Source organism: Halomonas sp. RT37, from assembly GCF_040070525.1.
GTDB classification, from domain to species: Bacteria; Pseudomonadota; Gammaproteobacteria; order Pseudomonadales; family Halomonadaceae; genus Halomonas; species Halomonas litopenaei.
Genome location: NZ_CP098827.1, coordinates 4,352,359 through 4,406,171 on the forward strand (window position 1 = coordinate 4,352,359; position 53,813 = coordinate 4,406,171).

Here is a 53,813-nt window from a genome sequence, read left to right on the forward strand (position 1 = left end):
TTCAGCAAAGTCGCTGGCGTATGTCGGCGCCCTATAACGTCAATGTCCAACCGACTAGGGGTCATGAAGCCTCCCCCACACCGCCAGCCCCTCTTGTCCCTACCTGGATGTCCCCCGCTCCGCCTCGGCCAGAAAGTCCTCGACGTTGCCTTGAAAGCCCTTCAGATAGGCCTTGATACGCTCGTCCGGCCAGTCCCACCAGGCCAGTCGTTCGAGCCGTTCGGCGATGGCGGGATCATCGAAGCGTGGCCTGAGCACCCGGGCGGGGTTGCCCACCACGATGTGGTAGGCCGGCACGTCTCTGGTCACCACGCTGCCGGCGCCGACGATGGCGCCATGACCGATGGTCACGCCGGGCAGCACGATGGCGCCGTGGCCGATCCAGACGTCGTGGCCGATAGCCACCCGATCGGCCTCGCGCCAGGCGAATACCTCGGCGTCGAGGGCCTCGTCGCTGAAGCCGAACTTGCCGGGGCGATAGCTGAAGTGGTGCAGGGTCGGCCGCCACCAGGGGTGGTTGCTCGGATTGATACGCACGCTGGCAGCGATGGAGGTGAACTTGCCGATGGTGGCGAACATGACGTCGCCGTCACGCTCGATATAGCTGTAGTCGCCGAGACTGACATGGTTGAACACGCAGCGACTGCCAACCTCGGTGAAGCGCCCAAGCTCGCTGTGGTGCAGGCGAGCGTCGGTAGCGACGTTGGGCCGCTCGGACAGACGCGGGGACGTCGGCTGGTCCAGCGCGCTGGATGAGTCTCTGGATGAGCCACTGGGCGAGTCACTGGGCGATTCACAAGATAAGGAGCCGTCAGACACAGACGGCGTGGGGACATCGGACATGATCAGGGGTGCTCTCGCAGATACGTCAGCATGAAGGAAGCCAAGGCCGCAACTGGCTAGCAGACGGCGTCCAGGCGATCCCAGTCCTCCAACGTCTCGCCATCCCGGGCGATGCGCACCTTGGGCGGCAAGGGGGTCGGCTGGTCCAGACGCTCGGCGTCCAGTTCATGGCTGATGTGGGTGAGATAGGCCCGGGGCGGGTCGAGCCGGGTGATGATCTCCAGCGCCTGGGTGATGCTGTTGTGGTTGCGCGTCTCGAGCTGGCTGGCCGGGTGGCAGGCGTCGAGCACGACGACGTCGGCGTCCCACTGGCGCAGAAAACGCTCGGTGGCGCCGGGCAGACCCTGGGTGTCGGTCAGGTAGGCCAGGCGGGTGCCGCCATCATCCAGGCAGTAACCGAGCGTCGGCTTGCTGTGATTGAGCGGCACCGGGGTCACCGACAGCCCATCGAAGTCCAGCGGCTTGAACGGCTTGAGCCCCGGCTGGAAGTCGAGGATGCCGCTGTTGCGATAGAGATCGGCGCAGCCGCTGGGATCCTTGGGACCGTAGACCGGGATCGACGTGCCGGTCCCCCAGCGCAGGTGAAACAGCCCCTGCACATGGTCGGCGTGGTAGTGGGTGACGAAGAAGGCGGCGGGACGCTCCAGCTCGCAGCTATGGGCCAGGTCCATGCGCCCGGCGTCGAGCAGGTAGCGCCGGCCGTCCACGCTCAGCTCGGCGCAGCAGGGGCCACGCTGATGGCTGGTGAACACCCTGGCCCGAGTGCAGGCGCGACAGTCGCAGCCGAAGCGAGGCACCTGGGCGCTGTCTCCGGTGCCGTTGAAGCGAAACTCCATGGAAGTCTCCGAGCTGAAGCAAGAGGCACAAGCCGCTTGCGCTGATGAGGTGGTACGCACTGCCGCTGTAGTCGACGATCGACACAAGGCCGGCGCCGACAGACTCGACGCCGGCTCCGTCAGAGGCGGGAGGCGATGATCGCCTCCAGCGCCCGGACGCTCTCGTCCAGGCTGCCACCGTTGTCGACGCGATCCAGCGCCGGATGGCAGCGCTCGAGTTCGGCCTCCACCTCGGCGTGGCGCGCAAGGCGCGCCTCGATCTGATCGTCGCTCTCGCGCCCGCGCCTGGCGAGCCGCTCACGCAGCACCCCGGGCGGGGCGGTCACCACCACCGGCGTGAGGCGCTCGCCGAAGCGCGCACGGGCGGCCGCGAGCTCGCGACGACTGCCGTTGAGCAGTACCGTGGCCCCGGCCGCCAGCCAGGCCTCCACCTCGATGCCAACGCCGTAGTGAAGCCCGTGGGCGACCCAGTCAAGGCAGAACAGGCCGCGTGCCCGCCGGGCCTCGAACTCGGCCGGCGACAGCGCCACCGAGTCCTCGCCGACGCCGCTTGGCCGGGTGATGTAGCGGTGCGCCACCAGCAGGTCCGGGCGCCGCTTTCGCACGGCGTCGAGCAGGCTGTCCTTGCCCACGCCGCTGGCGCCGATCAGGTAGACCAGCATCAGTGCACCTGCCTGCCCGCGCACCACACGCGCTGGACCAGCGGATGGCCGTCGACCTCGCGCACCCGCACCAGGTCGGCGCGCAGCCCCTGAGCGATGCGTCCGCGATCGTCCAGGCCCACGGCCTCGGCCGGCCTACGCGAGGCCGTGGCCACCGCGCGGGGCAGGTCGTAGCCGTCCTCCATGGCGGCGATACGGAAGACCGCATCGAGCAGCGCCGCCGGGTAGTAGTCGGAGGACAGGATGTCGAGCACGCCCAGGCGCACCAGCTCGGCCGCGGCGATATTGCCGGAGTGGGAGCCGCCGCGGACCACGTTGGGGGCGCCCATCATCACCGCCATGCCGTGACGATGGGAGGCCTCGGCGGCCTCCCGGGTGGTGGGAAACTCCGCTACCCGGGTGCCGTACTCGAGGCTTTCCGCCACATGGGCGACGGTGGCGTCGTCATGGCTGGCCAGGGCCAGGCCGCGCTCGCTGCACAGGTCGGCGATGGCGCGACGGTGGGCGCTGGAATAGGCGGCGCTGTTGGCCAGCTGCTTCTCGATAAAGGCCTCGAGGCTGGCATCGTCCAGGCCGTACTTGCCCTGGTAGTAGACCCGGTAGGCGTCAAGGCTGGCGAACTGGCGCTGGCCCGGCGAGTGATCCATCAGCGACACCAGCCCCAGCAGCGGCGAGTCCATGAAGCTCTTGAAACGCGCCAGAGTATCCGGGTGGCACACCTCGCAGCGCAGGTGCAGACGGTGGTCGACCCGGGCCATGCCGTTGTCGTTGATCGCAGCCAGGGACGAGACCATCTCGTCGAGGGCCCCGTGGCGCATGCTCTGCTCGTCGACGTCACCGATCGACACCGCGTCGAACACCGTGGTGATGCCGCTGGCGGCCATCTGGGCGTCGTGGGCCAGCGCCGCCTGGCGGCCCGGCCAGGACACCTTGGGCCTTGGCTGGAAGTACTTTTCCATATTGTCGGTGTGCAGCTCGATCATGCCAGGCATCAGGATATCGCCCTGGCAGTCGATCACCCCCGGCAGCGACACCGGGCCGCGTTCCAGCGCCTTGATCACGCCGTCCTTGATCACCAGGCTGCCGTGCACCACCTCGTCGTCGAGCACCAGCCTGGCGTTGGTCAGAATCTGATCCTGGTTCATGAAAGGGACTCCCCGGAGTCGGTCTGACGAAATGAGGTATGGTCTGACGCGGTGCGGTCAGCGTCGGTGCCACCAAGCAGCATATGCCCTTCCAGCTCAAGCAGGCGATCGGCGACCCGCTCGCGCACCTCCTCGTCGTGGAAGATGCCGAGCATGGCGGTGCCACGGGCCTTGGCCTCCTCGATCAACTGCACCACCACCTCGCGGTTGGCGGCGTCCAGCGACGCCGTGGGCTCGTCGAGCAGCAACAGCGGGTGCTCGGCGATAAAGCCACGGGCGATATTGACCCGCTGCTGCTCACCGCCGGAGAAGGTGCCCGGCGCCAGCTCCCACAGCCGCTCGGGCAGATTGAGCCGCGCCAGCAGGGCCTCGGCACGGGTGCGGGCCTCGCCGGCTTCACAGCCCCGGGCCAGCAGCGGCTCCATCACCACCTCCCGGGCCGAGACCCGGGGCACCACCCGCAGAAACTGGCTGACGTAACCGATCACGTCGCGCCGCAGCAGGTGCCAGGCGTGGGCCGGCAGCGCCGACAGCTCGAGCTCGCCGTCCTCGAAGTGCAGCGTCAGCTGCCCGCCGCTGACCCGGTAGTTGCCGTTGACCATCTTCAACAGAGTGCTCTTGCCAATGCCACTGCGCCCGGCCAGCACTAGGCACTCGCCCGGCGACAGGGACAGATCGAGACCGCGCATCACCGGCAGCGCCTGGCCGCCCTGGGCGTGCAGCACGAAGGTCTTGTCGAGCCGCCGGGCGGTAAGAAAGGGGGACGTCATCTTGGACTCCTGAGCAAGCGAATTCATGGCGTCAGCACCGAAGACACCAGCAGCTGGGTGTAGGGATGCTGCGGATCGTCGAGGATCTGATCGGTCAGCCCGGCCTCCACCACTCTGCCCCGGCGCATCACCATCAGGCGGTGGGCCAGCAGCCTGGCCACTGCCAGGTCGTGGGTGACCAGGATCACCGACAGGCCGAGCTCCCGGGTCAGGGTGCGCAGCATGTCCAGAAGCCGCGCCTGGACCGAGACGTCGAGGCCGCCGGTGGGCTCGTCCATGAACACCAGCCTGGGCTGGGTCACCAGTGTGCGGGCGATCTGCAGGCGCTGCTGCATGCCGCCGGAAAAGGTCTGGGGCGCGTCGTCGATGCGCGCCGGGTCGAGCTCGACCCGGCCCATCCAGTCCTGGCCGGCGGCGCGCAGCTCGCCGTAGTGGCGCTGGCCCAGCGCCATCAGCCGCTCGCCGACGTTGGCCCCGGCGGAGACCCCCAGGCGCAGGCCGTCCCGGGGGTTCTGATGGACCAGGCCCCACTCCATGCGCAGCAGGGCGCGGCGGCGTGCCTCGCTGATGGCGTAGAGGTCGAGCGCTTCGTCCTTGCCGGGTCTGCCGCCGACCGAGCCGGCCTCCCCGGCGTGATAGACCACCTGACCGCGATCCGGCGCCTCGAGCCCGGAGAGCACCCGCAACAGGGTCGACTTGCCCGAGCCGGACTCGCCGACGATGCCCAGCACCTCGCCCTGGTGCAGGGTGAAATCGATCTCCTCGCAGCCCTTGCCGGGGCCGTACAGGCGCTGGATGGCGCGGGCCTCGAGCAGGGCGGGACGTTCAAGCTGTGGGCGCTTCATGCCTTCTCCTCGCTGCGGGAGTTGCAGTAGTCGGTATCCGAGCACACGAACATGCGTGCGCCCTGATCATCGATGATGACCTCGTCCAGGTAGCTGTCGGTGGCCCCGCAGATGGCGCAGGACTCGTCCCAGGCCTGGATCTCGAAGGGGTGATCCTCGAAATCGAGGCTCTCCACCCGGGTGTGTGGCGGAATCGCGTACAGGCGCTTCTCGCGGCCGGCGCCGAACAGCATCAGCGCCTCGCTCATGTGCAGCTTGGGGTTGTCGAACTTGGGAATCGGCGAGGGGTCCATCACGTAGCGCCCGTCGACCTTCACCGGGTAGGCGTAGGTGGTGGCGATATGGCCGTGGTGGGCGATGTCCTCGTAGAGCTTGACGTGCATCACCCCGTACTCCTCAAGCGCGTGCATGACCCGGGTCTCCTCCTCGCTGGGCTCGATAAAGCGCAGCGGCTCGGGAATCGGCACCTGGAAGATCAGGATCTGGTCGGCGCGCAGGGTCTTCTCGGGAATCCGGTGACGGGTCTGGATCACGCTGGCCTCTGCCGTGGCGGTGGTGGTCTCGACCCCGGCGACGCGCTCGAAGAAGGCGCGGATGCTGACCGCGTTGGTGGTGTCGTCGGCGCCCTGGTCGATCACCTTGAGGGTGTCGTCGGCGCCCAGCACGCTGGCGGTCAACTGCATACCGCCGGTGCCCCAGCCGTAGGGCATCGGCATCTCGCGCCCGCCGAAGGGCACCTGGTAGCCGGGGATCGCCACCGCCTTGAGCAGGGCGCGACGGATCATGCGCTTGGTCTGCTCGTCCAGGTAGGCGAAGTTGTAGCCGCTGTCGATGGCGGTGTTCATCGGACGTTCTCCTGGACGTTCTTGGCCTGGGCGTTTGCGGTCTGGGCTTTTTCAGAACGGGTACTGTCGCCATCGCCTGGTGCAGGACGTGCGCTGGCGGCTTGGGTGTCGGACACGGCCTCGGCCGTGGCGGCGGTACGCTCGGCGTGCTCTCGACGCAGGCGGCGAATCAGCTCAAGCTCCGACTGGAAGTCGACGTAGTGCGGCAGCTTCAGGTGCGAGACGAAGCCCGAGGCCTCGACGCTGTCGGCGTGGGCCAGCACGAACTCGGCCTGCTGGGCCGGGCTCTGGATCGGCTCGCCAAGCTCCTCGGCGCGCAGGGCGCGGTCGACCAGCGCCATGGCCATGGTCTTGCGCTCGTTGCGGCCGAAGGCCAGGCCGTAGCCCCGGGTGAACTGGGGGGCGGTGTCACCGCTGCCGGCGAACTGGTTGATCATCTGGCACTCGCTCATGGCGATCTCGCCGACGCACACCGGCCCGTCGAAGCCCTCGACCTCGATCTCGACCTCCACCGCACCCTGGCGAATCTCGCCGGCGAAGGGGTGGTTGCGCCCGTAGCCCCGTTGGGTCGAATAGCCCAGCGCCAGCAGGTAGCCCTCGTCGCCACGCGCCAGCATCTGCAGCCGGGTGGCGCGATCCACCGGAAAGTCGGGGGGATCGCGGGTGATGTCGTAGGGCTCGCTGCCGTCGTCCTCTTCCCGCTCGATCAGGCCTTCATGGTTGAGACAGTCAAGGATCTGGGGGCAGGCCTCGAGACCTTCCTCGGCACCCTGCGGCGCTGGTGTATCGGTCTCGACCTCCACGCCGGCCAGCAGCATGAAGTCGAGCAGCCGGTGGGTGTAGTCGTAGGTCGGGCCCAGCACCTGGCCGCCGGGCACGTCCTTGAAGGTGGCGCTGATGCGACGCTCGATGCGCATGGCGCCGGTATCCACCGGCAGCGTCTCGGCCAGCCTCGGCAAGGTCGTGCGATAGGCGCGCAGCAGAAACACCGCCTCGACGGTGTCGCCGCTGGCCTGCTTGAGCGCCAGGGCGGCGAGCTCGGGATCGTACAGCGAGGCCTCGGCCATCACCCGGTCCACCGCCAGCCCCAGCTGCTGCTGGACCTGGGACACCTCGAGTTCGCGCTGGTCGCGCGCTCCACGACGACGATCGGCCATCCAGCGATGGGCGTTGGCGATGGCCTTCTCGCCTCCTTTCACGGCGACATACATCAGGCGGTCTCCTCTTGGCGTTCGGCGTCGTCTGTTCCCGCCAATCCTGCGCCGGACAATCCTGCGCCGGACAAGCCAGCTCCCGACAGACGGGTACTACGGGCGATGGCAGTGAGTCGCGTCCCGCTGCTGATAAAGGCGTCCAGCCCCCGGGGGAAGTGGGCACGATTGGCGGCGAGCACACGCATCAACGGCAGCACGCGCTCGGCGTTACCCAGCGCAAGGCCGCGCTGACCGGGTACCCCGGGACCGGATAACCACCAGTCCTCGCCCTGCGCCAGCGCCTCGACCATCACGATCAGGGTGGTGCTGCGATCGGGCCAGGCGTCCGAGCCCAGCGCGAAGCCGTCCTCGCGGGACAGGGTGTCAGGGGTCACCAGGGCGAAGTCGGCCTGGGCCGGGTCGTCGGTCAGTCGCGCCCCGGTGTGGAAGGCCAGGGCGGCGGCGAGGTTGGCGCGCGCAAGCCCCTCGTCCACCCACACCCGGGTATCGAGGTCGCACAGCGCCAGCAGCGCGCCCCAGGCGGCGGGCGAGATCGCCGCGCCGGCCGGCAGCTCCGGCAAGACAAGCTCGGTCAGGGTGCCGGGCTCGGACATGGCGCCGAGCAGCTGACGAAACAGCCGCTGGCTGTCGTGAACGGGATCGGCGAGTCCCGGCCAGTCGTGGGGCCGGACGGCCTCGGAGGTCTGCTGAGTCATGTTCATTCGCCCCTTACCATGGTGAAGAAGTCGACGCGGGTGGCGGCGGCGGTCTGCGAGGCCTGGTTGCGCTGCTCATCGAGTGCCTGCTCGAGCGGTGCCATCAGTTCGCTGTCGATACGCCTGGCCCAGTGGTCGTGGTGAGCGCAGGCGTCGACCAGGGCGATCAGCTCGGCGTGGGCCTTGTCGCGACCACGCACCCAGCCATGGCCAAGGGTGCCGTCATCGAGGGCGACGCTGGCCCGGGTCAGGGTCATCTCGCCCAGGTTGAAGGCCGATCCACTGCCGCCCATGCGGCCACGGACCATCGCCATGCCGGTCTCGGGGCCACGCACGCAGCGGTGGCTCGCCTGGATGCCCAGGGACTGCCAGCCTTGCGCAAGACGGTCGAAAGGAGTCAACGCGAGCAGGCGATGACGTTGCGTCGGGGTCATGGTCGGTGTCATGAGAAGCCCTCGTCGTCGTGGGACTGCGGACGCTCGTCCGCGGGAAAGTCGAAGTGATAGGCCAGCCGATCGGCCCGTGCCCGACTGACGGAGATCTCCACCAGACGACCATCGGCGTCGACGTTGTCACTGGTCAGCACCACCAGCGGCGCCAGGCGGGCGCACTGCAGCATGCGGCTGTCGTCGGCGTCGGCCTGGACCGCTTCCAGGCGCACCCGGGAGCGCCTCAGGCGCAGCCCGTAGTGCTGGTCCAGCAGCGCCCGGGTCGAACCACCGCGATAGCGATCTAGCCAGCCCGGCACCCGTTCGGGGTCGAACCAGTGGCGCAGCCGCAACAGCGGGGCCCGGTCGACATGGCGCATGGTGTCGACACACAGAAGGCTCTCGCCCGGCCCACGCGCAAAGCGCTGGGCGATGGCCTCCGGCGGCACCGCCAGGCCCTGGGTCAGGCAGCAGGTCTCGGTGGCCAGGCCCAGTTCCGCCAGGTTGTGGGTGACCTTGCTGGCGGCGTTGACCGCATAGTCCAGGCGGCGGTCCACCACCTGGGTGCCACGGCCCTGGTGACGGGTCACCATGCCGGCGGCCACCAGTTCGTCCAGCGCCCGGCGTACGGTGTGGCGGTTGACGCCGAAGCGCCTGGACAGCGCCGCTTCGCTGGGCAGCAGATCGCCGGGAGAGTACTGCGCCCGGACTTCGCGCGAGAGGACATCGGCCAACTGGCGATAGCGCGGCGGGCTGCCTGCCTCGGTCACTTGTCTAGACATCTTCGCTCCAAAAAAGAAGGTATCGGGTGGTGGCCGAAGCCACCGGCAGACCAGCCGTTCTGGTCTGCTTACTCGGCTCTGCTGTGTCAGCCTAGATGAAGCGCTTGCGTACGAACTGCGAGGCCATGTCCAGCGCCGTCACGGCGATGATGATCACCAGCATGATGGTGGCCGTCTCGGCGTACTGGAATCCGCGCATGGTCTCCCACAGCGCCACCCCGATACCGCCGCCACCGACCATGCCGAGCACCGTGGCCGAGCGGATGTTGGACTCGAAGCGATACAGGCTCACCGAGATCCACAGCGGCAGCACCTGGGGAATCAGACCGAACACGATCTCCTCGATGCGCCCTGCTCCGGTGACCCGAATGCCTTCCATGGGCCCGGCCTCGGCGGCTTCCACCGCTTCGGAAAACAGCTTGGCCAGCACCCCGGTGGTGTGGATGAACAGCGCCAGGGTTCCGGCGAAAGGCCCAAGCCCCACCGCCACCACGAACAGCATGGCGAATACCAGCTCGTTGATGGCACGGGTGGCGTCCATCAGTCGGCGCACCGGCTGGTAGACCCACCAGGGCACCAGATTCTCGGAGCACAGAAGGCTCGCAGGAATGGCGACCAGGATGGCCAGCAGGGTGCCCCAGATGGCGATCTGGATGGTCACCAGCATCTGCTCGATGTAGTGGCCGAGGTTGCCGAAGGCCGGGGGAAAGAAGTCGCCGGCCAGGGTCGCCATATTGTCGGCGTTGGTCACCAGCAGGCTCGGGCGCATCTCGACGCCCTGCCAGGACCAGGCCAGCACCGCCAGGCCGACGCCCCACAGCGCCAGGGTGGTCCAGCTACGCTTGGGCGGCAGGCTGATGCCGGAAAGTTGTGTCTGGGTGGTCATGCGTTTTCCTGGGGGAACTTGAGAAAGCGGTGACAGCGTGAGCGGTCCAGGCCGCGCCGGGCCTTCGTCCCGGCGCGGCCTGGCGTCACATCAGCCGGCGTTGGTGGCGGCATCCTCGGGCATCGCCTCGGCGGCCTGCACTTCCTTCATGCGCGCATCGAGATCGTCGAGCTGGCTGTCGATCTCGGCCAGTCGGGCCTCGCGATCGCCTTCGTCCAGGCTTTCGTCCTTGGCCACCTCGGAGCGCTCCTTGAACAGCGCCAGCTGACGGATCGGCAACAGCTGGTCGTTGTCGGAGGCATCGAAGCCAGACCACTGCAGCGGCTCGAGAATCTGCTGCTCTTCGGCGTCATCGCCGTAGTTCAGGAAGAACTCACGCAGCTTTTCCTTGGTGGCGTCGTCTAGGTCGCCGCGCCACACCAGCGGGTCGGACGGGATCAGCGGCGACTTCCAGATCACCCGCAGCTGCTCGGCCTTGTCCGGCGCGGTCACTTCCAGACGCTCCATGCCTTCGGTATTGAAGGTGGCCACGTCGACCTGCTGATTGGCCACCGCCAGGGCGTTGGTCTCGTGGCTGGAGTTCAGGGTGCGCTTGAAGGCTGACGAGGCGTCGACACCGTTCTTGGCGAAGACGTAGTAGCCCGGCACCAGATAGCCGGAGGTGGAGTTGGGATCGCCGTTGCCGAACACCAGCTCGGAGGCGTTGGCCAGGACGTCATCGACGCTTTCGATGTCGCTGTCCTTGTGGGTGATCATCAGACTCCAGTAGCCCGGGGCTCCGTTGGCCGCCACGGTCTGGGCGAAGATCTCGCCGTCGGCACGATCGACGGCTTCCATGGCCGACTTGTTGCCGTACCAGGCCAGGTCGATCTGATCAAAGCGCATGGCCTGGATCACCGCGGCGTAGTCGGTGGCGAAGAAGGGCTCGACCTCCATGCCGATCTGCTCGGACATATCGGCCAGGAACGGGTCCCACAGCGGCGCCAGATTCTGGCTGGCCTCGGTGGAGATGATGCCGAACTTGAGGGTCTCGGTCTCGGCGGCGGCCAGCTGGGCACTGGCGGCAAGGCCAATACCGGCGATCAATGGCAGCGACAGGCGACGAAAGGATGCGAGAGACATGGGATTCTCCTGAAGGTTATCGGTCGTTGTGGGAACAGGTGTCGCAGGATGTGGTGGCTCAGCTATGGACGACCTGCGCCGACACAGCCGTCTGGGCCTGGGTGTAGCTCGGCTCACGCAGCGGTGACGGCAGGTCGGGTTGACTGCCGGCACGCAGCTCGTCGAGGCCGGCGTTCTCGTACAGGGTCTTGAGGCGTGCGTCGGTCAGCTCGGAGGTCTTGCCGTCGAAGTACAGGCGCCCATCCTTGAGCGCGATGGCCCGGTGGCAGTAGCGCCGGGCGATATCGACCTGATGCAGGGTGATGACCACGGTGCGGCCATCCTCGGCGTGAATCCGCTCGAGGATCTCCATCACCTCCCGGGCGCTGCGCGGGTCCAGCGAGGCGATGGGCTCGTCGGCGAGGATGACGTCGGCGTCCTGCATCAGCACCCGGGCGATGGCCACCCGCTGCTGCTGACCGCCGGAAAGGGTGTTGGCACGCTGGTAGGCCATGCCCTCGAGGCCGACCCGAGCCAGGCACTGAAGGGCCCGTTGGCGTTCCTCGTCGCTGAAGCGACCGAGCAGCGCCCGCGCCCGCGGCATGCGCCCGAGCTGGCCGATCAGCACATTGGTCAGCACGCTGAGGCGATTGACCAGGTTGAACTGCTGGAAGATGTAGCCGACCCGGCAACGCTGGCCACGGCTGGCCCGGCGCAGGCGACCGCTGGCCTGGATCTCGCGCCCCAGCAGGCTGACTCGGCCACCGCGATCACGGTTGCAGCAGGTCAGTCCGACCAGATGACGCATCAGGGTGGACTTGCCGGAGCCGGACGGGCCGATCAGCGCAACGATCTCCCCCGGGGTGATCTCGAAACTGACATCCTCGAGCACTCGGCTATGGCCGAAGTTCTTGTTGAGCCGCTCGACGATGATGGTGGGAATGGACATGACGCCTCTCCTCTAGGAATGGCGCCAGTCTGGACATCAAAGATGAAGGCCAGTTGTCTAGACAATGTCATTGAGATGACAAATTTCCCTGCACACGGAGCAAGCGCACCGGCACTACCTCGCCAGAGGTAGAAAAAACAAGGAGTTGGGGTCGACTGTCATGCAGCGGTCACGTCATTGCCGCCGATTCGTCATACTCAGGCAGGGCGACCTATGGACGAAGACGTCGTCCATCTGTACGAAAAGGAAGATGGACAAGACGTCCTGAAAAGTCTTGCAAGGAGGCACCAGCAAGCGGCCAATCGCCACGCCCATAGCGCCAGGCGATAAAGGCCATAAACAGGCTTGAAGGGAAAACCGGCGGCTTCGGCGCCAGACTGAATCCGACACATGATCCCACGGAGGCATGTCATGCAGCATCTCAGTCTGGAGCCGGGCGCCCTGGAGGTCAGCGACCTGGCGGGAATGCGTCGGTTCTTCGAGACGACACTGGGCCTTCGGGTGCTGGTCGCCAGCGACACTGGGGTGACCCTTGAATTGGGAGGCGGCGAGAACACCCAGGTGCTGATGTTGCTGGCGAGCCACACCCCGACGCCGCCGAGAACACTGAATCTCGAGGTCGACGCCGCCAGCTTTCCTGCGCTGCGTCGACGCCTGGAAGACTGCGGACACGAGTGCGGCTTTGTACAGAGCTGGGAGGGAGACAACAGCACCTCGCGTCAGTGCGCCTTTCGGGTGGTGCTGTGCCGGATGCCGGAGGGGCACTGGCTGAGGCTTACCGCCATCGATCCGGCCCGCTGCGCCTCATCGACCCGAGAGGTCCGGGCCTGACGCCGTTGATCAATCGCGACCCTCGCCGTCTCCCGCTTCTTCGTCACCCTCGTCATCACCCAACAGCCGCTGGCGCCGTTCGTCACGGAACTTCTGCAGGCGGTTGTTGCGGTAGCGCCGGACGATCGCTACTACCAGCGCCACCACCAGCATCAGCCCCAAGGTGAGCCCCTGCCACGGGCGCGGGTGGTCCAGGGTGGTGCCGAGCACAAAGATCATCACGAAGCCGAGGGCCTGGCTGCCGATGGCCAGGGCGCGCAGGGGGTCGAAGGTCTTGGGTGGTGACATCACAGATCCTGATCAGAGAGATGGCTCGAAAACCGATGGCCCGGCAGGCGGCTCGGGATGACAGCGCGCATCGGGCGCAGTAGCCTTGCCGGATCGAGCCCACCAAGTGTACCTGCTCGCCTGCGCATTTTCGTGCTTTCGCGTTTCCCCAATGGAGTTCGCCCCATCCATGGATGCCATCGCCATCGGACCGGTGCTAGTGAGCCTGCCGCGTCTCTACGCCCTCGTCGTCACCCTGTTGCTGCTGGCCGCCAGCGCCTTCCTGCTGGGCCTGCCCCGCCGCCGCCACGGTCGCTGGTTCAACGGCCTGATGCTGGCCTGGCTGGTCGGCGCTCGGCTCGGGCACGTGCTGCCGCACTGGGCCGCCTATCAGGACAAATGGCTGGATATCATCAAGCTGTGGCTGCCCGGCTACAGCGGGGTCTGGGGGCTGGTCGCCGCCGCCCTGTGGACCCTGTGGTCACTGCGTGATCGCCTTGGCGCCCTGCTCGGTGCCCTGGGTCTGACGCTGGTCGCCTCGCTTGCCTGGCTGGCGCTGGTCAGCTGGGCGCCGCTGTCGGCAAGTCCGGCGCCACAACGCGTGCCAGAGCTGACCCTGGAAGACGTCAACGGCGCCCCCATCGAACTGGCCTCGCTGGCAGGCGGCCCCACCGGCAAGCCGCTGATCATCAATCTATGGGCCACCTGGTGCCCTCCTTGCCGGCGCGAGATGCCGTTGCTGGCCGACATCGACCAACGCGACGACGTCACCGTGGTCGTGGCCAATCAGGGAGAGCCGCTGGTTCAGGTCGCGCGCTACCTGGACGAGGCCGGCCTGGACTTTCGCTACCCCCTGCTCGACCCGCGCCAGCAACTGCTGGCCGCGAGTCAATCTCCCGGGCTACCCACGACACTGCTGTTCGACGCCGAAGGGAAGCTGCTCGAGCGCCATGTGGGGGAGCTGACCCTGCCTCTGCTGGACGACTGGCTGGCGCGCTGAAACTTTGCCAACCTGAGCACATACTGCAGGTGAACCGCACCCGCAGTCTCAGGGCCGAGGGGGACACCCCGCCTCGGCCCGCCCAACCTGTCTTTTCCTGCACTGACGTAGCCTGAATCCGCCACCTCACGGCCAAGCTCATCGCTGGCCCGGGCACGGCGGCAAGCGCGGGGGCGTTTCGGGAACGCCTCGATGCGAAGGTTTCAGCCGCCATGCGACATCTGATCACGGGCATGACGATGGCGCTTAAGCCAGACTGAAGATTGCTGTAAGATACCGCGCCCTGTCGGCGGCGGGCCTGGCCCGCGACCACGAACCGTAACGACGCATCTCCCGAGGCATCATGAGCGACTTCTCTCCCGGCCAGCGCTGGATCAGCGACGGCGAGGCCGAACTCGGCCTGGGCACTATCCTGAATTGCGACGCGCGCAGCGTCACCGTGCTCTTCGGCGCCAGCCAGGAAACCCGCACCTACAGTACCCGTCTTGCCCCGTTGACCCGAGTCGCCTTCGGCAGTGGTGATCGCATCCAGTCCGCCGAGGGCTGGCAGATGACGGTGGACGACACCAAGGAAATCGATGGCCTGATCGTCTATATCGGCGAAGACGACAAGGGCGAGCTGTGCGAATTGCCGGAGGCCCGGCTGGCCGACAGCATGCAGTTCGACCAGGCCCGAGATCGTCTGCTGACCGGCCAGGTCGATCGCAACGACTGGTTCGACCTGCGCTTTCGCACCCTGCATCACTACCATCGCATCGAGCAGAACCCGGCGCTGGGTCTGGCCGGCCCACGCATCGATCTGATACCCCATCAGCTGTACATCGCCGACGAGGTCTCCTCGCGTCAGGCGCCTCGCGTGCTGCTGGCCGATGAAGTCGGCCTCGGCAAGACCATAGAAGCCGGACTGATCCTGCATCGCCTGCTGCTGACCGGGCGGGTCGAGCGGGCGCTGATCCTGGTGCCGGCGAGCCTGACTCACCAGTGGCTGGTGGAATTGCTGCGACGCTTCTCGCTGTCGGTGACCCTGCTCGACGAACAGCAGAGCCAGGCCCACGGTGACACCAATCCCTTCGAGGCCGGCCAGCTGGTGCTGGCAAGCCAGGACTGGCTGTTCGCCAACACCCACCGCCAGCAGCAGGCCGAAGCCTGCGAGTGGGACCTGCTGATCGTCGACGAGGCCCACCACCTGGAGTGGAGCGAGGACGAGGTCGGCCCCGGTTACGCCTGCGTCGAGCGCCTGTCCGGCGCCACCGAGGGCGTGCTGCTGCTGACCGCGACGCCGGAACAGATGGGGCTGGCCAGCCACTTTGCCAGGCTGCGCCTGCTCGATCGCGATCGCTACTCGGACCTGGAGGCCTTCCGCGCCGAAGAGCAGGGCTATGTGGCGGTGGCCGAGGCCATCGACGCCCTGGGCGATGTCGACGGGCCGCTGGATGCCGGCGCCCGGGACACCATCGGCGCTGTCGCCGACGACGGCGACAGCCAGGCGCTGCTGGCGACCCTGTCCAACCCCGAATGCAGCCTGGAACAGCGCCAGCAGGCCAGCGCCCAGCTGCGAGACCAGCTGCTCGACCGCCACGGCACCGGCCGGGTGATGTTCCGCAACAGCCGTCGCCACGTCGGCGGCTTCCCTGAACGTCGCCTGCACGTCGACAAGCTGGAGCTGCCGTCGTCCTATCGCCGAGTGCTGCGTCGCCTGGCGCGGGACGAGGACTACCTCGACGAGCTGCTGATCGAGACCGGCCTCGACCACCCCGAGGTGATGGTCTATCTGGACGGCATGTACAGCGCCCTGACCGAGGATCCGCTCAACGCCGAACCCTGGTGGCAGTTCGACCCCCGGGTGACCTGGCTGCTCGAACGGCTGACCGAGATGGGCGACGACAAGGTCCTGGTGATCGCCCACGACCGCGAGACCGCCCAGGGGCTGTCCGACGGCCTGCGCGTGCTCGGCGGGGTACAGGCGCCGGTGTTCCACGAGGACCTGTCGCTGGTCGAGCGCGACCGTGCCGCCGCCGCCTTCGCCGATGACGAGGACGGCTGCCAGGTGCTGGTGTGTTCCGAGATCGGCTCCGAAGGCCGCAACTTCCAGTTCTGTCGTCATCTGGTGATGTTCGACCTGCCTCTGCACCCGGATCAGCTTGAGCAGCGCATCGGCCGTCTCGACCGCATCGGCCAGCGCCACGCCATCGAGATCCATGTGCCGGTGTTCGAAGGCAGCCCCGGCGAGAAACTGCTGCGCTGGTATCAGGAGGGGATGGACGCCTTCAGTGCGCCGCACGGTATCGGCAATGACCTGTTCGACGCCTTCGGCGACGACCTGGCCGAGAGCCTGCTCGACGACGAGGCTCTGGAAGAAGTCATCGGTGAGACCCGCGCGCTGTTCGACGCCAAGCTGGCCGAACGCGACGCCGGTCGCAATCGCCTGCTGGAGCTCAACGCCTGCCGTCCCGAGCGGGTCGAGTCGGTCAAACAGGGGATCGTCGAACTCGACGAGGACCGCGCCCTGCCACGCTACCTCGACCAGGCGCTGGACATCTTCGGCGTCGACAGTCGCGAACTTGGCAACGACCTGACCCTGCTGTCACCGGGCTCGCACATGCTCGACGGCCTGCCAGGGCTGGTGAAGGGCGAGGAAGGCTTCACCGTGACCACCTCGCGCTCCCGCGCGCTGGCCCGGGACGACGTCCAGCGGCTGTCCTGGGAACACCCGCTGCTGCGCGAGATGATGGGCCGCATCCTCGACGGCAACATGGGCAACACCGCCCTTGCCCTGCTCAAGCATCCGGCGATCCCTGCCGGCCGGCTGATGGCGGAGCTGGTGTTCCGCACCCACTGTCCGGCACCGAAGCGCCTGCACCTCAATCGCTTCCTGCCGCCCACCGCGGTGCGGGTGCTGCTCGACGAGTCCGGCGCCAACCTCACCGACAAGGTGTCTTTCACCGGTCTTTCGAAGAACCTCAAGAAGGTCAAGAAGGCGGTGGCGCGGGACCTGATCAAGAGTCGTCACGACCAGCTGCGCGACCTGCTCGACAGCGCCGAGGCCGAGGCCCAGCGAGAGCTGCCGACGATCGTCGAGGCCGCCCAGGTGCGCATGCGCCAGACGCTGGACAACGAGCTGACCCGACTCGAGGCCCTGGCACAGCGCAACCCGTCGGTACGCGAGGACGAGATCACCGCCCTGCGCGACGAGCGCCAGGCGCTGGACCAGGCCATCGAAGGCACCCGCCTGCGCCTGGACGCCGTGCGTGTGATCGTGACCATCGACGACGACAGCGCCTAAGGATCGTCTCGGATGAGGCGGCCCCGCGCTGCGACCGACAGCGCGGGGCTCCTGCTGTTTGCGAGATGTATCCGGTGCAAGGCCTTGGCGTAACGTGAGTCGCCTGGGGTATCGACCGGCAGTAGCGACCGCCGGTATCGAACAGCGGAACTCGCGCCGTCTTAAAGAATGTCGTCCAGCGCCTTGTCCAGGGTCGGGTAGCGAAAGCTGAAGCCCTCCTCCTCGAAGCGCTGCGGCACCATGCGCGCGCCGGTCAGCAGCAACCGCGACATTTCGCCGAAGGCGGTCTCCAGCACCATCGCCGGCACCGGAAAGGGCGTCGGGCGCTTCAGGTGACGCCCGATCGCTTCGGTGAACTCGCGGTTGGTGACGGGCTCCGGGGCACTGCCGTTGAAGGGCCCGCTCAGGTGCTCCTTCTCGATCAACCACAGGATCATTTCCACCAGATCCTCGCGATGGATCCAGGGCATGTACTGATCGCCCTTGCCGAGCCGCCCCCCCAGCCCCAGCTTGAACGGTGGCAGCAGCTTCTTGAGCATGCCGCCGCCTTCATCCAGCACCAGGCCGGTGCGCAGGATCGCCAGGCGCACGCCGAAGTCCTTCACTCCAGCGGCGGCCTGTTCCCAGCGCTTGCACAGGCGGTGGGCAAATTCATCATGGGGCGCTGTCTGCTCGGTTACCGGCGGCGCATCCTCGCCCCCGCCCTGATCGCCGTAGAAGCCCATGGCCGAACCACTGACCAGCACCCTGGGGGCCTTGGCGGTCTGCGACAACTGTTCGCACAGCATCACCAGTTCCCTGGTGGCGTTGATGCGCGAATCGATAAGTCTTTCCTTCTGGGTGTCACTCCAGCGCTTGTCGGCGATGGGCTCGCCAGCCAGGTTGACCAGCACCCCGGGCGGCGCGTCGACGAAGTCCAGCGCGCTGACCCGTACATCCGCCCCCTCGGGCAGCACCTTCGCCGCCTGCGCCGGTGAGCGGGAGACCACCTGTACGCGGTGACCGGCGTCCACCAGGCGTCGACACAGACGCTGGCCCACAAAGCCACTGCCACCGGTGATCAGTACTCGCATAGCTTGTCCTCTCGCAATACACAACGATCCCTGGCCCCGACCACATACCGTCGGCCCTCTCTAACGGCAGCGGCCACCGCAGCGTGCGACCAGCCTGATTTCAGCCTAGTCGGTTGTGCGCTGGCCGGTCTACGGCTTGTCTGAAAAGTGCCTGCGCTCGGTAATACGGCGTTAAAAATCGGCTGGTGCGCCAGCCCGGTCAAAATGCTCATTTACACCCCGTAAACTGCGCTGTCTCACCGATTTTTGCCTTGTCTAACCTTCGCTCGTCGACTTTTCGGACAGAGCCTAGGACTTCATTTGACTCAAGTTGTACATCACTTATACGCTACATCCAAGATATTGACACCACAGACTCGAGGAGGGCTTCCGTCGATGCTGCAGGTCGCCATCATTGGAGCGGGGTTCAGCGGCCTGGCTTGCGCCGGCCAGCTCCGCCGACACGGTCACCGTGCGGTGCTGTTCGACAAGGGCCGAGGGCCCGGTGGGCGTGGCAGTTCTCGCCGAGAGGGAGACGAATCCCTCGACCTGGGTGCTCAATACTTCAGCGTGCGTGACGCTACCTTCGCCGCCGAGGTCGACCGCTGGGAAGCCGCAGGGGTAGCCACGCACTGGCCGCCCTCCAGCTATCGGGTCGACGCCTCGGGCGCCTGGCATGAGGAAGGCGACGATCAACATCGTTACTGCGGCACTCCACGCATGAGCGCCATCACCCGCCACCTGGCCGCCCCCCATGAGCTGTTTGCGGCGACTCGCGTCACCCGCCTGACCGATCGCCTGGACGGCTGGTGGCTAGAGGACCCGCAGGGCGACAGCTACGGCCCCTTCGACCGGGTGGTGGTGACCGCGCCGGCGGCCCAGGCCGAACCCCTGCTGCGCCCCCACGACGAGGCGCTGGCGCAGGCCTGTCGTGAGATCCGCATGCTGCCCTGCTGGAGTGCCTGGGTGCGCTTCGACACCGCGCTGACGCTCGAGGGCATCGACGCCGACTGGCCAGTGGTACGCTTTGACCAGGGGCCGCTGCGCCTGGCGGTTCGCCAGAATCGCAAGCCCGGACGCGAGCACCAGAGCGAGACGCTTTCGCTGCTGGCCCAAGACGAGTGGAGTCAGCGCCATCTCGAGGACGACGCCGAGGACGTGGTCAGCAGGCTGACGGCAGCCCTGCAGAAGGCCCTCGCAACCCAGTTGCCGACAGGTTCCTCTCTGCCCCAGATCACGGCCAGCGGTGCCCATCGCTGGCGCTACGCCACCGCGGACCTTACGCTGGCGGCGCCCGATCACCGTCTCGGCGAGGATGGCCTGGCACTGGCCGGTGACGGTCTGCGCGGCGGACGTATCGAGGATGCCTGGCTGTCGGGCGTGCACGTCGCCGAGGCCCTGCATCGTACTGCCACCGACGCCTGAAGCGGGCGCCAGTCGCAGGCTTACCCATTTTCAGGTCATCAGGAAACCGAACATGTCATACGCACTGGTACTACTCGCACACGGCTCCAGCGATCCCAACTGGCGGGCGCCCTTCGAGCACTTCCGCGACGCCCTGGCGCCACGCCTTGGCACGCCGATCCGGCTGTCCTACATGGAGCTGTGCGAGCCGTCGCTGGAGACCACCGTGGCCGAACTGAGCGCAGCCGGCGTTACCCGCATCGAGGTGCTGCCGCTGTTCTTCGCCGCCGGTCGTCATCTGCGCAAGGATGTGCCTGCCCAGATCGACGCCCTGCGCAGCGAACACCCGGGGCTCGAGCTGACGCTGCTGGCGCCGGTAGGAGAACACCCCGTGTTCGTCGAGGCGCTGGCAAGCGCAGTGGCCGACCAGGTCGGCGAGACGCTGTCACCGGCCCCCTGATCAGCCCCCTAGGGCTTGTCTGAAAAGTGCCTACGCTCGGTAATACGGCGTTAAAAATCGGATCAACATGCTCATTTACACCCCGTAAACTGCGCTGTCTCACCGATTTTTGCCTTGTCTAACCTTCGCTCGCCGACTTTTCGGACTAAGCCTAGACGTTCAATCAGCGTGAGCGAAAAGCGGTAAAACTGTTGTACACTTTGTAGCGTCTGTACAGCTACGGAAACGTCGAGTCACCTACGCCATCGACAACTTCCAGGGACAGGGCGCAGCTTGCGCCTTCACAATCGCACCAGGACACGCATCGAGGCCCTCATGAGTCATACGGCGCCCCCCACCGAATCTCCTCTCTACCCCATCCGCGAAGTGTCGCGGCTCACCGGGGTCAATTCGGTGACCCTGCGTGCCTGGGAGAGGCGTTACGGACTGATCGAGCCGCGCCGCACGCCCAAGGGGCATCGCCTCTACGCTCGGGAAGACATCGAGCGGGTCGAGCGTATTCTGCAATGGCTCAACCGCGGTGTCCCGGTCAGTCAGGTCAAGGATCTGTTGACCCAGCCCGAGCCCGCCGAGACGGCACCGCCCGCCGCCGGTGACTGGACCTCGCAGCGCCGCCAGATGCTGGGTGCGGTGGATGCCCTCGACATGGATCATCTGGACGGCCTGTACCAGCAGTCCCTGGCCCTCTACCCGGTCGGCACCTGCATCAGTGAGCTATGGCAGCCGGTGGTCCAGGAGCTCGAGGAGCGCTGGGAAGGGCAGCTTGGCGCGGCCTTGCAGCGACGCAGTCTGGAGAGCTTCCTGCGCACGCGCATCGGTATTCGCCTGTTTCACGCCAATCGCACCGCCCGTGGTTCCACCCTGCTGCTGGACACCCTGCCAGACGATGACGGTTCGCTGTGGACCCTGATGCTGGCGCTCGCCGCCAGTGAACGCGGCTACCGCATCGCCCTGATGGATGCGCCGCTGCCGTTCACCGATCTGCCGCTGGCGCTGGAGCGCCTGCGCCCCGGTGCGGTGGTGCTGTGCAGCGGCAAGGCCGAACGCTCCGACGTGGTCCGTCGACTGCTGCCTCGCCTGGCCGAACAGCTAGACACTCCGCTGGCGCTGTGCGGCCCGGTGGCACGCATCCGCGCCGCCGAACTGGCCGACAGCCAGATCGAGGTGCTCGGTGACGACATCCCCATGGCGCTGGACCGGCTGAGGCCGCTGATTCGCCAGCACTGAGCCACGACAAGACAGCCTGATCATCCCCGTCGCGGCGCGATGCCCACTCTAACCACGACACGATTCGCGGGAGCTCCCCATGCCTGTCACTCTGGTCTGGTTTCGCAGCGATCTGCGTATTCACGACAATACTGCGCTTTACCACGCCGCCCGGCGCGGCCCGGTTATCGGGGTCTTTCTGCACGCCGAACAGCAGTGGCGCGAACACGGCCACGGCGACAACAAGCTCGACTTTCTGTGTCGTGGCGTGGAGGCCCTGGGCGAAGCCCTGGCCGAGCGCAATATTCCGTTGATTCAGCGTCAGGTGCCGCGCTTCGATGACGCCCCCCAAGCACTGATGGCGCTGGCCGAGGAGCTCGGCGCCGACGCCCTCTATTTCAATCGCGAGTACCCCCTCGATGAGGTCAAGCGCGACCAGGCGGTGCTGGCGCAGGCCGAGCAGCGCGGCCTTGAGGCGCGCGCCCTGCGTGACGCCGTGGCCTTCAGCCCGGGCGAGCTGCTGACCGGCAAGGGCGACTACTACGGCGTCTTCACCCCCTTCGCCAAGGCCTGGCACAAGGCCATCAGCGCCGAGCGACTCGAGGTGCTAGACGCACCGGAGCGCCAGGCGCCACTGGAGCTGTCCCCCAGCGCCAGCCAGCGCCCCGACTATCCCCACAAGGCCGTGGATGGCCGCCACTGGCCAGCCGGCGAGGAGGCCGCCAGTGACCGCCTGTCGCGCTTTCTGCGAGGTTTCCCTGACAGCCCGGCGAAGCGCTACAAGGAGCAGCGGGACTTCCCGGCCAGACGCGGCACCAGCGAGCTGTCGCCCTATCTGGCGCTGGGCATGATCTCCTGGCGTCAGTGCATGCAGGCGGTGATGGCGATCAACGACGGTAGCTTGAGCGACGGCGACGCCGGCCTGACCGCCTGGGTCAGCGAACTGGTGTGGCGAGAGTTCTATCAGCACGTGGCCACAGGCTTCCCCAGGGTATGCCGCCATCGGGCCTTTCAACGCCACACCGAGGCCCTGGACTGGCGCGATGCCCCCGAGGATTTTGCCGCCTGGTGCGAAGGACGCACCGGCTATCCGCTGGTCGACGCCGCCATGCGCCAGCTGGTCGCTACCGGCTGGATGCACAATCGCCTGCGCATGGTGACCGCCATGTTCCTGTCCAAGCACCTGTTGATCGACTGGCGACGTGGAGAGCGCTTCTTCCTCGAGCACCTGGTCGACGGTGAATTCGCCGCCAACAACGGCGGCTGGCAGTGGGCGGCGTCCACCGGTACCGACGCCGCGCCCTACTTCCGCATCTTCAACCCCACCACCCAATCCGAACGCTTCGATCCCGAAGGCGAGTTCATCGCACGCTGGGTGCCGGAGCTTGCGTCACTGGCGCCGAAGAAGCGACATGCCCCGACCCGGGATCTGCTCACCGACCTCGACTACCCCGCCCCCATCGTCGACCACCGCGCCGCCCGCGAGCGCGCACTCGACGCCTTCAAGAGCCTGTCGAAGGACGCGGGATAAGGACACTGTCTGGCTTGGCCTTTAGTGAGATAGCTCGGCACAAGCCAGGATCATCCTGAGCCCCCTTTGCTGATCCGCCCCAGCCCGAACACCTCAGTCCGATCTGCCGACGACAACAACACCGACAAGGAGCCCCCCATGATCCAGGACCCTGTGCTGGCGACCTTCTGCGACACCTTCAATAAACTAGACAATACCTGTACAGAAAAGCTATACAGTATATATTCTAGCGACATCGTCTTTATCGACCCCTTGCATCAGGTGGAAGGCATAGAGGCACTGAAGCGCGACTTCGACGCCCTGTACGCCAACGTGATCGACTGCCGCTTCCGCTTTCACCATGGCTTGCGGGACGGCGACAGGGGCTTCGTGTGCTGGACCATGGCGCTGCGCCACCGGCGCCTTTGCAAAGGCCGCCAGATCGACGTGGAAGGCTGCTCGGTATTGCGCTTCGCCTCACCGGACGGCGGCAAGGTGGTCCACCACCAGGACCACTTCGACGCCGGTGCGCTGCTCTACGAGCGCCTGCCGTTGCTCGGCGCGGTGATACGCAGCATCAAGCGATACGCCGCCGGTTGAGGCTGGCAGCGCCGGCCGATGCCCGCGCCTTCGGTAAATATACGCACCGTCGGCTGAAACCATGGACGGCGCCGATACGTAGCTGACAGCAGGCCCAGAATTCTGATCCGACCTTGTACAACAAGAGTGAATCTCGACAAGCGTGAATCGCAGCGAGCTTGAATCGAGCCCACAGCAAGCTCAGACAGCAAGGCCGCACCGCAAAAGGAGCGACAGTAGATGGCACGCGACCCCAACCCTCAGCGCATCTGGCTGACCGGCGCCACCTCCGGCATCGGCGAGGCACTGGCACGACGCCTGCTCGACGATGGCCATCGCGTCGCCCTGACTTCGCGCGGCAAGGCTGGCCTCGAACGACTGGCCAAGGACCATGACAACGCCATGCCGGTCCCCGCCGATATTACCGACCGCGCGTCGATGCAGGAGGCCGCCGCACGCATCGACGAGGCCTTCGACGGCCTCGACATGGTGATCTTCAACGCCGGGACCTGCGTCTACCTCGACGGCGGCCGCGTCGACACCACCTTGGTTCGCGACAACTTCGAACCCAACTTCTTCGGCACCATCCATGGCATCGAGGTGGCTCTGCCGCTGTTGCACAAGGCCCGACGCCAGGGTGCCCGACCGCAGATCGTGGCGACGTCCAGTGCCTCGGCCTATCTGGCGCTTCCGCGTGCCGAAGCCTACGGCGCGTCCAAGGCGGCACTGAGCTACTTTCTCGAGTCGCTGCGACTCGACCTGGCCCATCAAGGCATCGACGTCAGCGTCATCCACCCCGGCTTCGTCAAGACGCCGTTGACCGAACGCAACGACTTCCCCATGCCCATGGCGGTCACGCCGGAACAGGCGGCCAAGGCGATCTTCGAAGGACTGTCGGCACGCCGACGGGACATCCACTTCCCGCGGCGCTTCACCTACCTGGTCAAGTTCATGGGCATCCTGCCCCTGCGGCTGAGGATCGCCCTGGGCAAGCGCCTGGTCAGGCGCGAAGACGATGACGCTTCCACCCCCCACAAGGAACGCAACCAATGACTCGCCTTCAACCGCCGTTCGAGGCCCAGCGCATCGCGGTGATCGGTGGGGGTATCAGCGGCCTGGCCGCCGCCCGCTACTTGAGCGCGCGTCACCAGGTGACGCTGTTCGAGGCCGCCGACCGGCTGGGGGGACACACCGCTACCGTGGATGTCAGCCTGGACGGACGGGACTACGCCATCGACACCGGCTTCATCGTCTTCAACGATCGCACCTATCCGCACTTCCAGCGCCTGCTGGCACACCTCGGGGTGAACGCTCAGGCCACCGAGATGAGCTTCTCGGTGCATCGCACCGACCGCGACTTCGAGTACAACGGCCACACCCTGACCTCGCTGTTTGCCCAGCGTCGCAACCTGCTGCGCCCTGCGTTCTACCGCCTGCTGGGCGAGATCCTGCGCTTCAACCGACTGGCCATCGCCGATCTGGCGCGACCGGGCCAGGATACGTCCAGCGATGCCCTGCTGATGCCCCTTGGCGACTATCTCGATGGCCATGGCTTCAGCGACGACTTTCAGCGCCACTACCTGCTGCCCATGGGGGGCGCCATCTGGTCGGCCAGCCTGGCCGATATCCGCGCCTTTCCCACACGTTTTTTCCTGCGCTTCTTCCACCACCATGGGCTGCTGTCGGTCAACGACAGGCCCCAGTGGTACACCGTGGAAGGGGGATCGCGCGGCTATATCGATGCCATGGTGGCGCCCTACGCCGACGCCATCCGCCTGGCGACGCCGGTGCGCGGTATTCGTCGGGAACACGACGGCGTGGTGCTGCGCACCGATGCCGGCGAGGAACGCTTCGACCAACTGGTGCTGGCCTGCCACGCCGACCAGGCGCTCGGGCTGCTCGATGACCCCAGCTACGCCGAACGCGAGGTGCTGTCGGCGTTGCCCTACGCCGACAACGAGGTGGTACTGCACACCGATACTCGCCTGCTGCCGCGCCGTCGGCGCGCCTGGGCCAGCTGGAACTATCGCCTCGACAGCCGCAGCGACGCTGACCGGGTCTCGGTCACCTACGACATGAATATCCTCCAGCGCCTGAGCGCGCCGCACACCTTCTGCGTGACCCTGAACGACGCCGACAGCATCGACCCGGCCAAGGTGCTCGGGCGCTTTCGCTACGCCCATCCCCAGTTCACGGCCCAGGGTAGCCTGGCCCAGGCGCGTCATGCCGAGATCTCCTCTGCGGCGCTGCGTACTCACTTCTGTGGCGCCTACTGGCGCAACGGCTTTCACGAGGATGGCGTATGGAGCGCGCTGCGGGTGGCAAAGGCGCTGGGCTGCGAGGAAAGCGACCATGAGCGGCTGGAGGCGGTGGCACCATGATCGCCAAGCCGCGTTCGCGGATCTACCGCGGCACCCTGCGCCATCGGCGCTTTCTGCCGCGACCCCACGAGTTTGCCTATCGCGTATGGATGGCCTGGCTCGACCTGGAGGAGCTGCCCGAACTGTTCGACCGGGTGCCCGGCTTCAGTGCCCGCAGGCCGGCGCTGGCCCGCTTCAGGCGCGAGGATTACCTGCCGGCACGGGGCAGCGAGATAACCCTGGCCGACGCCGCCAGGGCCGAGGTCCGCGAGCGCCTGGGCCAGGCGCCCCAGGGCCGGGTCTGCCTGCTGACCCAGCTTGGCTCTCCCTGGGTGTCGTTCAATCCCATCTCGCTCTACTACCTCTACCACGAACCCGACGGCGAGGGACGCGAGCGTCTGGGCGCGATACTCGGTGAAGTCACCAATACCCCCTGGCGCGAGCGCACCCGTTACGCTGCCGCGGTAGACCCCGAGCGTCACAGCCACCGCGCTGAGTTCGACAAGGACCTGCACGTATCGCCCTTTCTGCCCATGGGCATGACTTACCACTGGCGCTTCAACAGCCCGGGGCGTGAGCTCGCCATGCACATGGAGACCTGGCGGGATGGCCAGCGCCACTTCGATGCCACCCTGACCCTGGCAGGCCGGCCGGCTACCCGACCGGCGCTGCTCGCCGGCCTTGCGCGGCAACCCTGGATGGCCACCAAGACCCTGGCTGCCATCCACTGGGAGGCAATCAGGCTGTGGCTCAAGGGCGTCCCGCTGCACGATCACCCACCGCCGGCCGAAGGCCTCTCATCCAGATCCGAGGAGACTCCGTCTTGACCACACTCAGGAGCGAACAAGGCGTCACCATCAGCCGACGCGGCGACAGGCTCAGCCACTGGCTCAAGCCTCGGGTGCTGGCGCAATTGGGCCAACTGCGCCACGGCAGCATCACCCTTGTCGACGGCCATGAGCGCCATCAGCTTGGGGAACAGGGGGAACTGAGCGTAACCCTGGTGGTACGCCGCAGTCGGGTGTGGAAGCGCATGGCGCTGGGCGGCACCCTGGGGGCGGCAGAAGCCTACATGGACGGTGACTGGGACGTGGACGATCTGGTCGGACTGGTGCGTCTGTTTGCGCGCAACATCGACCGGGTCAATGACGATGTGGAAGGCGGCCTGGCCGGCCTGGGACGCGCCCTGCTGTCCACGCTGCTGCGTCTGCAGCGCAATACCCGCAAGGGCTCCCGGCGCCACATTGCGGCCCACTACGACATCGGCAATGACCTGTTCGCGACCTTTCTGGACCGTGAACACTGGATGTACTCCAGTGCCATCTTCCCCTCCCCGGAGGCTACCCTCGAGCAGGCCTCGACGCACAAGCTCGATGTCATGCTCGACAAGCTAGACGTCAGACCTCACCACCACCTGCTGGAGATCGGCACCGGCTGGGGCGGACTCGCGATCCATGCCGCCCGTACCCGCGGCTGCCGGGTGACCACCACCACCATCTCCCGCGAGCAATACGAGCATACCGCTCGCCGCCTGGCCGAGGAGGGACTCGAGGACCAGGTCACCCTGCTCAACGAGGACTACCGCGAACTTAGCGGGCGCTATGACCGGCTGATTTCGGTGGAGATGGTGGAGGCGGTCGGCGCCGACTACCTGCCGCGCTACCTCAAGACCCTGGACCAGTTGCTGGCGCCCCAGGGGCTGGCGTTGCTGCAGGCCATCACCGTACGTGACCAGCGCTATGAAGCGGCGCGCAGAGAGATGGACTTCATCAAGCGCTACATCTTTCCCGGTGGTTTTCTGCCATCGCCCACGGTACTGCTGCAGAACCTGACGAAACACACCTCGATGAACCTGGTCGATCTGGATGATATCGGCCCGCACTACGCCCGCACCCTGCGTGAGTGGCGCCAGCGTTTCGAGGCGAGCCTCGATCAGGTCGGCAAGCTGGGCTACGACGAGCGTTTTGTGCGCATGTGGCGCTACTATCTGTGCTACTGCGAGGCGGGTTTCGCGGAGCGCACCATCAGCACCTGCCACCTGTTGCTGGCCAAGCCCGATGCGCGGCCGCGAACTCGGCTCGGCAAGCCGTGATCAGGGGACCGATGCCCCCCCGCTGGCAGGCCTCGCTGCTCAATGTGGCGGGCTTCCAGCTGGGCTGGTTCGGCTGTGTGCTGATGGGCGCCTGGGCCGGCGGAGCCATTGCCCTGGCGGTGATCGTGGCTCACCTGCGCTGGTTGGCCAAGCCCGGAGAATGGCGCTGGTTGCTGGGGTTTCTGCTGGCTGGGGTCGTGATCGATGGCTCGCTGGCGGCGTTGGGCGGCTATCGCTTCGACCCGCAGAGCCCGAGCCTCGGTCCGCTGGCGTTGTGGCTGCTGTGGCTATGGCCGCTGTTCGCCACCCTGATTCATCACTCGCTGGAGTGGCTATGGGCGCGCCCCTGGCTCGCCGCCCTCGGCGGCCTGATCGGCGGCCCCTCGTCCTACCTGGGCGGCGCGGCACTGGCGGGCGTCGAGCTGGCCGACTGGCTGCTGCCGACCCAGGCGCTGATCTGGGCCTCGCTGTGCCTGGTCATCGGCATCGGCCTGCGTCGGCGCTCTGGCTGAACAAGGGCGGAAGACGCCATCAGGCCACCGCCTGACGGGTATTGGCCTCTTGACGGGTAGCGCTTTCCCGCCACAGGGCTTCGAGCTCGTGGGCCGGCATCGGCCGGGCGTAGAAGTACCCCTGCACCTCATCACAACCGGCCTGGCGCAGGTAGTCGCGCTGTTCTGCGGTTTCGACGCCCTCGGCCAGTATCTCCAGTGACAACCCTCGGGCCATCGCCGTGACCGCGTTGACGATGGCCGCATCGGCGCTGTCACCCGGCAGCGCCTTGATGAAGGCACGATCCAGCTTCAGCTTGTCCAGCGGCAACTCCTTGAGATAGCCCAGCGACGAATAGCCGGTACCGAAGTCGTCGAGGGCGATGCGATGGCCCAGGTCACGCAATCGCTCCAGGCGCGGCACGATATCGCCGCCACGATCGTCCAGCAGCACCGACTCGGTCAGCTCGAGCCCCAGCCACTGGGACGCCACGTCATGGCGCGCGCGGCCGGTGGCCAGGGTCTTCTCCAGGTCGCCCTGGAACAGCTGCATCGCCGAGATGTTGATCCACACCGGCAGCGGCGATAGCCCCCGCGAGCGCCAGTGGGCGAGCTGGGTCAAGGCCTGATGAATCACCCAGTCACCCAGCGGTGCCATCAGTCCATGACGCTCCGCCAGGGGGATGAACTCCGCCGGGGAGATCATCCCGTCGCGGGGATGACGCCAACGCAGCAAGGCCTCCATGCCGATCATGGCGTCATCGGCGAGGCGATGTTGCGGCTGGTAGTGAAGCTCAAGCTGCCCTCCCTGGGCCAGCGCTTCCCGCAGGTCATTGAGCAGCGTCAGATTGGGACCGTCGCCGACGTCCAGGGCAGGCCGAAAGCGCTGGCAGCAATTACCGCCATGGCGGCGGGCGGACGCCAGCGCCGCCTCCATGCGCTGAAACAGCACGCCGTCACTATTGCCGTCCTCCGGCGCACGACAGCTGCCGATGGTAATACCGAGCCTCAAGGTGCTGCCGTCGATCTCGAACGGCTCCCCCAGATGGCTCCTCAAGCCCTCGACCCAGCGCTCGTGATCGTCGTAGGTAGTGGTACGCAGGACCATGAATTCGTCCCCGCCCAGCCGCCCGACCACACCGCCGGCCACATGCCCGGCCAGGCGCTTGCCGAAACGTGCCAGCAATCGATCACCGGCGCTGACACCGAGGCCGTCGTTGATCTCCTTGAAACCATCGATATCGATCAGCGCCAGATCCAGGCACTCACCGGCACGCAGATGACGCAGACGCGAGGCCAGCAATTCATGAAGACGGAAACGGTTGGGCAGGCCGGTCAGCGGGTCTTCCCGACCGATCCGCCTGAGGTCCTGCTCCCGGGCCTTGCGCAGCGAGATATCGGTAAAGGTGGCGATATGGTGCTCGGCGCGGCCATGGGGGTCGGTGATCACCTGGACCTCCAGCCACATGGGGTACTCGCTGCCATCCTTGCGTCGCTGCCACAGCTCGCCTTCCCAGCGACCGGCGCTGATCAGCGCCTGCCAGAAGCGCTCGAAGAAGGCACTGTCATGGCGCGCCGCCGCCAGGTTGCTGGCGCTGAGGCCGGCCACCTCGGACAGCTCGAATCCCGAGAGCTCGGTAAAGGCCGGGTTGACCGCCTGGATACGGTGCTGGTCGTCGGTGATCATCACCGCCTCCCCCGACTGTCGCATCACCTGCTCGGTCAACCGCGAGCGACGCTGCTCGAGCTTCACCTGACGCCAGCCGTCCCACATGGCCACCGCCATCAGCAACAGCGCACCGAGCCTGAGCGAGACGCTCGGCAGCCACAGGACGGCTGACATCGCCGAGAGCCCGAGCCAGATCAGCGGGCGATTGAAAGATAACCGAGGCCACATGGTCGAATTGGACTCCCGCGATAGAGAACGCGAAAAAAGTGTGCTGTCGTTATCGGCGCTTTGCCCGGAATCTGTAGTGTCAAAGCAGACTTTCTGTCTACCACGACCATGATCGAAGGCCCACGGGGTGCATTCAGCCCCCACGAACAGTAGACTAGGCAGGCCGCATGGCGGCAGATTGCCGTGCGCGGCGTACATCACTTCGACTCTCGGAACGCTCCAGTGACCAAGCAACACTCTTTTGATCGCGATGAACTGCTGGCTTGCAGCCGCGGTGAGCTGTTCGGCCCGGGCAATGCCCAGCTGCCGGCCCCCAACATGCTGATGCTCGACCGCATCACGCGCATTTACGAAGAGGGTGGCGAGTACGGAAAGGGCGAACTGATCGCCGAGCTCGATATCCGCCCTGACCTGTGGTTCTTCGATTGCCACTTTCCGGGCGACCCCGTCATGCCCGGCTGCCTCGGCCTCGATGCCATGTGGCAGCTGGTGGGCTTCTACCTCGGTTGGCTCGGTCACCCCGGACGCGGCCGGGCGCTGGGCTGCGGCGAGGTCAAGTTCAGCGGGCAGATCATGCCTGACGCCCAGAAGGTCACCTACCGCATCAATATCAAGCGCGTCATCACCCGCCGCCTGATTCTGGGCATGGCGGACGGCACCGTTTCCGTCGATGGCCGCGATATCTATCAGGCCAACGACCTGCGTGTCGGCCTGTTCACCTCCACCGCGAATTTCTGATCAGGAGGCTCCCATGCGACGAGTGGTAGTCACCGGTCTGGGCATCGTGTCGTGCCTGGGCAATGACCGGCAACAGGTACTCGAGGCACTCAAGAACGGCCAGTCCGGCATTCGTTTCAAGGAAGAATACGCCGAGCGTGGCTTCCGCAGCCACGTCGCCGGCGTGGTCGACATCGACCTGGACGAACTGGTGGACCGCAAGCTGCGCCGCTTCATGGGTGACGCTGCGGCCTACGCCTATGTCTCCATGGCCCAGGCCATCGAGGATTCCGGCCTCACGCCCGAGCAGGTGTCCAACGAACGTACCGGCTTGATCGCCGGGTCCGGCGGCGCTTCCAGCGCCAACCAGGTGGAGGCCGCCGACGTGATGCGCGAGAAGGGTCTGCGCCGTGTGGGCCCCTACCGGGTCACCCGCACCATGGGCAGCACCGTCTCGGCCTGTCTGGCGACCCCGTTCAAGATCAAGGGCGTGAACTACTCCATCTCTTCTGCCTGCGCCACCTCTGCCCACTGTATCGGTTCCGCCATGGAACAGATCCAGCTCGGCAAGCAGGACGTGGTATTCGCCGGCGGCGGCGAGGAGGAGCACTGGACGCTGTCGTGTCTGTTCGACGCCATGGGTGCGCTGTCGACCAGCTACAACGACGACCCGCAGACCGCCTCTCGCCCCTACGACAAGAGCCGCGACGGCTTCGTCATCGCCGGCGGCGGCGGCATGCTGGTGCTTGAAGAGCTCGAGCACGCCAAGGCTCGCGGCGCCAAGATCTACGCCGAGGTGGTCGGCTACGGCGCCACCTCCGACGGCAAGGACATGGTCGCGCCGTCAGGTGAAGGCGCCATTCGCTGCATGCGCCAGGCCATGGCCAGCGTCGACGGCGACATCGACTACATCAACACCCATGGCACCTCCACGCCGGTGGGCGATGTGGCCGAGCTCAAGGCGGTGCGCGAGGTCTTCGGTGACAGCACCCCGGCGATGAGTTCCACCAAGTCTCTGACCGGGCATTCCCTGGGCGCCACCGGCGTGCAGGAAGCGATCTACTCGCTATTGATGATGGAGAACGACTTCATCGCCGCCTCGGCCAACGTCAGCGACCTGGACGACGAGGCCCAGGGCTTCGATATCGTCACCAGCCGCCGTGATGGCGTGAAGCTGGATCGCGTACTGTCCAACAGCTTCGGCTTCGGCGGTACCAATGCCTGTCTGGTGCTGCAGCGCTTCAACGACTGATCCAGCCCGGCCAGGTAGTAACACGACGGCGCCCCTCGGGGCGCCGTCGTTGTTTGTGGATAGCGCTATTCCCACTGCCAGGGAGAGCAAGACGATATTGCTGACAAAGTGTTGTCTGAAAAACACGAAAAATGGGTAGGTTTGTTGCGCTGCAATAGCGCGTGCTACAACTCCGAACACGGTCAGCTTGCGCTCCAGAAACTCCCGTCGCGATCCTGCGCGCGCAACCGCCGATCAGGACCCTGTCCTGCAGGAACCATCCCGACTCCCTCTTTCATCAAGGATGATGAGCATGAACCTACGCCTTACGCTTTCTCTCGCCGTGCTTGGCTGCACCAGCCTGCTGACCGGCTGCGAGAACATGTCCACCGACAGCATGATCAACACCGGGCTCGCCGGCTTCAACGCCGCCACCATCAGCGACGCCGAGGTCAAGGCCATGTCTGACCAGAGCTGCCAGCAGATGGACAGCCAATCCGTCCTGGCGTCGCCCGACTCTGAGTATGCACAGCGCCTAAAAAGCATTGCCGACCACCTGGGTCACCAGATCGAAGGCACCCCGGTCAACTACAAGGTCTACATGACCGACGACATCAACGCCTGGGCCATGGCCAACGGCTGCGTGCGTGTCTACAGCGGGCTGATGGACATGATGAACGACAACGAGATCGAGGGCGTACTGGGCCACGAACTCGGCCACGTGGCCCTGGGGCATAGCCGCAAGCGCATGCAGACGGCCTACGCCACCGCGATCGCCCGGGATGCCATGGCGGCATCTGGCAACAGCGCGATGGCGACCCTGTCGGACTCCCAACTGGGTGACCTGAGCGAGCAGTTCATCAACGCCCAGTTCTCCCAGAGTCAGGAAAGCGACGCCGACAACTTCTCTTTCGACCTGCTGACCGAGCGGGGCATCCCGCGCGAGGGGCTGATGACCGGCTTCCAGAAGTTCGCCGATCTCGACGGCGGCGAAAGCAGCCTGATGTCGTCACACCCGGGCTCCATGGAACGCGCCGACAATATTCGCGAGCGCCTGGCCAACGGCTAGGACTGACGATAGGTGGCAGCTTCAGCCCTTTCATGCTCGGAGCTGCCACACTCGCTTTGCCCGCATCAACGACAAAAGGAGAAGACCATGAGCGGCAGCACCTCGAATGAAAGCGTTATCGCAACGCTGAAGCCTTCGATTCTGGCGGGAGTGGGTTCACTGATAGTTGGATTGTTGCTCGCATCAATCGGAACATACTATTTAGTACATGTTGCCGTTTATCTTTATGGGTTTCTCATCAGCCTGCACATTCCAGGCAGTTCAATCATCTTGAACCGATCCTGCGCCATCATCACTGTTTGGGTGATCTGTCTTATTATTCCCATCTGCAAGATCATTGGCTTGGCCACCACCAAGTTTGATATCACACCGCGCCGAGTCTACTACTATCACGGCGTCTTGAATCGCCGCGTGGATCAGTTGGAGATCGCACGCATCCGCGACCTGTCGACATCAGAGCCTTTGCTGCTCAGGCTCTTTGGCTTGGGTAACCTGATACTGCTGACGGCAGACCGGACCCATCCGCGCCAACTTATTCCCGGCATCAAGGACGTCCACGGCATGCGAGAGCGTGTACATGACCTGAGCGTTGCCGAAAGACAGCGGACAGGCTATCAGGAGATGGAAAACACCACCGAAGCGACGGCTTGACCGCCTTTTCTCTCGGCGATCGGCGATGATGCCGAGCGCCCCAAGACCGGCTCCAGTGGGGCCGGATCGCGTTCAGCGACTGACACTGCGCGCCAGTTCTTCGGGCGCGGGTCTCGGCACGCTGGAGATCTCTTCCAGGCGCGCCTCGATCCAGGCTTCGGTCTCGACCAGCACCTCTTCAGGGGTGCGTCCTTCGGTGGCGATAGGCTCGCCCACCACCAGCGAGATGCGGCCAGGCCGCTTGATCCAGTCACGCCCCGGCCAGCATTCGCCGGCGTTGTGGGCCACCGGCACCACCGGCACCCCGGCGCGGCAGGCGATCACCGCCCCACTCTTGTTGTAGCGGCGACGCTTGCCTGGCTCTACCCGGGTTCCCTCGGGAAAGATCAGCACCGACAACCCCTCCTTGAGCCGCTGGCCTCCCTGGCTCAGTACCTGGCGCATGGCCCGGGCAGGCTTGGAGCGGTCCAGGGCGATGGGGTGCAACAGGCGCAGCCCCCAGCCAAAGATCGGAAAGTTCAACAGTTCCTTCTTGAGCACCGTGCACACCGGAGGCTTGAGCAACTGCAGGTAGACGGTTTCCCACTCGCACTGGTGATTGGACAGGATCACCACCGGCCCATCGGGCAGTTTTTCACGCCCCTTCATCTCGTAGCGCACCCCGCACACCAGGCTGAACCAGGCGATGATGAAGTGGTTGTAGAGGTTGAGCAGCCGATAGCGCGAGCGCAGTGGCAGCAGCGGCGCCGGCGGCAGAAACAGCAAGCCACACACCAGCATCGCGGCAAAATAGCCAATATAGAAGATCACGCTGCGCAGCAGATTCATGCGTCCTTCCCCTGACTCGTCGCCTGGCAGGCCACGTCTTCCCGCGCTCGACACCAGGTGTCGAGCATGCGACCCACCTCGAGCCGCCAGGGTTTCTGGTGTACCCCGAACACTTCCAGCACCCGGCGACAGTTGAGTACCCGGCGCAGCGGCTGATCATGGTGGTGGCTGAGCGCCTTCACCTCGCCCAGCGCGATATTTTCGCCCTGGCCTTCCAGACGCGTGCCCAACTGGGTGCGCACCATGCACACGAACGTATAGGCGCTGACCGGCTCTACCCCGGCCAGATGGTAGCTGCCCCAGGCATTGGCGCCGCAGGACTGCTGCTGCAGCATGCCGATCAGCGCCATGGCCACGGCATCAGCGGACGTCGGGCACAGGGTCACGTCGGTCTCGGCGGGCACGGTGCCACCATCGATCAGGGTATCGAGCAGTTCGCCGAGCCAGGCGTGGCTACCCTCCAGGGCGAACATGGGACCGACCCGCACGATCAGGTGCTCGGGGCACTCGGCACGGATGCGGTCGCCCGTCGCCACCAGCCGGCGCAGCCCCTCGTCCCGGGGGGCCGGAATCACGTGCTCGTCGATGGGCGAATCGTGGCCATCCTCGTAGAGCTGGTCACAGACGCACCACACCAGCGGTATGCCAACGTCACGGCACGCCTCCATGCAGGCCTCGACCGCCTCGGCGTGTTCGACCACCGCAGCGGGCGGCACGCTGAAGGGGCGCGACAAGGGGGGAATGATCAGCGCGTCCGGCGCCAGCGTACGCAGCGCTTCAGGATCCACGCGGGTCGCGGGATCGATCACCAGCTCGGTATCACCGCGCCGATTGCTTTCCCGCGCCAGGGCCAGGGACAGACAATGCCCGGCGTCCAGAATCAGCAGCTTCACGACGACTCCTCGTCCATGAGAGCGCCGCACGAGACTCGTACGACGCCCTGGCGTTACGGCCGGTGTCCAGACGCTGCGACAGGAATAGCGGCGAGAACCGCCACTCGCACATCACGCCCGAGGACACCAAAGGGCCATATTCTACACCAACTGCTCATCGATCAGCGCCCCTCTTGGAGGTAGCAGACTCTCGCCATCCATCGAGGTGGAAACGTCTGGCTGCCGGTTGGCGCGATCAGCCGACGCTGGTCGCAAGGCCCACCAGGCTGACCGCCACCAGCACCACCCCGAGCACCCGGAAGAACACCTCGGAGCGAGCACCGAGCAGCGCCTGGTGGACTCGCTCGCCGAGTACATGGCCCACCATGGCGCAGGGCAACAGCCACAGGTGATGCTCGAGCTGCAGGTCCACTCCGGCGATGATGAAGGACACCATCTTGATCACCACCAGGATGAACCACAGCACAAACAGGGTGTCGCGCAACTGGTGCTTGGCCACATGGGAAGCGAATACCGCGACGATCAGCGGAGCGCCGATCAGCGATGCTCCGCTGACGTAGCCGCCCAGCGCCAGCAGCACCACGTCCACCGTCTTGCTGCGGCTACGAAAGGGGCGATTGAGGGCGTAGCTGGCGCCGTAGACGATCACGATCACGAAGATCACCGCCGTCATCAGCTCAGCCGGCAGGGTCAAGAGGCCAACCACGCCGATCAGCTTGGGCACGATCATGATCGCCAGCGCGCGCTTCAAGTAGCGCCAGTCGATATTGCTGTCTCCGGTATTGCCGGTCTGCTGGATCTGACGATGGCCGCGCCAGGCGATCCAGCTCGAGAAGATCAACAGATGCACCGCCACCAGCGGCAGGAACACCAGTGGCTCATCGAGCACCAGCAGCAGGAAGGGCAGCGCCAGCACCGCCCCACCGAACCCCAGACTGGAGCGCACGAAACCGCTCCAGCAGAAGATCAGCCCGATCAACGCGTACTGGTACCACAACAGATCCTGCATCCGCCGCTCCCTCCTGGATCACCACTAAATTATTTGTCTGCTTATCACTTTAGCCTGTCTGGCTGCACGGCAACATAAGACATCAGTGGAGATAGAGAGGCATCCGTCTCGCAAGGAGTGGGTTGGAAGACCCGGCCTTCAGCCCCTATGCTGAATTTGCCAGAACGAGCATTTCCCACTCTCAACTTCGCAGGAGAGCACGCCATGGAATGGCTGGAAGATCTTGTCGACTACCTGACCGAGCACGACATCAAGCTGGCCACCGCGGAGTCCTGCACCGCCGGTCTGATCGCCTCGGAACTGGCCCGCGTACCTGGCAGCGGCCAGGTCATCGACAGCGGACTGGCCGTCTACTCGCCCGAGGCCAAGAACCGCTACCTCGGGATCCCCTTCGAGACCATCTCGCGCTACGGCCTGACCGGCGAGGAGATCACCCGGGAGATGGTGCTGGGCACCCTGAACAACTCCAACGCCAAGCTGGCGATCGCCAACACCGGCATCGCCGGCCCAGGCGAACCCGAGGATGGACCGCCCAAGGGCACGGTGTGCCTGGGCTGGGGCTTTCGCTACGAGGACAAGATCTACGTGATCACCACCACCGAGCATTTCGACGGGGATCGCAACGAGGTCCGCCTGGCGGCGGCCCATCATGCCCTCAAACGAGTGTGTGACTGGCACCGCGACATTCGCGACGGCAAGCTCGCGCCCTACTGGCGTGAGCACGACTGACACCCCAATCCCGCAAGGAGGCACGGATGACCCACGACGATATCGACCAGTTGCAGCGCATCATCGCGCGTGAACTCGAAGTCCAGCCCGGGGCGGACATCAGGGATGAAATTCAGCGGCGCCAGGCGTTTTTGATCGACCAGCTTCATACCACCGGCCAGCACTGCCTGGTGCTCGGCATCAGTGGCGGCGTGGACTCGACCAGCGCCGGCCTGCTGGCCCAGCGGGCGGTCGAGACGGCGCGGGAGCGACTGCCCGAAGCACGCTTCATCGCCATGCGCCTGCCCTATGGCGAGCAGCAGGATGATGACGACGCCAGGCAGGCGCTGGACGCCATCCAGCCGGACGAGTGCCTGACGGTCAATATCAAGCCGGCCAGCGACGCCATGCTGGAAGCGCTGGAGCAGGCAGGCCTTGAGTTTCGCGACCAGGCCCTCCGCGACTTCGTGATGGGCAATATCAAGGCGCGCCAGCGGATGATCGCCCAGTACGCCGTGGCCGGTGCTCAAGGTGGCCTGGTCATCGGCACCGACCAGGCCGCCGAGGCAGTGATGGGCTTCTACACCAAGCACGGTGACGGCGCCTGTGACCTGGTGCCCCTGGCCGGCCTGACCAAGGGCCAGGTCCGCGACATGGCTGCACAACTGGGCGCCCCGGATACCCTGGTCAACAAGGTGCCGACGGCGGACCTGGAGTCACTGCGCCCGCAGTTGAGTGACGAGGAAGCCCTCGGCGTCAGCTACGCCGCCATCGACCGCTTCCTCACCGGCGAGAGTGTCGCCCCCGAGGACGCCGAGCGCATCATCGCCACCTGGCGGCGCACCGCCCACAAGCGTGCCATGCCCAAGACGCCCTGATACCCCGGGCACTTGAGGCGAAGCGCCTTGGCCGAAGAGAGACGCTGCAAGAGAAAGAGGCACTTGGCGAGAAGAGGCACTGCACTGAACAGGCGCTGACCAAAAAAGAAGACCCGGAACGCAAGGAGGCCCTGCCGATGCAGGGCCTCCTTGGTTTGCTAATGACGCCATTTGATGGCATCCACAACGGGACTTAGAACGGGATCTCGTCGTCGAAGTCGTCGAAGTTGCCCGGGTCCGGTGCGCCGAAGCCGCCCTTCTGACCACCGCCCTGGTTGGGCGCCTGCTGGGGCGGACGGTTCTGCTGAGCGCCACCCTGCTGGCCACCGCCAAAGTTGCCGCCCTGCTGGGGCTGGCCGCCACCGAAGTTGCCACCCTGCTGGGGCTGGCCACCACCGAAGTTGCCACCCTGCTGGGGCTGACCACCACCGAAGTTGCCACCGCCCTGCTGGGGCTGACCACCGCCGAAGTTGCCGCCGCCCTGAGGGCCGCCGCCGAAGCCGCCACCCTGGCCGCCTTCACCGCGACCATCGAGCATCTGCATGTCGTTGGCGACGATCTCGGTGGAGTAACGATCCTGGCCGTTCTGGTCCTGCCACTTGCGGGTCTGCAGGCGGCCTTCGATGTACAGCTTCGAGCCCTTCTTGAGGTACTGCTGGGAAATCTCGGCCAGCTTGTTGAACATCACCACCCGGTGCCATTCGGTGCGTTCCTGGCGCTGGCCGCTCTGGCGGTCCATCCAGGTATCGGTGGTCGCGAGGTTCAGGTTGGCCACGGCGGTGCCGGACGGTGTAAAGCGTACCTCCGGATCCTGGCCGAGGTTGCCGATGAGGATGACCTTGTTGACGCCACGGGCCATGGTTGACTCCTTGATGCAGACAATGGGTGCCGGGCCGGCGGGCAGGATAGCTGCCACGCCCCCGGTGACAATCGGTCGGCGTCGATCGGTCGACGCCACAAAAGCGGATGTCGCTACTATACGCGAGATCGAGACGATTCGCCGCCGTGAAGAACGGCTCGGCACTCGAGCGCAGACAGTGTGCGGCGACGTGATGTCGCGACAAGGTGCCGACACCAGGCGCCGCGACTATCTGCCGCGGCTATCTACCGCGGCTATCTACCGCAACTATCTACCGCTACCTAGGAGCGCTGGGTCGAAGAACGGGTCAGCCGCGCCAGCGCCTCGGTGTCCAGGGTGGCACGATCCACCTTCAGGTAGGCCAGCCGCTCCTCCGGCACCACCAGCACGTCCTCGACCCCGGCGACGGCGGCAAAGCGCGCCATCAGGTTGTCCAGGGTATCGCTCTCGTGCTCGTCGGCCAGGGCCACCACCTCGCTGGACAGGTGGCGCGGCGCGCGCATGCCGAGCATCAGCACGAACCAGCCAAGCCCCAGCAGCGCTGCCCCCAGGAACACCGCCGACAGCCCGAACTGCTGCGCCAGGAAGCCGCCCATCACGCCACCGAGGAAGGCCCCCAGGAACTGGCTGGTGGAATAGACCCCCATGGCCGTGCCCTTGGCCCCGGCCGGCGCCAGCTTGCTGATCATCGACGGCAGGGTGGCCTCGAGCAGGTTGAAGGCGGTAAAGAAGGCCAGCAGCCAGGCGCCCAGGGCTACCAGGCCCGAACCGGCGAGGCCCAGCCCGACCAGACTCAGGGTGATGGTAGCGATGGCACCCAGGCACATCAGCTTCATCTTGCGCTTCTTCTCGGCCACGATCACCAGCGGCACCATGGCGACGAAGGACAGTCCCATCACCACCAGGTAGACCAGGCCATGGCGGGCTTCGACGACGCCGGCATCGACCAGCTTGAACGGCACCGCGGTGAAGATCGCCATCAGGATCAGGTGCAGGCTGAAGATGGAGGCGTCCATGCGCCACAGGTCCATGCGCCCGAGGATGCTGGCGAGCTGCCCGCGGTCGAGGCCGACGTCACGATGGCCGCGACGGCGCGGCGCCGGCGGCACCAGCTTCCACAGCACCAGCATCCCCAGCGCCGCCAGCAGGGCGGTGAAGTAGAACACCCCGGCCAGGCCAAAGTGGCTGGCCACCAGCGGGCCGAGCACCATGGCGACGCCAAAGGCCACGCCGATCGACAGACCGATGGTCGCCATGGCGGCGGTGCGAACCTGCTCGCGGGTTTGGTCGGCCAGAAGCGCCATGATGGCGGCGGCCACCGCACCGCTGCCCTGCAGACTGCGACCGACAATCATCATGGCGATGGAGTCCGCCTGAGCGGCGACCACGCTGCCGATCAAAAACAACCCCAGGCCAGCAGCAATCACCGGCTTGCGCCCGATGCGATCCGACAGCAGACCGAAGGGAATCTGCAGTACCGCCTGGGTCAGGCCATAGACGCCGAGCGCCAGCCCCACCAACAGAGGGGTGGCCCCGACCAGGTGGTCGGCGTTGAGGGCGAGTACGGGCAACACCATGAACAGCCCGAGCATGCGTGTGGCGTAGAGCCCCGCCAGACCGACGATGGCGCGCCGCTCGGAGGCTAACAAGAGTCTGGCCTTGGACATGAACGAATTCCGGCTTGAGAGCGGGGAGAGAGCCCCGAAGGTGGACCGCATATTCTAGCGCCTGGGGGCGATCCAGAAAATGCCGACACTCGAGTCATTTCACAAGCGTCTTTTCACCGGTGGCTTTGCCGGCCGGGCGACCGGCCACGTATAATCGACCTTTTGCCGCGTCTTCGAGGTGGGAATGGACAAGATTCTGGTCAGGGGTGCCCGCACCCACAACCTCAAGCAGATCGACGTCGAACTACCCCGTGACAAGCTGATCGTGGTCACCGGGCTGTCTGGCTCCGGCAAGTCGTCGCTGGCCTTCGATACCCTCTACGCAGAGGGGCAGCGCCGCTACGTGGAGTCGCTGTCCACCTATGCGCGCCAGTTCCTGTCGATGATGGAAAAGCCCGACGTGGACCATATCGAGGGGCTGTCGCCGGCGATCTCCATCGAGCAGAAGTCCACCTCCCACAACCCGCGTTCCACCGTCGGCACCATCACCGAGATCTACGATTACCTGCGCCTGTTGTTCGCCCGTGCCGGCACCCCACGCTGCCCGGAACACGGCGAGGACCTCGAGGCCCAGACCATCTCGCAGATGGTCGACCAGGTGATGGCGCTGCCGGAAGGCAGCAAGCTGATGCTGCTGGCCCCGGTGGTCAGCGGACGCAAGGGCGAGCACCTGCAGCTGCTGGCGGAGCTGCGCTCCCAGGGCTTTGTACGCGCCATGGTCGACGGCCAGGTGCTGGAACTCGACGACGTGCGCCCGCTGGACAAGAACCGCAAGCACGACATCAGCGTGGTGGTGGACCGCATCAAGGTGCGCGAAGGCCTCGAGCAGCGCCTGGCGGAATCCTTCGAGACCGCCCTGGGTCTGGCCGACGGTACCGCCATGGTCCACTTCATGGACGGTGAACAGGACGACATGGCGTTCTCGGCACGCTTCGCCTGTCCGGTCTGCGGCTACTCCATCGCCGAACTCGAACCGCGGATGTTCTCGTTCAACAACCCGGCCGGCGCCTGCCCCACCTGCGACGGCCTGGGGGTGCAGCAGTTCTTCGACCCGGAAAAGCTGATCAGCCACCCGGAGCTGTCCCTGGCGGAAGGCGTGATCAAGGGCTGGGACCGGCGCAGCGTCTACTACTTCAACCAGCTGAAGTCGGTGGCCGAGCACTACCGCTTCACCCTGGAGACCCCGTGGCAGGATCTGGCCCGCCACGAGCGCGAGGTGATCCTCAACGGCAGCGGCAAGGACGACATCGCCTTCAGCTACGTCAATGATCGTGGCAAGAAGGTCACCCGCGAGCACCCCTTCGAGGGCGTGCTGCCGAACATGCAGCGCCGCTACCGCGAGACCGAGTCGAGCATGGTCCGCGAGGAACTCGCCCGCTATATCGCGGTGCAGCCCTGCCGCACCTGCGAGGGCTCGCGCCTGCGCAAGGAAGCCCGCCACGTGTTCGTCGACGACACCACTCTGCCCGAGGTGGTGCGCCTGCCGATCGGCGACGCCCAGCGCTACTTCAGTGAACTGAGCCTGCCTGGTCGGCGCGGCGAGATCGCCGAGAAGATCCTCAACGAGATCTCGGCCAGACTCGAGTTTCTGGTCAACGTCGGCCTCGACTACCTCAACCTGGAGCGCAGCGCCGAGACCCTGTCCGGTGGCGAGGCCCAGCGCATCCGCCTGGCCAGCCAGATCGGTGCCGGCCTGGTGGGCGTGATGTACATCCTCGACGAGCCCTCCATCGGCCTGCACCAGCGCGACAACGACCGCCTGCTGCAGACCCTGGAACGCCTGCGCGACCTGGGTAACACGGTGATCGTGGTCGAACACGACGAGGACGCGATTCGTGCCGCCGACCATGTCCTCGACATCGGCCCCGGCGCCGGTGTCCATGGCGGCGAGATCGTCGCCGAGGGCACCCCGGAGGAGGTCATGGCCAACCCGGCCTCGCTGACCGGTCAGTACCTGTCCGGTACCCGCGCCATCGAGGTACCGCCCTGGCGCATCCCCGGCAACCCGGAAAAGATGCTCAAGCTCACCGGCGCCTCGGGCAACAACCTCCAGGACGTCACCCTGGAGCTGCCGCTGGGGCTGTTCGTGTGCGTCACCGGGGTGTCCGGCTCGGGCAAGTCGACCTTGATCAACTCGACCCTGATGCCGATCGCCGCGCGCGAGCTGAACAAGGCCACTACCCTGACGCCGTCGCCCTACACCGGCATCGAGGGGCTCGATCAGCTCGACAAGATCATCGACATCGACCAGAGCCCGATCGGCCGCACGCCGCGCTCCAACCCGGCGACCTACACCGGCATCTTCACCCCCATTCGCGAACTGTTCGCCGGCACCCAGGAGGCGCGCTCACGCGGCTACAAGCCCGGCCGCTTCTCGTTCAACGTCAAGGGCGGGCGCTGCGAGGCGTGTCAGGGCGAGGGCATGATCAAGGTCGAGATGCACTTCCTGCCGGATATCTATGTGCCCTGCGACGTGTGCAAGGGCAAGCGCTACAACCGCGAGACCCTGGATATCCACTACAAGGGCAAGACCATCGATGAGGTGCTGGAGATGACCGTGGAGGAGGCGCTGGAGTTCTTCAGCCCGGTGCCCGCCATCGCCCGTCGTCTGCAGACCCTGGTCGACGTGGGCCTGACCTACATCCGCCTGGGCCAGAGCGCCACCACCCTGTCCGGCGGCGAGGCCCAGCGGGTCAAGCTGGCCCGGGAGCTGGCCAAGCGCGATACCGGCAAGACCCTGTACATCCTCGACGAGCCCACCACCGGCCTGCACTTCGAGGACATCCGCCAGCTGCTGACGGTCCTGCACCGGCTGCGCGACCACGGCAACACCGTGGTGGTCATCGAGCACAACCTTGACGTGATCAAGACCGCCGACTGGCTGATCGACCTGGGCCCGGAGGGCGGGTCCGGCGGTGGACGCATCATCGCCGAGGGCACCCCGGAACAGCTCGCCGAGATGGAGGTCTCCCACACCGGGCGCTTCCTCAAGCCGCTGCTCAAACGCGCCGCCCCCACCTCGCGCAAGGGCGACAAGGAAACCGCGACCGCCTGAGGACGCCTCGGAACACAACGAGCGGGTGTCGCAACATCGCCAACGCAAGACGCCCGAGATAAGGCAAATGAAAAAAGGGGAAGGCCTTCCCCTTTTATCTTCCAGGCGTCGCGCACTTTTATCACGGGGAACAGGCGCGGCCTCATCCTGCGACTGCCGTTGTCATCTGAATACCAGATATCAACACCAATAGAAGACTGGCACCTGAACTCGATCACTTTTTGTGCCTCCACCTTTCGATATGCTGAGACACACAATCATCGGTTTGCCCACACAGGGAGGTCCGCCATGCCACACGAGAACAAGGAGCCATCACTTGATGATGAGCATCGCGCACTGGAAGCGCTATTCGAAAGGATGGAGCAGATGCCCCCGCCGGCGCCGCCAGAGCCCAACCTTTTTTCCATTTCAGGGCCGGGGCAACACGAGAACCGACTGTCGGACCTGATGGCGATCTTCATGGGTAGCCACGAAGGCGCCCCAAGGTGGCTGGCCAAGGCGCTAGTGGCGTGCCTTCTGAAAAAGGGCGCTTTCCCGGGTGAGCTAGAAGACGACCTGCTCTTGTGCACTGACTGGGACAGCCTCTCGGTCGAGCGCGAAGTCCCGTCGTCGGACGTTCGGGATGGCAACGACAAGCGGCTCGATCTGGTCATCTCGAGCGACAGCTTTGTGATCGGCATCGAACACAAGGTATGGGCGTCGGCGTCATACAACCCCTTCACTACCTACGCCGCCATGATTGACGCCTATCAGCAGCCCTATCAGGTCCGCTGCGTACTGAGCCCCCTGACCCAGCGGGACGATGTCCCCGTCGACTGGGTATGCGTCTCCTACGACGAGTTGATCACCGCCGCTCGAGAGCGATTCGGCGAGGAAGTCGCCACCAGCACCTTTACCAAATGGCAGGTCTTCTATCAGGAACTGTTGCAGCACCTGCACGCCATCGCCCACCAGGACAAGGCCATGATCATGGACGACAAGGAACTCACGTTCGCCCTCAAGCACTTCGCTCAACTCAAGCAGGCGGCGAGGAAACTCGGACTACTGGAAAGCGAACTGGTTCAGCAGTGCACTCGCACGTTGGCGTCCACTCTGGATATTTCGGAAAACGAGATCATCAAGTCGAGCAGCACCTGGCGTGACGAACAGCGGGTACTCCGCTTCTCTTTCCCCCACTGGGAAGGGCATAACAACCAGGCCTGCCTGGTCTATTACCCCACCTCGGAGTCTGACGCTGCCGACAGCGAAAGTATCGGCTTCTACGTCAGAGGCTACATCGACCGGCAGGCTACTTCTGCAGATCTAGAGGACATCGCCGAGGACTTCATGAGCACCGTTCCGGACACCTGCAGCGATGCTTGCTCCTTCTATCGCGATGGCGAACCTAAAGACTTCAGGTTTGAAAGCAACAAGCGCTATCTGGTCCTCGATGCCTGGCCCCACCCCTATACCCGAGAAGGCGCCCTGAACGCGCTGGGCGACCTGGCCCGCTGGATCGATCAGCGCCTCAGTCAAAGCGTCCAGTAAACCACAGGAAGACGCGGCCGCGATCGCTGGGTGGCGGCAAGGCGCACGCCTAAAGACTGCTCTCGTGCAGGATGCCCTTCAAGGTAAGCGCCCGCTGGGCGGTCTGTTCAAGCTGACAGGCGGCGGCGACGACGCTGCGGATGGTGCCATCCTGATAGCGGGCATAGGCGTAGCCGCACTCGGCGTCGCGAAAGGTGATCCAGGCGCGCTGCACGTCTCTTAGCGCGTCCACCCGGGAGATACCCACGTCAGGATTCCCCTCGTCCTGCTCGCGCATCAACGCGCGCAGCTCCTGATACTGGGCGTTGAGCAGTTCATCCCAGACCCGGGTCTCCTGGGCCAGACAATCGACGATGCCCAGGGTCGTGGCCCCGCCCGGGGTCTGCTGGCAGGCGTCGGCGGCGAGTCCGATGCAGTCACCCACCGCCCCCTGGCCCATCTGTACAAAGCAGTCGCGCACCTCGGCTGCGGCGACCGTGGGCGCCGCACTGCCCCCCACCTCGGCCAATGATGACGCCTGGGCAGCCTCCTTGCCCGCTTCTTCTGGATCGCCCGGCGTCTGCGCCACGGCGATGACTGGCGACAGCACCAGCATCGACAACAGCCTCTGCCACGTCCTTTGCATGCCTTCCCCCGATACCTTGTCCCTGACTGACAGCATAGGGGAAGCCACGCCGTGCGGACACACAGCCCTGGCGCTTATGTCATCGCTGCCCCTGGATGCCAGCCCTCTCGGGCCGGCCCAGCTTCCGACCATCATGCCCAAGAGTCCCGTCGACAAATGACAGACATAAAAAAACCGACACCCGGAGGTGTCGGTTTCGCGTCGTGTCGAAGCGCTGTCGAAAGGATTACTCCTCGCCGACGGCCTCTTCTTCAACGACGGGGCGATCGACCAGCTCGACGTAGGCCATGGGGGCGTTATCGCCGGTGCGGAAACCGCACTTGAGAATACGGACGTAACCGCCCGGACGCTCGACGTAACGCGGACCCAGCTCGTTGAAGAGCTTGCCGACCGCTTCCTTCGAGCGGGTACGGCTGAAGGCCAGACGCCGGTTGGCGACGCTGTCTTCCTTGGCCAGGGTGATGAGCGGCTCGATATGACGACGCAGCTCCTTGGCCTTGGGAAGGGTTGTCTTGATCACTTCGTGCTCGACCAGCGACACGCTCATGTTGCGAAACATGGCCTGGCGGTGCGAGCTGGTACGATTGAGGTGACGACCACTCTTACGATGACGCATGGTTGTGATTCCTTACCAAACTGGGACTCGAGCCGACGCTTAGGCGGTGGCCTTGTCGTCCTTCAGGCTAGCCGGCGGCCAATTTTCAAGCCGCATGCCAAGGGACAGACCACGAGCAGCCAACACGTCCTTGATCTCGTTCAAGGACTTCTTGCCGAGGTTCGGGGTCTTCAACAGCTCCACCTCGGTGCGCTGAATCAGATCGCCGATGTAGTAGATATTCTCGGCTTTCAGGCAGTTGGCGCTACGAACGGTCAACTCGAGATCGTCTACGGGGCGCAGCAGGATGGGATCGATATGATCCTCTTCCTCGACCACTTCCTGTTCCTTGTCGGCTTCCAGGTCGACGAACGCTGCCAGCTGCTCTTGCAGGATGGTCGCGCTGCGACGGATCGCCTCTTCCGGATCCAGGGTGCCGTCGGTTTCCAGGTTGATGATCAGCTTGTCGAGGTCGGTGCGCTGTTCGACGCGGGCGGCTTCGACGCTGTAGGAAACGCGGCGCACGGGGCTGAAGGTCGCATCCAGCTGCAGACGGCCGATGGCGCGTGTCTCGTCGTCGGCTTCGCTGCGGACATCCGCAGGCTCATAGCCGCGACCACGGGCCACCTTCAGCTGCATCTTGAGCTCGGCGCCTTCATTGACGTGGGCGATGACGTGCTCGGGGTTGACCACTTCGACGTCGTGATCGACGGCGATGTCACCAGCGGTGACGACGGCCGGGCCCTGCTTGTTCAGCGAGAGCATCGCCTCGTCGCGGCTGTGCATCTTGATCGCCACGTCCTTGAGGTTCAGGAGGATTTCGATGACATCTTCCTGGACACCCTCGATCGCGCTGTACTCATGGTCGACACCAGCGATCTCGGTCTCCACCACGGCGCAGCCGGGCATGGACGAGAGCAGGATACGACGCAGAGCATTGCCCAACGTGTGGCCGAAGCCACGCTCGAACGGCTCGAGCACGATCTTTGCGTGGTGTGCGCTGATCTCTTCGACCTTGATGTCGCGAGGACGGAGAAACTCTGTCACTGAACGCTGCATATGAACACCTTTCAGGCTGCCAAACGAATACTCGGTAATAACCGCCGCCCTCCCGGAGGAGGGCGGCGCGGACGGACCGCTTACTTCGAGTACAGCTCGACGATCAGTTGCTCGTTGATGTCGGCAGTCAGGTCACCGCGCTCAGGCAGGGCCTTGAAGGTGCCTTCCATCTTCTTGGCGTCGAGTTCGATCCAGGCCACGTCGCCACGGTTGGCGGCGATGCTCAGGGCGTTCTGGATACGCGCCTGTTGCTTGGCCTTTTCACGAACGGATACCACGTCGCCGGGCTTGACCTGGTAGGAGGCCACGTTGACGGTCTTGCCGTTGACGGCAATCGCCTTGTGGCTTACCAGCTGACGAGCCTCGGAGCGAGTGGCGCCAAAGCCCATGCGGTAGACGACGTTGTCCAGTCGGGACTCAAGCAGCTGCAGCAACAACTCACCGGTCGCACCCTTCAGGCGGGCGGCTTCCTTGTAGTAGTTGCGGAACTGCTTTTCGAGTACGCCGTACATGCGACGTACTTTCTGCTTCTCGCGAAGCTGCAAGCCGTAGTCGGAAAGACGCTGACGGCGCTGGCCGTGCACACCCGGAATCTGTTCGGATTTGCACTTTTTCTCGAAGGGAGTGACACCGCTCTTGAGGAAGAGGTCGGTACCTTCCCGGCGAGACAGTTTGCACTTCGGTCCAATGTAACGAGCCATGAATCTGTCTCCTTAAACGCGGCGTTTCTTCGGCGGACGGCAGCCATTGTGGGGAATGGGCGTCGCGTCGGTGATGCTTTGCACGCGGAAGCCGGCGGCGTTGAGTGCACGCACGGCGGATTCACGGCCAGGACCGGGGCCCTTGACCAGCACGTCGACGTTTTTCACACCATACTCGGCTGCAGCAGTTGCTGCACGCTCGCTTGCCACTTGAGCAGCGAACGGGGTGCTCTTGCGAGAACCACGAAAACCCGAACCACCGGCTGTCGCCCAAGAAAGAGCGTTGCCCTGGCGGTCTGTGATCGTAATGATCGTGTTGTTAAAAGAGGCATGGATATGCGCAACGGCATCCACTACCTGCTTTTTAACCTTTTTACGGTTGCTACGCGGGTTAGCCATGTTGATGTCAATTCCTGTCTTTACGCCAGAACGTGCGTGTTATTTGCGGATCGGCTTACGCGGTCCCTTACGGGTACGCGCGTTGGTCTTGGTGCGCTGACCGCGCATCGGAAGACCACGACGATGACGCAGACCACGGTAGCAACCCAAGTCCATGAGACGCTTGATGTTCAGCGTCACATCACGACGAAGGTCGCCTTCAACGGTATACTTGCCGACTTCACTACGCAGGCTGTCGATCTCTTCAGATGACAGATCCTGGATCTTGGTGGTCGGCGCGATGCCGGTCGCTTCACAGATTTCCTGTGCGCGAGTACGGCCAATCCCGAAGATGTAGGTCAGCGAGATCGCCGCATGCTTGTTGTCCGGGATATTGACGCCTGCAATACGGGCCATCAGCTTACTCCGAAGTTTGAGCGGCTTGCTCGGTTAATCAACTACAAAAGGCGCAATAGCATACCCCCTTCCCGTCATTAGGGCAAGGGGTATGCCAGCACCCGGTTCAATTCAGGCCAGGATCAACCCTGGCGCTGCTTGTGCCGCGGCTCGGTGCAGATGACGCGAACAGCGCCATTGCGACGAATGATCTTGCAATTGCGGCACATTTTCTTCACGGAAGCTCGAACTTTCATCGTTCTCTCCAAAATCGGCTTGCGGCGTGCCAAATCGGCCTGCGGCGCCTTAGCGCATGATGCCGCCGCTACCGTAGCCTTTCAGGTTGGACTTCTTCATCACCGACTCATACTGGTGCGACATGAGGTGCGACTGCACCTGGGCCATGAAGTCCATGATGACCACGACCACGATCAGCAGCGAGGTACCGCCAAAGAAGAACGGCACGTTCCACGCTACGATCAGGAACTGGGGCATCAGGGAAACCGCAGTGATGTAGAGAGCGCCGAACAGGGTCAGACGAGTCATGACCTTGTCGACATAACGAGCGGTCTGCTCGCCAGGACGAATCCCCGGCAGGAAGGCACCCGACTTCTTGAGGTTGTCGGCCACATCCTTGGGGTTGAAGACCAGCGCTGTGTAAAAGAAGCAGAAGAATACCACCGCCGCCGCGAAAAGCAAGATATAAAGGGGCTGACCTGGGGCCAACGCCTGGGACGCGCGCTGCAACCATTCCATGCCGTCGCCCGCACCTACCCACTGACCGAGGGAGGCGGGGAACAACAGGATGCTCGAGGCAAAGATGGCCGGAATGACACCCGCCATGTTGACCTTGAGCGGCAGGTAGCTGCTCTGCCCTGCATACATCTTGTTGCCTACCTGGCGGCGCGGGTAGTTCACCGTGATCCGGCGCTGGCCGCGTTCGATGAACACGACGAACGCCACGGTGGCGATACCCAGAAGGCTAAGCGCCAACAGCGGCAACACATTCCACGCGCCCTCGTTGCGGGCAAGCTCGAAGGCTTGAGCCACAGCTCCGGGCAGGCCGGCGACGATACCCGCGAAGATCAGCAGCGAAATGCCGTTGCCGATGCCCTTCTCGGTGATCTGCTCACCCAGCCACATCAAGAACACCGCGCCACTCACGAAGGTGATGATCGCGGTGAAATAGAAGCTGAGATCGGCCGTATAGGCAATGCCTTGGCTGGCCAGACCCACGGACATGCCGGTGGCCTGAACCAGGGCCAGCACCACCGTGCCGTAGCGCGTGTACTGGCTGATCTTGCGGCGGCCGCTCTCGCCCTCCTTCTTCAACTGCTCGAGGTGGGGCGAGACGGCGGTCAGGAGCTGCATGATGATCGACGCCGAGATGTACGGCATGATGCCGAGGGCGAGGATACTCATGCGCTCCAGGGCACCGCCCGAGAACATGTTGAACATGCCCAGGATGGTGCCCTGCTGCTCCCTGAACAAGGCAGCAAGCTGGTCAGGATTGATACCGGGAACGGGTATGTGGGCACCGATACGGTAGACCACGATGGCGAGGAGCACGAAGCGCAGACGCGCCCACAGTTCACTCAGACCGCTGCCCATCGCCGGCATGTTTCCTGACTTGGCCATTTAGTCCTCTACCTTGCCACCGGCGGCTTCGATCGCTGCGCGGGCACCCTTGGTGACCCGCAGACCGCGAACGGTGACCGCCTTGTTCAGATCGCCGGAAAGGATCACCTTCGCATGCTGCGTGGAGTCCTTCAGCACATTGGCTTCCTTGAGGCTTTCCAGGGTGACTTCGTCACCCGCGACCTTGGCCAGCTCGGCCAGGCGGACTTCCTCGGAAACCAAAGACTTGGCGGAGGTGAAACCAAACTTCGGCAGACGACGCTGCAGGGGCATCTGACCGCCCTCGAAGCCGGGCTTCACGCTGCCACCGCTGCGCGACTTCTGGCCCTTGTGGCCACGGCCGCCGGTCTTGCCCAGACCGGAACCGATGCCACGACCGACGCGCTTTTCAGCGTGCTTGGAGCCCGGTGCCGGGCTCAGGCTGTTAAGTTTCATGGATTACTCTCCCTCAACACGCACAAGGTAGTTGACCTTGTGGATCATGCCGCGAACGGCAGGGGTGTCTTCCAGTTCAACCGTGTGACCGATGCGGCGCAGGCCGAGGCCCTTCATGGTGGCCTTGTGCTTGGCCAACGTGCCGATGGTGCTGCGGGTCTGGGTAACCTTGATCGTAGCTGCCATGGTGTATTACCCCGTGATCGCTTCGACTGAGAGACCGCGCTTGGCGGCCACGTCTTCCGGCGACTGCATGGAAGCCAGGCCATTCACGGTCGCACGGACCACGTTCACCGGATTGGTGGAGCCATAGCACTTGGCCAGGACGTTGTGCACGCCGGCCAATTCCAGCACGGAGCGCATGGCGCCGCCGGCGATGATACCAGTACCGTCAGAGGCCGGCTGCATGTACACCTTGGAGGCGCCATGACGAGCCTTGACCGGATACTGGAGGGTACCGCCGACCAGGTTCACCTTGATCATGTTGCGGCGCGCCTGGTCCATCGCCTTCTGAATCGCGACCGGCACTTCACGTGCCTTGCCACGACCGAAGCCAACGCGACCGTTACCGTCGCCCACGACAGTCAGAGCGGTGAAGCCGAAAATACGGCCACCCTTGACCACCTTGGCGACACGGTTGACCTGCACGAGCTTTTCCTGCAGATCGCCGTTTTGCTGTTCGTTCTTCGCCATCGTAAAACCCTTTAGAATTCCAGGCCGCCTTCACGTGCGGCGTCGGCCAGGGCCTTCACACGACCGTGGTACTTGAAGCCAGCGCGGTCGAAGGCCACCTGGGTGATGCCCGCTTCCTTGGCGCGTTCAGCGATCAGCGCACCAACTTTGGCTGCGGCGTCTGCATTGCCGGTCGAACCCTCGCGCAGGCTCTTGTCCAGCGTGGAAGCGCTGGCCAGGACCTTGCCACCATCCGGCGAGATAATCTGCGCGTAGATGTGACGGGGGGTACGATTGACGCACAGGCGAGACACGCCCAGCTCGCGGATCTTCGCGCGAGCGCGGCGGGCACGACGGAGACGAGATTCTTTCTTCGCGTTCATAACCCTGCCTTACTTCTTCTTGGCTTCTTTACGGCGGACCTGCTCATCCGCGTAACGCACACCCTTGCCCTTGTAGGGTTCAGGCGGACGGAAAGCGCGGATTTCCGCTGCGACCTGGCCGAGCTTCTGCTTGTCCGCGCTCTTCAGCACGATGACGGTGTTCTTCGGCGTTTCCGCCGTGACACCTTCAGGCAGTTGATAGTCGACCGGGTGAGAGAAGCCCAGTGTCAGGTTGAGCGTCTGGCCTTTCGCTTGAGCGCGATAACCGACGCCGATGATTTCGAGAGACTTGGTAAAGCCCTCGGACACGCCGGTGACCAGGTTCTGAACCAGGGCACGGGTGGTGCCGACCATGGCCCAGCTCTTAGCAGATTTGCTCGGCTGGAAGGTCAGCTGGCCATCTTCCTGCGCGACCACGACATCGTCGTGAACGGGCATGGAGAGGGTGCCCTGACCGCCTTTGGCGGTCAGCGTGGCGCCGTCGATCTTGACCTCGACGCCAGCGGGCACTTTAACCGGATATTTGGCTACGCGGGACATTCCAAACTCCTAGAATACGGTGCAGAGGACTTCGCCGCCGACACCAGCCTGACGCGCGGCACGATCGGTCATCACACCCTTGGAGGTGGTGACGATCGCGACACCCAGGCCATCGGCGACCTTCGGCAGCGCATCCTTGCCCTTGTAACTACGCAGGGACGGCTTGGAAACCCGCTGCAGATGCTCGATGACCGGCTTGCCTTCGAAGTACTTGAGGCTGACGGTCAGCTCGGGCTTGGCTGATTCGCTCACGGCGAAGTCAGTGATGTAACCCTCTTCTTTCAGCACGCGGGCCACTTCAACCTTGATCTTGGAGGACGGCATGGTGACCGTCTCCTTGGTGGCCTGCTGCGCATTGCGGATACGGGTAAACATATCCGCCAGAGTGTCTTGCATGCTCATTTAACTTGCGCTCCTGATGATTCTACGTGGCGTTACCAGCTGGACTTCTTCAGCCCGGGCACGTCGCCACGCATGGCGGCTTCACGCAGCTTGTTACGACCGAGGCCGAACTTGTTGTAGTAGCCGTGCGGACGGCCAGTCACGCGGCAGCGGTTACGCTGACGCACGGGGCTGGAGTCACGCGGCAGCGACTGCAACTTCAGCTGCGCATCGAAGCGCTCCTCATCGGAGCTGTTCACGTCCTGGATGATCGCCTTGAGCTCGGCACGCTTGGCAGCATACTTCTCAACCAGTTGCGTGCGCTTCAGCTCACGCTCAATCATGCTCTTCTTTGCCATGATCCCACCCCTATTTCTTGAACGGGAAGTTCAGTGCACTCAAGAGCGCACGACCTTCGTCATCGGTGTTGGCAGTGGTGGTGATGGTGACATCCAGACCACGAATCCGGTCGATCTTATCATACT

The 53,813-nt window shown here is 65.0% G+C and carries 59 protein-coding genes (1 of these 59 running past the window's edge); 21 read left to right on the plus strand and 38 right to left on the minus strand.

All coding sequences use genetic code 11. The features are described 5' to 3' along the window. Nucleotides 1–99 precede the first annotated feature (99 nt). The 14 genes from NFG58_RS18875 to phnC form a co-directional block, all read right to left on the minus strand. Nucleotides 100–843 carry a DapH/DapD/GlmU-related protein gene (locus tag NFG58_RS18875; protein ID WP_348827171.1) on the minus strand — a complete coding sequence of 248 codons (744 nt, stop codon included), beginning with the start codon at nucleotides 841–843 and terminating at the stop codon, nucleotides 100–102. 56 nt (nucleotides 844–899) lie between these two features. After that, on the minus strand, nucleotides 900–1,679 hold the full coding sequence (gene phnP, locus NFG58_RS18880; protein ID WP_124805164.1) for a phosphonate metabolism protein PhnP: 780 nt from the start codon (nucleotides 1,677–1,679) through the stop codon (nucleotides 900–902). Between the two features lie 119 nt (nucleotides 1,680–1,798). Next, nucleotides 1,799–2,341 (minus strand): ribose 1,5-bisphosphokinase, encoded by a 543-nt coding sequence (phnN, locus tag NFG58_RS18885; protein WP_124805165.1) that lies wholly within the window; start codon nucleotides 2,339–2,341, stop codon nucleotides 1,799–1,801. Beyond that, nucleotides 2,341–3,486, minus strand: a complete 1,146-nt coding sequence (locus NFG58_RS18890; RefSeq protein ID WP_348827172.1) for an alpha-D-ribose 1-methylphosphonate 5-triphosphate diphosphatase — start codon at nucleotides 3,484–3,486, stop codon at nucleotides 2,341–2,343. The genes phnN and NFG58_RS18890 overlap by 1 nt, the downstream gene beginning before the upstream one ends. Beyond that, nucleotides 3,483–4,256: a phosphonate C-P lyase system protein PhnL gene (gene phnL / locus NFG58_RS18895; protein WP_287165686.1), complete on the minus strand. Its 774-nt coding sequence runs from the start codon at nucleotides 4,254–4,256 to the stop codon at nucleotides 3,483–3,485. The genes NFG58_RS18890 and phnL overlap by 4 nt, the downstream gene beginning before the upstream one ends. Nucleotides 4,257–4,279: 23 nt before the next feature. Then, nucleotides 4,280–5,101: a phosphonate C-P lyase system protein PhnK gene (gene phnK / locus NFG58_RS18900; RefSeq protein ID WP_287165687.1), complete on the minus strand. Its 822-nt coding sequence runs from the start codon at nucleotides 5,099–5,101 to the stop codon at nucleotides 4,280–4,282. Next, on the minus strand, nucleotides 5,098–5,946 hold the full coding sequence (locus NFG58_RS18905) for an alpha-D-ribose 1-methylphosphonate 5-phosphate C-P-lyase PhnJ (protein WP_287165688.1): 849 nt from the start codon (nucleotides 5,944–5,946) through the stop codon (nucleotides 5,098–5,100). Before NFG58_RS18905 ends, phnK begins: the two co-directional genes overlap by 4 nt. After that, the gene (locus NFG58_RS18910; protein ID WP_287165689.1) at nucleotides 5,943–7,157 is read right to left on the minus strand and encodes a carbon-phosphorus lyase complex subunit PhnI; all 1,215 of its coding nucleotides are present in this window, start codon (nucleotides 7,155–7,157) and stop codon (nucleotides 5,943–5,945) included. The genes NFG58_RS18905 and NFG58_RS18910 overlap by 4 nt, the downstream gene beginning before the upstream one ends. Further along, nucleotides 7,157–7,855 carry a phosphonate C-P lyase system protein PhnH gene (gene phnH / locus NFG58_RS18915; protein ID WP_287165690.1) on the minus strand — a complete coding sequence of 233 codons (699 nt, stop codon included), beginning with the start codon at nucleotides 7,853–7,855 and terminating at the stop codon, nucleotides 7,157–7,159. Before phnH ends, NFG58_RS18910 begins: the two co-directional genes overlap by 1 nt. Nucleotides 7,856–7,857: 2 nt before the next feature. Next, the gene (phnG, locus tag NFG58_RS18920) at nucleotides 7,858–8,301 is read right to left on the minus strand and encodes a phosphonate C-P lyase system protein PhnG (protein ID WP_239452594.1); all 444 of its coding nucleotides are present in this window, start codon (nucleotides 8,299–8,301) and stop codon (nucleotides 7,858–7,860) included. Then, on the minus strand, nucleotides 8,298–9,065 hold the full coding sequence (gene phnF / locus NFG58_RS18925; RefSeq protein WP_083970561.1) for a phosphonate metabolism transcriptional regulator PhnF: 768 nt from the start codon (nucleotides 9,063–9,065) through the stop codon (nucleotides 8,298–8,300). The genes phnG and phnF overlap by 4 nt, the downstream gene beginning before the upstream one ends. Nucleotides 9,066–9,156: 91 nt before the next feature. Next, nucleotides 9,157–9,951 carry a phosphonate ABC transporter, permease protein PhnE gene (phnE, locus tag NFG58_RS18930; RefSeq protein WP_045994226.1) on the minus strand — a complete coding sequence of 265 codons (795 nt, stop codon included), beginning with the start codon at nucleotides 9,949–9,951 and terminating at the stop codon, nucleotides 9,157–9,159. A 90-nt stretch (nucleotides 9,952–10,041) separates the two neighbouring features. Then, nucleotides 10,042–11,073: a phosphonate ABC transporter substrate-binding protein gene (gene phnD, locus NFG58_RS18935; RefSeq protein ID WP_045994225.1), complete on the minus strand. Its 1,032-nt coding sequence runs from the start codon at nucleotides 11,071–11,073 to the stop codon at nucleotides 10,042–10,044. A 58-nt stretch (nucleotides 11,074–11,131) separates the two neighbouring features. Then, nucleotides 11,132–12,001, minus strand: a complete 870-nt coding sequence (gene phnC, locus NFG58_RS18940; protein ID WP_108133444.1) for a phosphonate ABC transporter ATP-binding protein — start codon at nucleotides 11,999–12,001, stop codon at nucleotides 11,132–11,134. Between the two features lie 411 nt (nucleotides 12,002–12,412). Between phnC and NFG58_RS18945 the strand changes: the two genes are divergently transcribed. Continuing rightward, nucleotides 12,413–12,832: a glyoxalase/bleomycin resistance/dioxygenase family protein gene (locus NFG58_RS18945; RefSeq protein WP_045994223.1), complete on the plus strand. Its 420-nt coding sequence runs from the start codon at nucleotides 12,413–12,415 to the stop codon at nucleotides 12,830–12,832. Nucleotides 12,833–12,841: 9 nt separating this feature from the next. On the opposite strand, the gene NFG58_RS18950 is transcribed toward NFG58_RS18945, so the two are convergent. After that, nucleotides 12,842–13,120, minus strand: coding sequence for a hypothetical protein (locus NFG58_RS18950; RefSeq protein WP_222517124.1), 279 nt, complete (start codon nucleotides 13,118–13,120; stop codon nucleotides 12,842–12,844). 169 nt (nucleotides 13,121–13,289) lie between these two features. Between NFG58_RS18950 and NFG58_RS18955 the strand changes: the two genes are divergently transcribed. Together NFG58_RS18955 and rapA are read left to right on the plus strand one after the other, a co-directional pair. Then, the gene (locus NFG58_RS18955; protein ID WP_348827173.1) at nucleotides 13,290–14,099 is read left to right on the plus strand and encodes a TlpA disulfide reductase family protein; all 810 of its coding nucleotides are present in this window, start codon (nucleotides 13,290–13,292) and stop codon (nucleotides 14,097–14,099) included. A 343-nt stretch (nucleotides 14,100–14,442) separates the two neighbouring features. Further along, nucleotides 14,443–17,382, plus strand: a complete 2,940-nt coding sequence (rapA, locus tag NFG58_RS18960; protein WP_348827174.1) for an RNA polymerase-associated protein RapA — start codon at nucleotides 14,443–14,445, stop codon at nucleotides 17,380–17,382. 161 nt (nucleotides 17,383–17,543) lie between these two features. Here rapA and NFG58_RS18965 read toward each other — a convergent pair whose 3' ends face one another. Continuing rightward, complete coding sequence (locus tag NFG58_RS18965; protein WP_124805177.1) at nucleotides 17,544–18,455, minus strand: TIGR01777 family oxidoreductase; 912 nt, start codon at nucleotides 18,453–18,455, stop codon at nucleotides 17,544–17,546. Between the two features lie 375 nt (nucleotides 18,456–18,830). On the opposite strand from NFG58_RS18965, the gene NFG58_RS18970 reads away from it, so the two are divergent. The 10 genes from NFG58_RS18970 (at nucleotide 18,831) to NFG58_RS19015 (ending at nucleotide 28,557) form a co-directional block, all read left to right on the plus strand. Then, nucleotides 18,831–19,859, plus strand: a complete 1,029-nt coding sequence (locus tag NFG58_RS18970; RefSeq protein ID WP_348827175.1) for an FAD-dependent oxidoreductase — start codon at nucleotides 18,831–18,833, stop codon at nucleotides 19,857–19,859. A gap of 52 nt (nucleotides 19,860–19,911) precedes the next feature. Further along, a complete protein-coding gene (locus tag NFG58_RS18975; protein ID WP_108133438.1) occupies nucleotides 19,912–20,298 on the plus strand; it encodes a CbiX/SirB N-terminal domain-containing protein in 387 nt (128 codons plus the stop codon). Between the two features lie 315 nt (nucleotides 20,299–20,613). Then, nucleotides 20,614–21,525, plus strand: coding sequence for a MerR family transcriptional regulator (locus NFG58_RS18980; RefSeq protein WP_045990818.1), 912 nt, complete (start codon nucleotides 20,614–20,616; stop codon nucleotides 21,523–21,525). Nucleotides 21,526–21,604: 79 nt separating this feature from the next. Beyond that, nucleotides 21,605–23,035, plus strand: a complete 1,431-nt coding sequence (gene phrB / locus NFG58_RS18985) for a deoxyribodipyrimidine photo-lyase (RefSeq protein ID WP_348827176.1) — start codon at nucleotides 21,605–21,607, stop codon at nucleotides 23,033–23,035. Between the two features lie 138 nt (nucleotides 23,036–23,173). After that, nucleotides 23,174–23,614, plus strand: a complete 441-nt coding sequence (locus NFG58_RS18990; RefSeq protein ID WP_348827177.1) for a nuclear transport factor 2 family protein — start codon at nucleotides 23,174–23,176, stop codon at nucleotides 23,612–23,614. Between the two features lie 219 nt (nucleotides 23,615–23,833). Next, entirely contained in the window at nucleotides 23,834–24,646 is an 813-nt protein-coding gene (locus NFG58_RS18995) for an SDR family NAD(P)-dependent oxidoreductase (protein ID WP_348827178.1), read from the plus strand. After that, complete coding sequence (locus NFG58_RS19000) at nucleotides 24,643–25,974, plus strand: FAD-dependent oxidoreductase (protein ID WP_222517128.1); 1,332 nt, start codon at nucleotides 24,643–24,645, stop codon at nucleotides 25,972–25,974. Before NFG58_RS18995 ends, NFG58_RS19000 begins: the two co-directional genes overlap by 4 nt. After that, nucleotides 25,971–26,780 (plus strand): DUF1365 domain-containing protein, encoded by an 810-nt coding sequence (locus NFG58_RS19005; RefSeq protein ID WP_045990823.1) that lies wholly within the window; start codon nucleotides 25,971–25,973, stop codon nucleotides 26,778–26,780. Before NFG58_RS19000 ends, NFG58_RS19005 begins: the two co-directional genes overlap by 4 nt. Continuing rightward, entirely contained in the window at nucleotides 26,777–28,045 is a 1,269-nt protein-coding gene (locus NFG58_RS19010) for a cyclopropane-fatty-acyl-phospholipid synthase family protein (protein ID WP_108133432.1), read from the plus strand. The genes NFG58_RS19005 and NFG58_RS19010 overlap by 4 nt, the downstream gene beginning before the upstream one ends. A gap of 11 nt (nucleotides 28,046–28,056) precedes the next feature. Beyond that, the gene (locus NFG58_RS19015; RefSeq protein ID WP_222569678.1) at nucleotides 28,057–28,557 is read left to right on the plus strand and encodes a DUF2878 family protein; all 501 of its coding nucleotides are present in this window, start codon (nucleotides 28,057–28,059) and stop codon (nucleotides 28,555–28,557) included. A 19-nt stretch (nucleotides 28,558–28,576) separates the two neighbouring features. On the opposite strand, the gene NFG58_RS19020 is transcribed toward NFG58_RS19015, so the two are convergent. Continuing rightward, on the minus strand, nucleotides 28,577–30,433 hold the full coding sequence (locus NFG58_RS19020; RefSeq protein WP_213230099.1) for a GGDEF domain-containing phosphodiesterase: 1,857 nt from the start codon (nucleotides 30,431–30,433) through the stop codon (nucleotides 28,577–28,579). 222 nt (nucleotides 30,434–30,655) lie between these two features. Here NFG58_RS19020 and fabA point away from each other — a divergent pair, with 222 nt between their 5' ends. From fabA to NFG58_RS19040, 4 genes are all read left to right on the plus strand, one after another. Next, nucleotides 30,656–31,171 carry a 3-hydroxyacyl-[acyl-carrier-protein] dehydratase FabA gene (gene fabA / locus NFG58_RS19025; protein WP_045990827.1) on the plus strand — a complete coding sequence of 172 codons (516 nt, stop codon included), beginning with the start codon at nucleotides 30,656–30,658 and terminating at the stop codon, nucleotides 31,169–31,171. Between the two features lie 13 nt (nucleotides 31,172–31,184). Continuing rightward, complete coding sequence (gene fabB, locus NFG58_RS19030) at nucleotides 31,185–32,402, plus strand: beta-ketoacyl-ACP synthase I (RefSeq protein ID WP_045990828.1); 1,218 nt, start codon at nucleotides 31,185–31,187, stop codon at nucleotides 32,400–32,402. Between the two features lie 292 nt (nucleotides 32,403–32,694). Next, entirely contained in the window at nucleotides 32,695–33,450 is a 756-nt protein-coding gene (locus NFG58_RS19035) for a M48 family metalloprotease (RefSeq protein WP_287165701.1), read from the plus strand. Between the two features lie 87 nt (nucleotides 33,451–33,537). After that, entirely contained in the window at nucleotides 33,538–34,101 is a 564-nt protein-coding gene (locus tag NFG58_RS19040) for a PH domain-containing protein (RefSeq protein WP_287165702.1), read from the plus strand. A 72-nt stretch (nucleotides 34,102–34,173) separates the two neighbouring features. Here NFG58_RS19040 and NFG58_RS19045 read toward each other — a convergent pair whose 3' ends face one another. The 3 genes from NFG58_RS19045 to NFG58_RS19055 all read right to left on the minus strand — a co-directional run bounded on the left by NFG58_RS19045 (nucleotide 34,174) and on the right by NFG58_RS19055 (nucleotide 36,831). Then, nucleotides 34,174–34,929: a lysophospholipid acyltransferase family protein gene (locus NFG58_RS19045; RefSeq protein ID WP_045990830.1), complete on the minus strand. Its 756-nt coding sequence runs from the start codon at nucleotides 34,927–34,929 to the stop codon at nucleotides 34,174–34,176. Beyond that, a complete protein-coding gene (locus NFG58_RS19050; RefSeq protein WP_045990831.1) occupies nucleotides 34,926–35,822 on the minus strand; it encodes a sugar nucleotide-binding protein in 897 nt (298 codons plus the stop codon). Before NFG58_RS19050 ends, NFG58_RS19045 begins: the two co-directional genes overlap by 4 nt. A 235-nt stretch (nucleotides 35,823–36,057) precedes the next feature. Continuing rightward, the gene (locus NFG58_RS19055; RefSeq protein ID WP_045990832.1) at nucleotides 36,058–36,831 is read right to left on the minus strand and encodes a sulfite exporter TauE/SafE family protein; all 774 of its coding nucleotides are present in this window, start codon (nucleotides 36,829–36,831) and stop codon (nucleotides 36,058–36,060) included. Nucleotides 36,832–37,035: 204 nt separating this feature from the next. Here NFG58_RS19055 and NFG58_RS19060 point away from each other — a divergent pair, with 204 nt between their 5' ends. Together NFG58_RS19060 and nadE are read left to right on the plus strand one after the other, a co-directional pair. Further along, a complete protein-coding gene (locus NFG58_RS19060) occupies nucleotides 37,036–37,560 on the plus strand; it encodes a CinA family protein (protein ID WP_045990833.1) in 525 nt (174 codons plus the stop codon). Between the two features lie 26 nt (nucleotides 37,561–37,586). Continuing rightward, nucleotides 37,587–38,417 carry an ammonia-dependent NAD(+) synthetase gene (gene nadE, locus NFG58_RS19065; RefSeq protein ID WP_348827179.1) on the plus strand — a complete coding sequence of 277 codons (831 nt, stop codon included), beginning with the start codon at nucleotides 37,587–37,589 and terminating at the stop codon, nucleotides 38,415–38,417. A 193-nt stretch (nucleotides 38,418–38,610) separates the two neighbouring features. Here the strand turns inward: nadE and ssb are convergent, their stop codons facing one another. Both ssb and NFG58_RS19075 read right to left on the minus strand, forming a co-directional pair. Further along, on the minus strand, nucleotides 38,611–39,276 hold the full coding sequence (ssb, locus tag NFG58_RS19070) for a single-stranded DNA-binding protein (protein WP_045990835.1): 666 nt from the start codon (nucleotides 39,274–39,276) through the stop codon (nucleotides 38,611–38,613). A 281-nt stretch (nucleotides 39,277–39,557) separates the two neighbouring features. Beyond that, entirely contained in the window at nucleotides 39,558–40,943 is a 1,386-nt protein-coding gene (locus tag NFG58_RS19075; protein WP_108133424.1) for an MFS transporter, read from the minus strand. Nucleotides 40,944–41,127: 184 nt separating this feature from the next. On the opposite strand from NFG58_RS19075, the gene uvrA reads away from it, so the two are divergent. After that, entirely contained in the window at nucleotides 41,128–43,998 is a 2,871-nt protein-coding gene (gene uvrA / locus NFG58_RS19080; RefSeq protein ID WP_045990837.1) for an excinuclease ABC subunit UvrA, read from the plus strand. A 288-nt stretch (nucleotides 43,999–44,286) separates the two neighbouring features. Next, nucleotides 44,287–45,525 (plus strand): PD-(D/E)XK nuclease family protein, encoded by a 1,239-nt coding sequence (locus NFG58_RS19085; protein WP_348827180.1) that lies wholly within the window; start codon nucleotides 44,287–44,289, stop codon nucleotides 45,523–45,525. 49 nt (nucleotides 45,526–45,574) lie between these two features. Here the strand turns inward: NFG58_RS19085 and NFG58_RS19090 are convergent, their stop codons facing one another. The 16 genes from NFG58_RS19090 to rplE all read right to left on the minus strand — a co-directional run. Continuing rightward, nucleotides 45,575–46,150, minus strand: a complete 576-nt coding sequence (locus tag NFG58_RS19090; protein ID WP_108133881.1) for a lysozyme inhibitor LprI family protein — start codon at nucleotides 46,148–46,150, stop codon at nucleotides 45,575–45,577. A gap of 226 nt (nucleotides 46,151–46,376) precedes the next feature. Continuing rightward, nucleotides 46,377–46,766, minus strand: coding sequence for a 50S ribosomal protein L17 (gene rplQ / locus NFG58_RS19095; protein WP_045990838.1), 390 nt, complete (start codon nucleotides 46,764–46,766; stop codon nucleotides 46,377–46,379). Nucleotides 46,767–46,805: 39 nt separating this feature from the next. After that, nucleotides 46,806–47,804 (minus strand): DNA-directed RNA polymerase subunit alpha, encoded by a 999-nt coding sequence (gene rpoA, locus NFG58_RS19100; protein ID WP_108133880.1) that lies wholly within the window; start codon nucleotides 47,802–47,804, stop codon nucleotides 46,806–46,808. Nucleotides 47,805–47,884: 80 nt separating this feature from the next. Further along, the gene (rpsD, locus tag NFG58_RS19105; protein ID WP_045990840.1) at nucleotides 47,885–48,505 is read right to left on the minus strand and encodes a 30S ribosomal protein S4; all 621 of its coding nucleotides are present in this window, start codon (nucleotides 48,503–48,505) and stop codon (nucleotides 47,885–47,887) included. Nucleotides 48,506–48,517: 12 nt separating this feature from the next. Beyond that, a complete protein-coding gene (rpsK, locus tag NFG58_RS19110) occupies nucleotides 48,518–48,904 on the minus strand; it encodes a 30S ribosomal protein S11 (RefSeq protein ID WP_013331014.1) in 387 nt (128 codons plus the stop codon). Nucleotides 48,905–48,943: 39 nt separating this feature from the next. Continuing rightward, entirely contained in the window at nucleotides 48,944–49,300 is a 357-nt protein-coding gene (gene rpsM / locus NFG58_RS19115; RefSeq protein WP_045990841.1) for a 30S ribosomal protein S13, read from the minus strand. 122 nt (nucleotides 49,301–49,422) lie between these two features. Further along, nucleotides 49,423–49,536 (minus strand): 50S ribosomal protein L36, encoded by a 114-nt coding sequence (gene rpmJ / locus NFG58_RS19120; protein ID WP_031384759.1) that lies wholly within the window; start codon nucleotides 49,534–49,536, stop codon nucleotides 49,423–49,425. 49 nt (nucleotides 49,537–49,585) lie between these two features. Continuing rightward, the gene (gene secY, locus NFG58_RS19125) at nucleotides 49,586–50,917 is read right to left on the minus strand and encodes a preprotein translocase subunit SecY (RefSeq protein WP_045990842.1); all 1,332 of its coding nucleotides are present in this window, start codon (nucleotides 50,915–50,917) and stop codon (nucleotides 49,586–49,588) included. Next, nucleotides 50,918–51,352: a 50S ribosomal protein L15 gene (gene rplO, locus NFG58_RS19130; protein WP_045990843.1), complete on the minus strand. Its 435-nt coding sequence runs from the start codon at nucleotides 51,350–51,352 to the stop codon at nucleotides 50,918–50,920. It abuts the gene before it with no gap. A gap of 3 nt (nucleotides 51,353–51,355) precedes the next feature. Further along, nucleotides 51,356–51,538 carry a 50S ribosomal protein L30 gene (gene rpmD, locus NFG58_RS19135; protein WP_045990844.1) on the minus strand — a complete coding sequence of 61 codons (183 nt, stop codon included), beginning with the start codon at nucleotides 51,536–51,538 and terminating at the stop codon, nucleotides 51,356–51,358. A gap of 6 nt (nucleotides 51,539–51,544) precedes the next feature. Beyond that, entirely contained in the window at nucleotides 51,545–52,045 is a 501-nt protein-coding gene (gene rpsE / locus NFG58_RS19140) for a 30S ribosomal protein S5 (RefSeq protein WP_045990845.1), read from the minus strand. Nucleotides 52,046–52,056: 11 nt separating this feature from the next. Further along, the gene (gene rplR, locus NFG58_RS19145) at nucleotides 52,057–52,407 is read right to left on the minus strand and encodes a 50S ribosomal protein L18 (protein WP_045990846.1); all 351 of its coding nucleotides are present in this window, start codon (nucleotides 52,405–52,407) and stop codon (nucleotides 52,057–52,059) included. A gap of 9 nt (nucleotides 52,408–52,416) precedes the next feature. Beyond that, a complete protein-coding gene (gene rplF, locus NFG58_RS19150; RefSeq protein WP_045990847.1) occupies nucleotides 52,417–52,947 on the minus strand; it encodes a 50S ribosomal protein L6 in 531 nt (176 codons plus the stop codon). Nucleotides 52,948–52,956: 9 nt separating this feature from the next. Beyond that, a complete protein-coding gene (gene rpsH / locus NFG58_RS19155) occupies nucleotides 52,957–53,349 on the minus strand; it encodes a 30S ribosomal protein S8 (protein WP_045990848.1) in 393 nt (130 codons plus the stop codon). 32 nt (nucleotides 53,350–53,381) lie between these two features. Further along, entirely contained in the window at nucleotides 53,382–53,687 is a 306-nt protein-coding gene (gene rpsN, locus NFG58_RS19160) for a 30S ribosomal protein S14 (RefSeq protein ID WP_045990849.1), read from the minus strand. Nucleotides 53,688–53,697: 10 nt separating this feature from the next. Next, a protein-coding gene (gene rplE, locus NFG58_RS19165) for a 50S ribosomal protein L5 (protein WP_045990850.1) crosses the window boundary here: on the minus strand, nucleotides 53,698–53,813 show its 3' portion. Its footprint extends 424 nt past the window's final position; only the last 116 of its 540 coding nucleotides appear in the window; its start codon lies beyond the right edge, outside the window — the gene reads right to left on this strand; the stop codon is at nucleotides 53,698–53,700.

Coding starts and splice junctions, on each gene's coding strand:
- rplQ (WP_045990838.1), bottom strand. CDS start 46,766: ATGCGTCATCGTAAGAGTGGTCGTCACCTCAATCGTACCAGCTCGCAC.
- rpsH (WP_045990848.1), bottom strand. CDS start 53,349: ATGAGCATGCAAGACACTCTGGCGGATATGTTTACCCGTATCCGCAAT.
- NFG58_RS18975 (WP_108133438.1), top strand. CDS start 19,912: ATGTCATACGCACTGGTACTACTCGCACACGGCTCCAGCGATCCCAAC.
- NFG58_RS18910 (WP_287165689.1), bottom strand. CDS start 7,157: ATGTATGTCGCCGTGAAAGGAGGCGAGAAGGCCATCGCCAACGCCCAT.
- NFG58_RS19090 (WP_108133881.1), bottom strand. CDS start 46,150: ATGCAAAGGACGTGGCAGAGGCTGTTGTCGATGCTGGTGCTGTCGCCA.
- NFG58_RS18990 (WP_348827177.1), top strand. CDS start 23,174: ATGATCCAGGACCCTGTGCTGGCGACCTTCTGCGACACCTTCAATAAA.
- rpsM (WP_045990841.1), bottom strand. CDS start 49,300: ATGGCCCGTATTGCAGGCGTCAATATCCCGGACAACAAGCATGCGGCG.
- phnP (WP_124805164.1), bottom strand. CDS start 1,679: ATGGAGTTTCGCTTCAACGGCACCGGAGACAGCGCCCAGGTGCCTCGC.
- NFG58_RS19020 (WP_213230099.1), bottom strand. CDS start 30,433: ATGTGGCCTCGGTTATCTTTCAATCGCCCGCTGATCTGGCTCGGGCTC.
- rpsE (WP_045990845.1), bottom strand. CDS start 52,045: ATGGCGAAGAACGAACAGCAAAACGGCGATCTGCAGGAAAAGCTCGTG.
- uvrA (WP_045990837.1), top strand. CDS start 41,128: ATGGACAAGATTCTGGTCAGGGGTGCCCGCACCCACAACCTCAAGCAG.
- phnN (WP_124805165.1), bottom strand. CDS start 2,341: ATGCTGGTCTACCTGATCGGCGCCAGCGGCGTGGGCAAGGACAGCCTG.
- NFG58_RS18875 (WP_348827171.1), bottom strand. CDS start 843: ATGTCCGATGTCCCCACGCCGTCTGTGTCTGACGGCTCCTTATCTTGT.
- NFG58_RS19000 (WP_222517128.1), top strand. CDS start 24,643: ATGACTCGCCTTCAACCGCCGTTCGAGGCCCAGCGCATCGCGGTGATC.
- NFG58_RS19060 (WP_045990833.1), top strand. CDS start 37,036: ATGGAATGGCTGGAAGATCTTGTCGACTACCTGACCGAGCACGACATC.
- rplF (WP_045990847.1), bottom strand. CDS start 52,947: ATGTCCCGCGTAGCCAAATATCCGGTTAAAGTGCCCGCTGGCGTCGAG.
- NFG58_RS18945 (WP_045994223.1), top strand. CDS start 12,413: ATGCAGCATCTCAGTCTGGAGCCGGGCGCCCTGGAGGTCAGCGACCTG.
- phnD (WP_045994225.1), bottom strand. CDS start 11,073: ATGTCTCTCGCATCCTTTCGTCGCCTGTCGCTGCCATTGATCGCCGGT.
- NFG58_RS19045 (WP_045990830.1), bottom strand. CDS start 34,929: ATGAATCTGCTGCGCAGCGTGATCTTCTATATTGGCTATTTTGCCGCG.
- phnL (WP_287165686.1), bottom strand. CDS start 4,256: ATGACGTCCCCCTTTCTTACCGCCCGGCGGCTCGACAAGACCTTCGTG.
- rpsK (WP_013331014.1), bottom strand. CDS start 48,904: ATGGCTAACCCGCGTAGCAACCGTAAAAAGGTTAAAAAGCAGGTAGTG.
- ssb (WP_045990835.1), bottom strand. CDS start 39,276: ATGGCCCGTGGCGTCAACAAGGTCATCCTCATCGGCAACCTCGGCCAG.
- NFG58_RS18965 (WP_124805177.1), bottom strand. CDS start 18,455: ATGCGAGTACTGATCACCGGTGGCAGTGGCTTTGTGGGCCAGCGTCTG.
- NFG58_RS19005 (WP_045990823.1), top strand. CDS start 25,971: ATGATCGCCAAGCCGCGTTCGCGGATCTACCGCGGCACCCTGCGCCAT.
- NFG58_RS19055 (WP_045990832.1), bottom strand. CDS start 36,831: ATGCAGGATCTGTTGTGGTACCAGTACGCGTTGATCGGGCTGATCTTC.
- NFG58_RS18950 (WP_222517124.1), bottom strand. CDS start 13,120: ATGTCACCACCCAAGACCTTCGACCCCCTGCGCGCCCTGGCCATCGGC.
- phnC (WP_108133444.1), bottom strand. CDS start 12,001: ATGTCCATTCCCACCATCATCGTCGAGCGGCTCAACAAGAACTTCGGC.
- secY (WP_045990842.1), bottom strand. CDS start 50,917: ATGGCCAAGTCAGGAAACATGCCGGCGATGGGCAGCGGTCTGAGTGAA.
- NFG58_RS18955 (WP_348827173.1), top strand. CDS start 13,290: ATGGATGCCATCGCCATCGGACCGGTGCTAGTGAGCCTGCCGCGTCTC.
- phnF (WP_083970561.1), bottom strand. CDS start 9,065: ATGTCTAGACAAGTGACCGAGGCAGGCAGCCCGCCGCGCTATCGCCAG.
- phnG (WP_239452594.1), bottom strand. CDS start 8,301: ATGACACCGACCATGACCCCGACGCAACGTCATCGCCTGCTCGCGTTG.
- NFG58_RS19085 (WP_348827180.1), top strand. CDS start 44,287: ATGCCACACGAGAACAAGGAGCCATCACTTGATGATGAGCATCGCGCA.
- rpoA (WP_108133880.1), bottom strand. CDS start 47,804: ATGCAGCGTTCAGTGACAGAGTTTCTCCGTCCTCGCGACATCAAGGTC.
- phnK (WP_287165687.1), bottom strand. CDS start 5,101: ATGAAGCGCCCACAGCTTGAACGTCCCGCCCTGCTCGAGGCCCGCGCC.
- NFG58_RS19040 (WP_287165702.1), top strand. CDS start 33,538: ATGAGCGGCAGCACCTCGAATGAAAGCGTTATCGCAACGCTGAAGCCT.
- NFG58_RS18890 (WP_348827172.1), bottom strand. CDS start 3,486: ATGAACCAGGATCAGATTCTGACCAACGCCAGGCTGGTGCTCGACGAC.
- rpsD (WP_045990840.1), bottom strand. CDS start 48,505: ATGGCTCGTTACATTGGACCGAAGTGCAAACTGTCTCGCCGGGAAGGT.
- rapA (WP_348827174.1), top strand. CDS start 14,443: ATGAGCGACTTCTCTCCCGGCCAGCGCTGGATCAGCGACGGCGAGGCC.
- nadE (WP_348827179.1), top strand. CDS start 37,587: ATGACCCACGACGATATCGACCAGTTGCAGCGCATCATCGCGCGTGAA.
- NFG58_RS18995 (WP_348827178.1), top strand. CDS start 23,834: ATGGCACGCGACCCCAACCCTCAGCGCATCTGGCTGACCGGCGCCACC.
- NFG58_RS18905 (WP_287165688.1), bottom strand. CDS start 5,946: ATGAACACCGCCATCGACAGCGGCTACAACTTCGCCTACCTGGACGAG.
- rplR (WP_045990846.1), bottom strand. CDS start 52,407: ATGAACGCGAAGAAAGAATCTCGTCTCCGTCGTGCCCGCCGCGCTCGC.
- phrB (WP_348827176.1), top strand. CDS start 21,605: ATGCCTGTCACTCTGGTCTGGTTTCGCAGCGATCTGCGTATTCACGAC.
- fabB (WP_045990828.1), top strand. CDS start 31,185: ATGCGACGAGTGGTAGTCACCGGTCTGGGCATCGTGTCGTGCCTGGGC.
- rplO (WP_045990843.1), bottom strand. CDS start 51,352: ATGAAACTTAACAGCCTGAGCCCGGCACCGGGCTCCAAGCACGCTGAA.
- rpmD (WP_045990844.1), bottom strand. CDS start 51,538: ATGGCAGCTACGATCAAGGTTACCCAGACCCGCAGCACCATCGGCACG.
- NFG58_RS18970 (WP_348827175.1), top strand. CDS start 18,831: ATGCTGCAGGTCGCCATCATTGGAGCGGGGTTCAGCGGCCTGGCTTGC.
- NFG58_RS18980 (WP_045990818.1), top strand. CDS start 20,614: ATGAGTCATACGGCGCCCCCCACCGAATCTCCTCTCTACCCCATCCGC.
- NFG58_RS19075 (WP_108133424.1), bottom strand. CDS start 40,943: ATGTCCAAGGCCAGACTCTTGTTAGCCTCCGAGCGGCGCGCCATCGTC.
- phnE (WP_045994226.1), bottom strand. CDS start 9,951: ATGACCACCCAGACACAACTTTCCGGCATCAGCCTGCCGCCCAAGCGT.
- NFG58_RS19035 (WP_287165701.1), top strand. CDS start 32,695: ATGAACCTACGCCTTACGCTTTCTCTCGCCGTGCTTGGCTGCACCAGC.
- NFG58_RS19015 (WP_222569678.1), top strand. CDS start 28,057: ATGCCCCCCCGCTGGCAGGCCTCGCTGCTCAATGTGGCGGGCTTCCAG.
- rpmJ (WP_031384759.1), bottom strand. CDS start 49,536: ATGAAAGTTCGAGCTTCCGTGAAGAAAATGTGCCGCAATTGCAAGATC.
- phnH (WP_287165690.1), bottom strand. CDS start 7,855: ATGACTCAGCAGACCTCCGAGGCCGTCCGGCCCCACGACTGGCCGGGA.
- rpsN (WP_045990849.1), bottom strand. CDS start 53,687: ATGGCAAAGAAGAGCATGATTGAGCGTGAGCTGAAGCGCACGCAACTG.